45 protein-coding genes (2 of these 45 running past the window's edge) are annotated in these 57671 nt (G+C 63.5%); 16 read left to right on the top strand and 29 right to left on the bottom strand.

The annotated features are described in order from the left end of the window. Positions 1 to 1105: the 5' end (the start) of a bifunctional acetate--CoA ligase family protein/GNAT family N-acetyltransferase gene (locus BJ994_RS06055; protein ID WP_167992499.1), read on the bottom strand. It extends 1574 nt beyond the left edge of the window; the window shows 1105 of its 2679 coding nt (coding positions 1-1105); the start codon lies at positions 1103 to 1105; its stop codon lies beyond the left edge, outside the window. 128 nt (positions 1106 to 1233) lie between these two features. Here BJ994_RS06055 and BJ994_RS06050 point away from each other — a divergent pair, with 128 nt between their 5' ends. Next, complete coding sequence (locus BJ994_RS06050; RefSeq protein ID WP_167992497.1) at positions 1234 to 3711, top strand: DNA gyrase/topoisomerase IV subunit A; 2478 nt, start codon at positions 1234 to 1236, stop codon at positions 3709 to 3711. A 12-nt stretch (positions 3712 to 3723) separates the two neighbouring features. Here BJ994_RS06050 and BJ994_RS06045 read toward each other — a convergent pair whose 3' ends face one another. Genes BJ994_RS06045 through BJ994_RS06030 form a run of 4 tightly spaced genes read right to left on the bottom strand, consistent with a single transcriptional unit; the run spans position 3724 to position 10695 of the window. Continuing rightward, positions 3724 to 4704, bottom strand: coding sequence for a GNAT family N-acetyltransferase (locus BJ994_RS06045; RefSeq protein WP_245192260.1), 981 nt, complete (start codon positions 4702 to 4704; stop codon positions 3724 to 3726). Further along, positions 4676 to 8047, bottom strand: a complete 3372-nt coding sequence (cydD, locus tag BJ994_RS06040; RefSeq protein WP_167992494.1) for a thiol reductant ABC exporter subunit CydD — start codon at positions 8045 to 8047, stop codon at positions 4676 to 4678. Before cydD ends, BJ994_RS06045 begins: the two co-directional genes overlap by 29 nt. After that, entirely contained in the window at positions 8044 to 9066 is a 1023-nt protein-coding gene (gene cydB, locus BJ994_RS06035; RefSeq protein WP_167992492.1) for a cytochrome d ubiquinol oxidase subunit II, read from the bottom strand. The genes cydD and cydB overlap by 4 nt, the downstream gene beginning before the upstream one ends. Before the next feature lie 39 nt (positions 9067 to 9105). Then, positions 9106 to 10695, bottom strand: a complete 1590-nt coding sequence (locus BJ994_RS06030) for a cytochrome ubiquinol oxidase subunit I (RefSeq protein ID WP_167992490.1) — start codon at positions 10693 to 10695, stop codon at positions 9106 to 9108. Between the two features lie 214 nt (positions 10696 to 10909). Here BJ994_RS06030 and BJ994_RS06025 point away from each other — a divergent pair, with 214 nt between their 5' ends. Together BJ994_RS06025 and BJ994_RS06020 are read left to right on the top strand one after the other, a co-directional pair. Then, entirely contained in the window at positions 10910 to 11281 is a 372-nt protein-coding gene (locus BJ994_RS06025) for a BlaI/MecI/CopY family transcriptional regulator (protein WP_167992488.1), read from the top strand. A gap of 5 nt (positions 11282 to 11286) precedes the next feature. Continuing rightward, positions 11287 to 12318, top strand: coding sequence for a M56 family metallopeptidase (locus tag BJ994_RS06020; protein ID WP_167992486.1), 1032 nt, complete (start codon positions 11287 to 11289; stop codon positions 12316 to 12318). 91 nt (positions 12319 to 12409) lie between these two features. Here the strand turns inward: BJ994_RS06020 and BJ994_RS06015 are convergent, their stop codons facing one another. Next, complete coding sequence (locus tag BJ994_RS06015; RefSeq protein ID WP_167992484.1) at positions 12410 to 14506, bottom strand: DNA gyrase subunit B; 2097 nt, start codon at positions 14504 to 14506, stop codon at positions 12410 to 12412. 253 nt (positions 14507 to 14759) lie between these two features. On the opposite strand from BJ994_RS06015, the gene BJ994_RS06010 reads away from it, so the two are divergent. Then, positions 14760 to 14984: a DUF7455 domain-containing protein gene (locus tag BJ994_RS06010; RefSeq protein WP_167992482.1), complete on the top strand. Its 225-nt coding sequence runs from the start codon at positions 14760 to 14762 to the stop codon at positions 14982 to 14984. A 116-nt stretch (positions 14985 to 15100) separates the two neighbouring features. Here the strand turns inward: BJ994_RS06010 and BJ994_RS06005 are convergent, their stop codons facing one another. The 4 genes from BJ994_RS06005 to BJ994_RS05990 form a co-directional block, all read right to left on the bottom strand. After that, on the bottom strand, positions 15101 to 16339 hold the full coding sequence (locus BJ994_RS06005) for an RNA polymerase sigma factor (RefSeq protein WP_167992481.1): 1239 nt from the start codon (positions 16337 to 16339) through the stop codon (positions 15101 to 15103). Positions 16340 to 16646: 307 nt separating this feature from the next. After that, complete coding sequence (locus BJ994_RS06000) at positions 16647 to 17867, bottom strand: DUF4192 domain-containing protein (RefSeq protein WP_167992480.1); 1221 nt, start codon at positions 17865 to 17867, stop codon at positions 16647 to 16649. A 48-nt stretch (positions 17868 to 17915) separates the two neighbouring features. After that, positions 17916 to 19325, bottom strand: a complete 1410-nt coding sequence (locus BJ994_RS05995; protein WP_167992479.1) for an MFS transporter — start codon at positions 19323 to 19325, stop codon at positions 17916 to 17918. Continuing rightward, entirely contained in the window at positions 19297 to 20373 is a 1077-nt protein-coding gene (locus BJ994_RS05990) for a proteasome assembly chaperone family protein (protein WP_167995883.1), read from the bottom strand. Before BJ994_RS05990 ends, BJ994_RS05995 begins: the two co-directional genes overlap by 29 nt. A gap of 230 nt (positions 20374 to 20603) precedes the next feature. On the opposite strand from BJ994_RS05990, the gene BJ994_RS05985 reads away from it, so the two are divergent. The 4 genes from BJ994_RS05985 (at position 20604) to BJ994_RS05970 (ending at position 26276) form a co-directional block, all read left to right on the top strand. Then, positions 20604 to 22154, top strand: a complete 1551-nt coding sequence (locus BJ994_RS05985) for a leucyl aminopeptidase (protein ID WP_167992478.1) — start codon at positions 20604 to 20606, stop codon at positions 22152 to 22154. 176 nt (positions 22155 to 22330) lie between these two features. Further along, entirely contained in the window at positions 22331 to 23713 is a 1383-nt protein-coding gene (gene lpdA, locus BJ994_RS05980; protein WP_167992477.1) for a dihydrolipoyl dehydrogenase, read from the top strand. A 141-nt stretch (positions 23714 to 23854) separates the two neighbouring features. After that, the gene (sucB, locus tag BJ994_RS05975) at positions 23855 to 25663 is read left to right on the top strand and encodes a 2-oxoglutarate dehydrogenase, E2 component, dihydrolipoamide succinyltransferase (RefSeq protein ID WP_167992475.1); all 1809 of its coding nucleotides are present in this window, start codon (positions 23855 to 23857) and stop codon (positions 25661 to 25663) included. A 181-nt stretch (positions 25664 to 25844) separates the two neighbouring features. Next, positions 25845 to 26276, top strand: a complete 432-nt coding sequence (locus BJ994_RS05970; RefSeq protein WP_167992474.1) for an OsmC family protein — start codon at positions 25845 to 25847, stop codon at positions 26274 to 26276. A gap of 88 nt (positions 26277 to 26364) precedes the next feature. Here BJ994_RS05970 and BJ994_RS05965 read toward each other — a convergent pair whose 3' ends face one another. Together BJ994_RS05965 and BJ994_RS05960 are read right to left on the bottom strand one after the other, a co-directional pair. Then, positions 26365 to 29769, bottom strand: coding sequence for a S41 family peptidase (locus BJ994_RS05965; RefSeq protein ID WP_167992473.1), 3405 nt, complete (start codon positions 29767 to 29769; stop codon positions 26365 to 26367). A 32-nt stretch (positions 29770 to 29801) separates the two neighbouring features. Next, positions 29802 to 31409 (bottom strand): serine/threonine protein kinase, encoded by a 1608-nt coding sequence (locus BJ994_RS05960; protein ID WP_280801303.1) that lies wholly within the window; start codon positions 31407 to 31409, stop codon positions 29802 to 29804. Positions 31410 to 31533: 124 nt separating this feature from the next. Here BJ994_RS05960 and lipB point away from each other — a divergent pair, with 124 nt between their 5' ends. From lipB to BJ994_RS05945, 3 genes are all read left to right on the top strand, one after another. Next, on the top strand, positions 31534 to 32256 hold the full coding sequence (gene lipB, locus BJ994_RS05955) for a lipoyl(octanoyl) transferase LipB (protein WP_167992471.1): 723 nt from the start codon (positions 31534 to 31536) through the stop codon (positions 32254 to 32256). Beyond that, positions 32253 to 33254, top strand: a complete 1002-nt coding sequence (lipA, locus tag BJ994_RS05950; RefSeq protein WP_167992470.1) for a lipoyl synthase — start codon at positions 32253 to 32255, stop codon at positions 33252 to 33254. The genes lipB and lipA overlap by 4 nt, the downstream gene beginning before the upstream one ends. 88 nt (positions 33255 to 33342) lie before the next feature. Then, on the top strand, positions 33343 to 34092 hold the full coding sequence (locus tag BJ994_RS05945; RefSeq protein WP_167992469.1) for a DUF4191 domain-containing protein: 750 nt from the start codon (positions 33343 to 33345) through the stop codon (positions 34090 to 34092). 54 nt (positions 34093 to 34146) lie between these two features. Here the strand turns inward: BJ994_RS05945 and BJ994_RS05940 are convergent, their stop codons facing one another. Then, positions 34147 to 34587 carry an RDD family protein gene (locus BJ994_RS05940; protein WP_167992467.1) on the bottom strand — a complete coding sequence of 147 codons (441 nt, stop codon included), beginning with the start codon at positions 34585 to 34587 and terminating at the stop codon, positions 34147 to 34149. Between the two features lie 285 nt (positions 34588 to 34872). Between BJ994_RS05940 and glnA the strand changes: the two genes are divergently transcribed. After that, positions 34873 to 36297 carry a type I glutamate--ammonia ligase gene (gene glnA / locus BJ994_RS05935; protein WP_167992465.1) on the top strand — a complete coding sequence of 475 codons (1425 nt, stop codon included), beginning with the start codon at positions 34873 to 34875 and terminating at the stop codon, positions 36295 to 36297. A 67-nt stretch (positions 36298 to 36364) separates the two neighbouring features. On the opposite strand, the gene BJ994_RS05930 is transcribed toward glnA, so the two are convergent. Together BJ994_RS05930 and BJ994_RS05925 are read right to left on the bottom strand one after the other, a co-directional pair. After that, complete coding sequence (locus tag BJ994_RS05930; protein ID WP_167992463.1) at positions 36365 to 39382, bottom strand: bifunctional [glutamine synthetase] adenylyltransferase/[glutamine synthetase]-adenylyl-L-tyrosine phosphorylase; 3018 nt, start codon at positions 39380 to 39382, stop codon at positions 36365 to 36367. 14 nt (positions 39383 to 39396) lie between these two features. Beyond that, the gene (locus BJ994_RS05925; protein ID WP_167992460.1) at positions 39397 to 40737 is read right to left on the bottom strand and encodes a glutamine synthetase family protein; all 1341 of its coding nucleotides are present in this window, start codon (positions 40735 to 40737) and stop codon (positions 39397 to 39399) included. Positions 40738 to 40991: 254 nt separating this feature from the next. On the opposite strand from BJ994_RS05925, the gene panB reads away from it, so the two are divergent. Next, on the top strand, positions 40992 to 41858 hold the full coding sequence (gene panB / locus BJ994_RS05920; protein ID WP_167992458.1) for a 3-methyl-2-oxobutanoate hydroxymethyltransferase: 867 nt from the start codon (positions 40992 to 40994) through the stop codon (positions 41856 to 41858). A gap of 8 nt (positions 41859 to 41866) precedes the next feature. On the opposite strand, the gene BJ994_RS05915 is transcribed toward panB, so the two are convergent. Then, positions 41867 to 42031: an SPOR domain-containing protein gene (locus BJ994_RS05915; RefSeq protein ID WP_167992457.1), complete on the bottom strand. Its 165-nt coding sequence runs from the start codon at positions 42029 to 42031 to the stop codon at positions 41867 to 41869. A gap of 66 nt (positions 42032 to 42097) precedes the next feature. Between BJ994_RS05915 and map the strand changes: the two genes are divergently transcribed. From map to BJ994_RS05900, 3 genes are all read left to right on the top strand, one after another. Further along, positions 42098 to 42976, top strand: coding sequence for a type I methionyl aminopeptidase (gene map, locus BJ994_RS05910; RefSeq protein ID WP_167992456.1), 879 nt, complete (start codon positions 42098 to 42100; stop codon positions 42974 to 42976). A gap of 80 nt (positions 42977 to 43056) precedes the next feature. Beyond that, the gene (ppgK, locus tag BJ994_RS05905; RefSeq protein WP_167992455.1) at positions 43057 to 43884 is read left to right on the top strand and encodes a polyphosphate--glucose phosphotransferase; all 828 of its coding nucleotides are present in this window, start codon (positions 43057 to 43059) and stop codon (positions 43882 to 43884) included. Further along, the gene (locus BJ994_RS05900; RefSeq protein WP_167992454.1) at positions 43881 to 44627 is read left to right on the top strand and encodes an SDR family oxidoreductase; all 747 of its coding nucleotides are present in this window, start codon (positions 43881 to 43883) and stop codon (positions 44625 to 44627) included. The genes ppgK and BJ994_RS05900 overlap by 4 nt, the downstream gene beginning before the upstream one ends. Positions 44628 to 44740: 113 nt before the next feature. Here the strand turns inward: BJ994_RS05900 and nrdR are convergent, their stop codons facing one another. The 13 genes from nrdR to BJ994_RS05835 all read right to left on the bottom strand — a co-directional run. Continuing rightward, complete coding sequence (gene nrdR / locus BJ994_RS05895; protein WP_167995882.1) at positions 44741 to 45241, bottom strand: transcriptional regulator NrdR; 501 nt, start codon at positions 45239 to 45241, stop codon at positions 44741 to 44743. A 110-nt stretch (positions 45242 to 45351) separates the two neighbouring features. Then, the gene (gene hisD / locus BJ994_RS05890) at positions 45352 to 46710 is read right to left on the bottom strand and encodes a histidinol dehydrogenase (RefSeq protein WP_342450299.1); all 1359 of its coding nucleotides are present in this window, start codon (positions 46708 to 46710) and stop codon (positions 45352 to 45354) included. 61 nt (positions 46711 to 46771) lie between these two features. Beyond that, positions 46772 to 47287 carry a hypothetical protein gene (locus BJ994_RS05885; RefSeq protein WP_167992450.1) on the bottom strand — a complete coding sequence of 172 codons (516 nt, stop codon included), beginning with the start codon at positions 47285 to 47287 and terminating at the stop codon, positions 46772 to 46774. A 41-nt stretch (positions 47288 to 47328) separates the two neighbouring features. Next, positions 47329 to 50880 carry a DNA polymerase III subunit alpha gene (gene dnaE, locus BJ994_RS05880; protein ID WP_425339367.1) on the bottom strand — a complete coding sequence of 1184 codons (3552 nt, stop codon included), beginning with the start codon at positions 50878 to 50880 and terminating at the stop codon, positions 47329 to 47331. Positions 50881 to 50937: 57 nt separating this feature from the next. Then, positions 50938 to 51873: an RluA family pseudouridine synthase gene (locus BJ994_RS05875; RefSeq protein ID WP_167992448.1), complete on the bottom strand. Its 936-nt coding sequence runs from the start codon at positions 51871 to 51873 to the stop codon at positions 50938 to 50940. Beyond that, the gene (gene lspA, locus BJ994_RS05870) at positions 51857 to 52486 is read right to left on the bottom strand and encodes a signal peptidase II (protein ID WP_167992446.1); all 630 of its coding nucleotides are present in this window, start codon (positions 52484 to 52486) and stop codon (positions 51857 to 51859) included. The genes BJ994_RS05875 and lspA overlap by 17 nt, the downstream gene beginning before the upstream one ends. Before the next feature lie 119 nt (positions 52487 to 52605). Then, on the bottom strand, positions 52606 to 53244 hold the full coding sequence (locus BJ994_RS05865) for a DivIVA domain-containing protein (RefSeq protein WP_167992444.1): 639 nt from the start codon (positions 53242 to 53244) through the stop codon (positions 52606 to 52608). Between the two features lie 152 nt (positions 53245 to 53396). Continuing rightward, complete coding sequence (locus BJ994_RS05860) at positions 53397 to 53690, bottom strand: YggT family protein (RefSeq protein WP_167992441.1); 294 nt, start codon at positions 53688 to 53690, stop codon at positions 53397 to 53399. 59 nt (positions 53691 to 53749) lie between these two features. After that, positions 53750 to 54265 (bottom strand): cell division protein SepF, encoded by a 516-nt coding sequence (locus tag BJ994_RS05855; RefSeq protein ID WP_167992439.1) that lies wholly within the window; start codon positions 54263 to 54265, stop codon positions 53750 to 53752. Between the two features lie 66 nt (positions 54266 to 54331). After that, positions 54332 to 55069, bottom strand: a complete 738-nt coding sequence (locus BJ994_RS05850) for a YggS family pyridoxal phosphate-dependent enzyme (RefSeq protein ID WP_167995880.1) — start codon at positions 55067 to 55069, stop codon at positions 54332 to 54334. Continuing rightward, positions 55066 to 55779 (bottom strand): laccase domain-containing protein, encoded by a 714-nt coding sequence (locus BJ994_RS05845; protein ID WP_167992436.1) that lies wholly within the window; start codon positions 55777 to 55779, stop codon positions 55066 to 55068. The genes BJ994_RS05850 and BJ994_RS05845 overlap by 4 nt, the downstream gene beginning before the upstream one ends. A 3-nt stretch (positions 55780 to 55782) precedes the next feature. Then, complete coding sequence (gene ftsZ / locus BJ994_RS05840) at positions 55783 to 56979, bottom strand: cell division protein FtsZ (protein ID WP_167992433.1); 1197 nt, start codon at positions 56977 to 56979, stop codon at positions 55783 to 55785. A gap of 183 nt (positions 56980 to 57162) precedes the next feature. After that, on the bottom strand, positions 57163 to 57671 hold the 3' portion of the coding sequence (locus BJ994_RS05835) for a cell division protein FtsQ/DivIB (RefSeq protein ID WP_167992432.1). It continues 400 nt past the right edge of the window; only the last 509 of its 909 coding nucleotides appear in the window; its start codon lies off the right edge, out of view; it ends in the stop codon at positions 57163 to 57165.

Raw genomic sequence — 57671 nt, 5'->3', positions numbered from 1 at the left:
TCCTGCGCGTCGCGGCCGCGTGGAGCATCACCCCGATCGCGGCGGACTGGCTGAAGAGCCCGAGTCCGCCCGCCCGGGGCAGCAGCGGCGCCATGGAGGCGTTCAACCGGATGGCAGGATCCGTGTTGACTATTCCCAGGGATGCCGGTCCGATCACGCGCATACCGTACGACCGCGCGCTGTGCACAAGGGCGCGTTGACGCGCGAGTCCGTCGCCATCGTCGGCGAAGCCCGCGGTGGCGACCAGCAGCCCCTTCACGCCTGCCTTGCCGCACTCATCCACCACAGCCGCCACGCGATCGTATGGAACGGCAACGATTGCAAGGTCCACCGGCCCGGGGACCTCCCCGATCGATCCGTAGGCAACCATTCCGTTCAGCTCGAAAGCTTCGGGGTTCACTGCCGCCACCGTGCCGGTGAAGCCGCCGTCGATGATGTGTTCAAGGAGGGAATATCCAACGGTCCCCCAGCTGCGGCTCGCGCCAATCACGGCAACCGACGACGGCGTGAGAAGAGTCTCCATGCTTCGCGCCTCCGCGCGGTGTTCGCGGGCCTCCATGACGGCCCGTGAGCGCTCCGTGGGGTCGATGTTGAAGGTCAGTTCCACGACGCCGTCATCGAAATGCCGTTCCACCTCGTAACCGGCCTCCGCGAAAACGGTGATCATCTTCCGGTTCTCCGGCAGCACCTCCGCCGTAAAACGGCTAATCCCATTCTCGCGTGCGGCGGCGGCAAGGTGTTCCAGCAGTATGGAGCCAAGGCCCCTGCCCTGGTGTGCGTCCGAGACATTGAACGCGACTTCCGCCAGTGCCGGATCGTCGAGGCGGTCGTAGCGGCCGATACCGATGATGTCAGCGCCGCGCGTGACCACAAAGGCCACGCGGCTCACATGGTCCACCTCGGTGAAGCGCTTGAGTTCCTTCGCGCTCAATGAGGACTTGTAGGTGAAGAACCGCAGGTAGATGGAGTTCTGCGACTGCCGCTGGTGGAACGCCTGGACGGCGTCCGCATCGAGTGGCGAAATAGGGCGCAGGTGACCCGTTGAGCCGTCCCGCAACACGACGTCCGCCTCCCAATATTGCGGGTAAAGACGCTCAGCCACCATAGACTCACAGTAGTGGCCGGGCACGCCCGGGCAACAGCACCTGCTTTCGACGCCGGTGTAGCTGCCCACTGCAAGTGCCCCTGCAACGCACAATCCGAACACTTAGCTGCTGAAGGACTTCAGGAACCATGGCGAGGCGCCAAGCAACACCACCGGATGAGAACTACACCGAGAACATCATCGATATCGATGTGACCTCCGAAATGGAGGGCTCCTTCCTCGAGTACGCCTATTCGGTGATCTACTCGCGTGCGTTGCCTGACGCGCGCGACGGCCTCAAGCCCGTGCAGCGGCGCATCCTCTACATGATGACGGACATGGGGCTGCGACCGGACCGCGGGCACGTGAAATCCGCCCGCGTGGTGGGCGAAGTGATGGGCAAGCTGCACCCACACGGTGACGCCGCAATTTACGACGCCATGGTCCGCATGGCGCAGGATTTCTCCTTGCGCCTTCCTCTGATCGACGGGCACGGCAACTTCGGCTCCCTGGATGATGGCCCGGCCGCAGCGCGATACACCGAGGCGCGCCTGGCCGCGGCAGCGCTCACCATGACTGACCACCTCGCCGAAGACGTTGTCGACTTCATTCCCAACTACGACAACCAGCTCACCCAACCGGAAGTGCTGCCCGCCGCCTTCCCGAACCTGCTGGTCAACGGTGCCACCGGCATCGCCGTGGGCATGGCCACGAACATGGCTCCGCACAATCTTGGCGAGGTGATCGCTGCCGCCCGGCATCTCATCGAGCATCCGGATGCAACCCTTGAGGACCTGATGCGCTTCGTCCCCGGGCCGGACCTGCCCAGCGGCGGAAAGATCGTGGGACTCGACGGCATCCGCGACGCCTACGCCACCGGCCGGGGATCCTTCAAGACCCGAGCCAAGGTTGAGGTCGAGCAGCTCTCGGCCCGGCGAACCGGCCTGGTGGTAACCGAGCTCCCCTACACGGTCGGCCCGGAGAAGGTCATCGAGAAGATCAAGGACGCCGTCACCGCGAAGAAGCTGCAGGGTATCTCCGACATCGTGGACCTGACGGACCGCACGCACGGCCTGCGACTGGTGATCGAACTGAAGAACGGGTTTAACCCCAACGCGGTGCTGGCCCAGTTGTACCGGTATTCCCCGATGGAGGATTCCTTCGGCATCAACAACGTAACCCTGGTTGACGGGCAGCCCCGCACGCTTGGACTGCTCGAGCTGCTCCAGGTGTACGTCTCCCACCGCATTTCAGTGGTCCGGCGGCGCACCGCGTACCGCCTCGGTAAGAAGAAGGACCGCCTCCATCTTGTCGAGGGCCTGCTGATCGCCATCGTGGACATCGACGAGGTCATCCAGATCATCCGTTCCTCGGACGAAGCCGCGGCAGCCCGGGAACGGCTCATGGCCATCTATGACCTGACCGAAATCCAGGCCAACTACATCCTTGAGCTCCGGCTGCGGCAGCTGACAAAGTACTCGCGCATCGAGTTGGAGAAGGAGCAGGATGAGCTTCGGCGGGAGATCGCCGCTCTGGAGGAAATCCTGGGTTCGGAGCAGAAGCTGCGGGAGCTGGTGTCGAATGAGCTGGCCGCCATCTCGGAACAGTTTGCGACGCCCCGGCGGACCGTCCTGCTTGAATCCGAAGCGAGTGCCCCCCTCAAGGGCACTGTTCTGCCGACGCAGGCGGGTACGGGCGCCAAGGCGCCGCTTGCGCTTGAGATTGCGGACGATCCGTGCTGGGTTCTTCTCTCCACCTCCGGCCAGCTGGCGCGCACCACCGGGCAGGAACCGATTGTCGACGGCGGACAACGGGTCAAGCACGATGCCTTTAGTTCAGTTTTAGCGACCACCGCAAGGGCTGAGATCGGCGCCGTGACATCAGCGGGCCGGATGCTGCGGCTCCAGGTGGTCGACATGCCGGCCTTGCCGCCGACCAACGGGATCCCGAACCTCGCCGGCGGCGTGTCCGTCAAGGAATTCATCACCCTTGAGCGCGGCGAGTCCCTCGTGGGTCTTGTACCGCTGGACAAGGTCTTCGCACTCGGCACTGCACAGGGCGTAGTCAAACGGGTGAGTCCGGACTATCCGTTGAACCGTGATGACTTCGAAGCCATAACACTCAAGCCGGAAGACCAGGTGGTCGGGCTCGCGCAGGCAGAGGACGCCGATGACCTGGTCTTCATCACCCGTGAGGCCCAACTGTTGCGCTTCCCGGCGTCCTCGGTCCGCCCGCAGGGGCGCATGGCCGGCGGCATGGTTGGCATCAAGCTGGCAGCCGACGACGCCGTCGTCCACTTCGGCGCGGTCCGCGCAGAGGATCCCGCCGCCGTCGTCGTGACCATTGCCGGGGGCAGCGAGGCGCTTCCGGGCACCACGGCCGGCTCAGTGAAGGTGACGGAGTTCTCGGAGTATCCGGTGAAGGGCCGGGCAACGGGCGGAGTGCGTGCGCACCGCTTCCTGAAGGGCGAGGACCACCTTGAGCTTGCGTGGGCCGGCCATGGCCCGGCCAAGGCGGTATCCGCAACCGGGGTTGCCCGCGCGTTGCCCACCGAGCACGGCCGCCGTGACGGTTCAGGGATTGCGCTCTCTCAGCCCGTGGAGGCGATCGGTCCGAGCCCTGCCTGATCCGATCCGTCGCTAGAGCAGCCGCTCGAAGGCCATCGACCGGCGGGTGGGTGTGTAGCCCATCCGCTCATACAGGCCAAGAGCCCCCGATGGGTTCTCCGTGTCAACTCCGAGGCCGGCGTTTTCCATGCCGTCAGCCTTGAACCGCCGCATCGCTTCAGCGAGGAGCGCCGGAGCGAGCCGTCGTCCGCGCCAGTCGCGCCGGACACCAAGCAGCTCGGTATAGCCCTCATCGTGTCCCACGAGTTGCTTCGATTCCGGGTCATAGCTTGCGATCTCGTACGCCGCTACTTCCCCGGAGGCGTTGTCGATCACCGCGAGGCTCCACTCTGCACGGAACTCGGGGTGGCTGACGGTGAAGTGCCAGCTCTCCTCGTCGCGCGGTTCGCTCCCCCAGTGGTCCTGAAAGGCCTCGTTGTGCGCGAGGCGAACCGCCTCGGAAATATCGTCGCTGAAGGTCACAATCCCAAATTCCGGATCCAGGTCCACCTCGGGGATCTCCTCGGAAAGATCCCGGGTCATCTCGGTGAACCAGCGGGTGATCCTGTTGCCAGCGGCTTCCATGAGCGCCCGGTGTCCGGGGTTGTTCTCCTCGACGTAGCTACGGATGAAGCCGTCCGGGATGCCGGCATCGGTGAGTCGACGGTGCGCCCGTTCAACCTGCCACTCGTGGATTGCGCGGCCGATACCGCGACGCCGCCATACCGGATCAACGCCGCCGAAAGCATGCACGAGGTTGGAACCGGCATTGGCGCTGATGCGCCCGAAAGCACGCGGTGTGCCCTCCTCATCGAATCCCATGACGGTGTCCAGCGACGGATCGTTCTTCGAGGCGGAAAAGACTTCCTCGAGATCTGCCTTCTGCTCGATCCAGTCGGGCTTGTCCACTTCGGCCATGCGTCGTAGCAGCGCTTCCCAACCGTCAATGTCGGCGTTCGTGATCGGGTGCCAGCTCAACTGGTGGTCAGCCGGTGTCAGAACAGGTGTAGGCATGCTCCCAGCGTAGGTGATCGCCGGCCGGTCCGGGGGCCAGTTCAACGCCGGTGTCGCACGTCAACGCAAGCCCGCGGTCGTGGGTTACCAGCAGTACCGGACGGTCTCCCAGGCCCGCGCGCAGATCCCGCATCAGTGAGGCAGCGCCGTCAGGATCCAGGTGCGCGGTCGGTTCATCGAGGATGAGCGTGGAGGCGTCGCTGAGCAGCGCCCGTGCCACAGCGAGCCGCTGCCGTTCGCCGCCAGAGAAACGGTTGCCCGCCGGCCCGATCCCGGCGTCGAGTCCGCCCTCGCGGTCCCGGACAGTGGGTGCGAGCCCGACGGCGGAAAGCACTTCCCAGAGTTGTTGCTCTGTCGCCGGGTTGGCCGGGACACGTGCGAGCTGAAGGTTCGCGCGAACCGTCGAGTTGAACAGATAACCCTCCTGCGGGCACCAGGCGACCTTCGGGACGTCCCCGGTTGCGGCTTCCGCCCCGGCGATCACGTACCGCCCCCGCATCAGCGGCAGGAAACCCAGCAGCGCACCGATCAGGGTTGATTTGCCGCTCCCTGACGGCCCGGTCAGCGCGGTCCACTCCCCCCGGCGGATCCGGAGCGTAACGCCCTCAACCACCGGCCGGCCGGGCTCGTACGCGACAGCGGCGTCCTCGAGCGCAATCTCCTCACCGGAACCAGCCTGGTGAACTGCACGCGCGCGGGACTCTGCTCCGGCGGCGCGCAGGTCAGGACTGATCCGGCCGGCGACGGCGGCGAGCGGACCCCACTGCTGGACCGCCGCCACGCCGAGGATCAGCGGTTCGGCGAGCGCAAGCTGCATAAGGACGACGACGGCGACCGCCTCGGCCGGCAGACCCTCGGAGCCGCTCAGGATCCCCAGCGCAGCGATTCCGCAGCCCAGGATCACGAGGGCCTGGCCGGCACCTGCAGCCCAGGAGTTGCGGCGGACGAGGCGGGCGGACCGGGCATCCAGGTGTGCGAGGCGGTTCAGCGCCTGTCCTGCCAGTCCGTTCACTGCGATGTCGGGACAGGCGCGCAACAGGCTGGTGGTCTGGGCCAGCGAGGCCGCCCGGACACGGATTCCTGCAGCACCTGCCGCCCGGTCCGCCAAAAGTGCTGCGGCGGGCGCCACTCCAACTCCGATGACCACGGCGAGCACCTGCCAGCCCACAGCCGTTGGCAGGATGAGCGCCGTCGTCGTTATGGATCCGATGCCCGTAACCGCAGCTGTCAGCGGCGGAAAGACGGCGCGTGCTGCGCTGTCACGCAACTCGTCGATGTCGCCCACCAGCCGTTCAATGCCGCCCGAGCCACAGGATAGCGAACGCCAGGATTCGGCCCTGGTGAGCAATGCTCCCCACAACCTGAGCCGGATTGCGTCAGCGGTCTGAAGGATGGCGTGGTGCAGCCAGAGCCGTTCGCAGTAACGCAGCAGCGACCGGCCGATGCCGAAGAACCGTACGCCCACGATGGCGGCCAGGAGGTAAAGGATGGGCGGCTGCTCGGCGGAGCGGACAATCAGCCAGCCGGAGAGGGCCGTGAGGGCGACGGCAAAGCCTGATGAGCCGGTACCGAAGGCCAGTGCGGCGAGGAACCGCGCTGACCAGGGGCGGACGAGGATGAGCGCCTGCCAGGCAGATCGCGTGAAACCCCGGATGGACGACGTGCCGGAATCGGTTGGGCCGGCGGCGGCAGAATCAGGTACGACGGAATTGTGGGGTGCCGTTTCCTTGTCCGTTTTGGGGCTAGCCGCCGGCGACGAAGATGCCGCAACTCCAAGCTCGATGGTGGTGTCCGCTAGATCGGCGGTGGCCGCGTCGTGCGCGATGAGCAGAACGGTCACTGATCCACGCAGCCCTGCTACCGCCTGCCGGATCGTCTCGGAGGTCTCCTCATCCACATGGGCGGTAGGTTCATCAAGCAGGAGGGTCCCGCCTGCGGCCTGCACCCGGAGCAGGGCCCGCGCGACCGCGAGCCGACGCAGTTCGCCCGGACTCAGTTCGCCGGTTGACTTCTCGAGGAGTCGGATACCCCCGACGGCGGCAAGGGCGGCGGCGAGCCCGTCGTCGTCCGTTCCCGGTGCGGCGTACAACTCAAGTTCCTGGCGCACCGTTTCGAGGAACGGTTCCGGATGCTGCGGTACCCACGCAACGGGACCGGCGAAGGGCACCACGCTTCCCTCCGTTTCGAGGGACGGTTGAGGCATCCCGGCGATCAGCCCCATGAGGGTCGATTTGCCGCATCCGCTCGGGCCGCGCAGCGCGGTGATCGTCCGGGGCACGATCTCGAAAGTGACATCACGCAGTACGGGTTCGCGGCTGCCCGCGAAGCGCACGGTGAGGTGCTCAGCCCGGGCGGCCGGGCCGTCGTCGTCGCGCTTGGGCTGTGCCGCGGCCTGCGGCCGGTCGATCAGGCTGCGGACCCGGCGCCCGACGTCGAGTCCTTCCTCGCTGGCGTGGTGGGCGGCGCCGAGGTCGCGCAGCGGGAGGTAGCACTCGGGGGCGAGGATGAGGGCGAGCAGACCGGTTTCGAGGCCCACATCGCCGTGGATGAGGCGCACACCGATGAAGACGGCGACGACGGCCACTGAGATGGTGCTGATCAGTTCCAGTGCCAGCGAGGACAGGAAGGCCACGCGAAGGGTTTCCATCGTGCGCGTGGAGTATCCGGCGCTGATGTCGTGCAGGGCCCGTGTCTGCGCCGACGCGCGGCCCAGGCCCACCAGCGCGGGCAGCCCCCTGGCGAGTTCGAGCAGGTGATTGGACAGCCGGTCGAGCGATGCCCGCGCTTCGCTGGTGCGGTCCTGGGTGTGCCAGCCGATGAGGACCATGAACACCGGGATCAGCGGGATGGTCACGACGATGACGACGGCGCTCACCCAGTCCGCCGCCAGGATCCTTGCTCCGATCATCAGCGGGACTACGGCGCAGGTGATCAGCGCCGGGAGGTATTGCGTGTGGTACTTGTCCAGGCCGTCGAGGCCGCGCGTCAGCAACACGCTCAGCGCTCCGGTGCCCGACCCTGAGCTCGCGGGACCGCCGTCGGCCAGAACCCGTTCGAGCGCCTGCCTCCGGAGCCGTTCCTTCACTCCGTGCGCCAGCCGGTGCGCGGTGCCCTGCTGCAGCCACACGGCAGCGGCGCGCAGCCCAACCCCGGCGAGCCCGAGCCACAACTCATCTATTCCGGGCAGCGCTCCCTGCGCCAGACCTGCTATCCCTGAGGCGATGGCCTCTGCAACCAGCACCAGCCCCACGGCCTTGAGCGCGGCGAGGACACCGAGCAGGTAGACCGGCCCGGCGGGTACCAGCGAGCCGGCCGGGCCCCGGGCAAGCAATCGCTCAATCACAGCGGGGTCACGGTGTGTGCTTCGGGAATGCTCTGCTCGCTCACGCGCTTGCGGAACACCCAGTAGGTCCACCCCTGGTAAGCCAGCACGAGGGGCACGCCGAACGCGGCAATGATACTCATCAGCCCCAGCGTGTAGGGCGAGCTCGAGGCGTTCTGGACCGTGAGGCTGAATGCCTCGTCAAGGGTGGATGGCAGCACAACCGGGTATGCCGAGCCGAAGATGCAGGCCAGACTGGCCGCCAGGAACACACCGAGCCACACGAAGCCCCAGCCGTCCCGGGACTTGCGCTGGGAGAGCCAGGCGCACGTGACCGCAACCACCGCAAGCGTGAGCAGCACTCCGGTCCAGAACGTTCCACCCGCCACGTGAACGCGCCCGCCCCACAGGAGCAGGGGTACAACGGCGACGGGGAGCAGACGGATCAATACCCTCCGCGCGCGCTCGCGGATGGAACCGGCCGTCTTCAGGACAAGGAACGCCAGGGCATGGACCAGGCAGAACAGGACGACGGCGGCAGCCCCCAGGAGGGCATCGAAGCTCAGCCACGCGAAGGGTCCGCCCACCCGGTCGCCATTCGCGTTCAGCGGCAGACCCGTGGTGGTCACCGCGAGGGTAGCGCCGATGCCCGCCGCCGACGTCAGCGAACCGGCGAAGATCGCGCGGTCCCAGCGGCGGCGCCAGCGGTCACTGTTCATCTTTCCCCGATACTCGAACCCGACGGCCCTGAAGATCAATGCCAATAGCACCAGCACCAGGGGCAGGTACAGGGAGGACAACAGGGAGGCGTACCAGAACGGGAATGCGGCGAACGTCGCGCCGACGGCGGTCAACAGCCACACCTCGTTGCCGTCCCACACCGGGCCGATCGTATTCAGCAGCACCCTGCGCTCGCGGTCGGTGCGGGCGAAGACCTTCATCAGCATGCCGACCCCGAGGTCGAAGCCCTCGAGGAAAAGGTAGCCGGTCCACAGCACGGCGATGAGGATGAACCAGATCGTTGGCAGCAACTCGTTCATGCGTGGGGTTCCTCTCCCTGGAGTGCTCGGTAAGTTCGGTCAGTAGGCAAAGGCGAGCACATCGTCTTTGTCCTTCCCGCCGGGGCGCTCATTCTCGTCGGTGTCGCCGTCGTCGTGCTGGTGTTTCAGTTCCGGCATCGCGGAGGCGACGCCGCCGCGGACGTAGGTGACGAGCAGCTTCACCTCGACCACCAGCAGCACCGCATACACCAGGGTCAGGGCGACGAGGGAGAAAATGAGCTCCGACAGTTCGACTCCCGGCGACACGGCCGCCGCGGTGAACATGAAGACCCCGTCAATACCATTGGGATCCGGGTTGGGGGCGACGACGAAGGGCTGGCGGCCCATCTCGGTGAAGATCCAGCCGGCCGAGTTGGCGCCGAACGGCGCGAGGATCCCGAAGACCGCAAGGCGCATCAGCCAGCGGGACTGCGGGACGGTGCCCTTCCGCAGAACCCACAGCGCCACCAGCGCCGCGAAGGCCGCAACCGCGCCGAAGCCGATCATGATGCGGAAGCCCCAGTACGTCACCTCCATGACCGGGAGATAGTCGATCGGCATCCCGGCACGCTCGCCGTAGATTGGATCGTCCGGCAAGGTCTCGCCGTACTGCTCCTTGTACTCGGGGAGCAGAGTGTTCACGCCCTTGACCTCCGTGGTGAAGTCGCCGTTGGCCAGGAAGGAGAGCATCTCGGGCACCTCGATCACGGCGACGATGTCATCGCAGTCCTGCGCGCCGAGGTTGCCGACGGAAAGGATCGAGAATCCGGTCCCGTCGTGGCACGCGGCTTCAGCGGCAGCCATCTTCATGGGCTGCTGCTCGAACATCAGCTTCGCCTGCAGGTCACCGGAGACGGCGGTGCCGGCGAAGGACAAAAGAGCGACGACGGCGCCGATCCGCGCCGAGCGGAGCCACACCTGATGGTCGGTGCGGCCGCGGCCCCCAGCTTCGTCTCCGCCCGGAAGAACACGGCCGTCGGCGCCGACACTATCCAGGCCGTCGTGGCGCCGCTTCCACAGGTGGTACCAGGCGATGCCGAGCAGGAAACCGCCGGCCACGGCAAGGGCACCGAAGATCGTGTGCGTGAAGGCAACCAGCGCGGTGTTGTTCGTGAACACCGCCCACGCGTCGACCATGCGCGCCCTACCGTCGACGAGTTCGACGCCCACCGGGTGCTGCATCCAGGAATTGGCCACGATGATGAAGTAGGCCGAGAAGACCGAAGCGGAGACTGCGGCCCACAACGAGCCGAGATGGATCAGACGGGGCAAGCGCTGCCAACCGAAGATCCAGAGCCCGAGGAAAGTCGATTCGACGAAGAACGCCAGGAGGGCCTCCATGGCGAGCGGCGCCCCGAACACGTCGCCCACGAAACGGCTGTACTCGCTCCAGGCGAGCCCGAACTGGAACTCCTGCACAATGCCGGTCGCCACACCCATGATGAAGTTAATGAGGAAGAGCTTGCCCCAGAACTTGGTCATCCGCAGGTAGTGTTCCTTGCCCGTCCGGTACCAGAGGGTCTGCATGATGGCCACGACCAGGCCCAGTCCGATGGTGAGCGGCACCATTAGGAAGTGGTAGACGGTGGTGATGCCGAACTGCCAGCGGGCGATTTCGAGAGCTTCCATGGATCCTCGATTCCTCAAGCACGGTCGATGCCTGACACAACTTCTACATCTTGTAGAAGTTCTTCTTCTACACATCGTAGAACAACTTCAACGTTACTTCTACGTGATGTAGAACCCTGCACAAAAACGTTGTAGGTTAAGAGGTGGTTGGTACAGGCGAAAGCGAAGGCTACCGCCGTCGTCCAGCTCAGGAATGCTCAACAAAGGAATAGAAATGGCCACGCTCGGTGAACTCGAACGCACAGTGATGGACCTGCTGTGGGCCACCCCCGGGGCCATGACCGCGAACGCGCTTCGCGACGCATTGGCGCTTGCTCCGGCAGGCACGGCAGAGGGTAAGGAACTGGCGGTGACCACGGTTCTCACCGTGCTCTCCCGCCTGGAGAAGAAGGGCCTGGTGGAACGCGAGCGGGACACGCGCCCTCATCGCTACCGCGCGGTGACCAGCCGCGAGGATCACACCGCCGAACTCATGCATGAGGTTCTCGTGACCGCACCGGACCGGGAAGCAGTGCTTGCGCGGTTCATCGGCAGCGTGTCCGAGAGCGAGGCCCGCACGCTCCGGCGGCTTCTGGGCAGCAGCTAGCACCCATGTTCTGGGCCTCGCACTTGCTGGCCACGCTTGCCGTGGTTTTGGCGTGGCCTGCCCCGATCGCCCTGTCCCGCGCGAAATGGCCCGCCCGGTCTCCCTTTACCGCAATGATCCTTTGGCAGGCAATCGCGCTCGCTGGTGGGCTCTCGATGATCGGCGCCATGCTCGTATGGGGCCTCGAACCGCTCGGAGATAACCTTTTGGAGGCACTCGGTGCTCTGTGGGACGTTGTGGTGAACAATCGCCCGGCTGAAACCCTTGGCCTGGTCCATGTGTTCGCACTCAGCGCGGCAAGCCTGTTAACAGCCCACCTGGTGTTCACGCTGCTGTTGACCTACGCACGCATCCGGGGACAACGACGCCGGCACCGCAACCTGCTGAATCTGCTCAGTTCGCCCTCGCACGGTAATCCGTCAACCCTCGTCATCAAGCACCCTGCTCCGGTGGCCTACTGCCTCCCCGGAGGTGCACGGTCCGTCACCGTTCTCTCCGACGGCCTCATGGGCCTCCTATCGGAGGATGAGCTGCAGGCCGTCCTCATTCATGAACGGGCGCATCTGAAGCAGCGTCACCACCTGCTGCTATGGGCCTTTGCCGCCTGGCGCTCAGCGTTACCCTGGCTGCCGACATCGCAGCTTGCCCAGCGAGCGGTCAATGAGCTCATCGAGATGCTTGCCGACGACGAAGCCGTCAAGCAGGTGGACGAAAAAGTACTGGTCGGCGCGATAGCCATCGTCGCGAGCGGATCCCACGGGCCGGCAATGGACGGATCTCGTAGAGATGCACCCGTTGCGGACGGCTCCGACGCCGGATCCGCAGTTGGAAGACCACGCGTGGACGCCGCGCCGAGCGCCCCTGATGAGGAACCTGGCGCTGAAGGCAGCTCAGTGGCGACTGTCCATCGCCTCCGGAGACTGCTCGAGCCCCAGCCCCCGCTTTCCAACGTGCAGACGATCGGTGCGCTGACCGCCGCCGCCCTTCTGCTGACGGCGCCCACGGTTCTGCTGATCGCGCCGGGCTTTTTCGGCTAGACACCGAGGGACTATTCCCGTCCGGCGTGACCATGGGCTTGAGGGTCAGGCGTCCGTGGGCTTGAGGGTCAAGCGTCCGTGGGCTTGAGGGTCAAGCGTCGATCCGCTCCCGGTCAAGTGACGCGGCCCCCGCAATAATGAAGTCCTTTCGCGGTGCGACATCGCTGCCCATCAATAGGTCGAACACGCGCTCAGCGGCTTCTGCTTCCTGGATCCGGACGCGGCGGAGCGTCCGGTGGCGTGGATCCATGGTGGTTTCCGCGAGCTGGCCGGCGTCCATCTCCCCGAGCCCCTTGTAACGCTGGATCGGCTCCTTATAGCGCTTACCCTCACGCTCCAGCGTGGCGAGCAGACGGTGCAGTTCCTGCTCTGAGTAGGTATAGAGGGTTTCGTTCGGTTTGCTCCCCGCACCGACCACTTCCACCCGATGCAGCGGAGGTACCGCAGCGAACACCCGGCCGGCGTCAACGAGCGGACGCATATAGCGAAAGAACAGAGTCAGTAGGAGGGTTCGAATGTGCGCCCCATCGACGTCCGCGTCCGTCATCAGGATCACCTTGCCGTATCGTGCGGCGTCCAGTGAGAAGCTCCGTCCCGAGCCCGCCCCGACCACCTGGATCAGCGCCGCGCATTCGGAGTTGGACAGCATGTCCCCTACCGATGCTTTCTGCACGTTCAGGATCTTGCCGCGGATGGGCAGCAGCGCCTGGTAGTCGGAGGAGCGCGCGAGTTTGGCCGTTCCCAGGGCGCTGTCACCCTCGACGATGAACAGTTCCGAACGCTCGGCGTCGTCAATGCGGCAGTCAGCGAGCTTGGTGGGCATGGACGAGGTCTCGAGGGCGTTCTTCCTGCGTTGGGTCTCCTTGTGGACCCGCGCGGAAACCCGGGACTTCATCTCGGCGACGACTTTCTCGAGCAGGAGCGCGGACTGCGCCTTGTCTGCTCGCGCCGACGAATTCAGCCGGGCCAGGATCTGCGTTTCGACCACCTTCGCGACGATCGCCCGTACGGCTGAGGTTCCCAGAATTTCCTTGGTCTGGCCCTCGAACTGCGGCTCGGCCAGACGGACCGTCAGTACGGCAGTCAGTCCCGCAAAGACGTCATCCTTCTCCAGTTTGTCGTTGCCTGCCTTGAGCTTGCGGGCGTTGGATTCGACCACCTTGCGAAACGTCTTGAGCAGGGCCTGCTCGAAGCCTGCCTGGTGGGTTCCGCCTTTGGGCGTTGCGATGATGTTGACGAAGCTCTTGACTGTGGTGTCGTAGCCGATCCCCCACCGCAGCGCGATGTCCACCTCGCAGTCACGTTCCACTTCAGCGATCCGGCTGTGTCCCTGTTCGTCAAGGACCGGCACGGACTCCTTGAACCGTCCGGCGCCGTGCAAGCGCCACACGTCCGTCACCGCATGGTCGATCGCAAGGAACTCGGCGAACTCCGAGATACCGCCGTCATGATGGAAAACCTCTTCGACGACGCCATCCGTTCCCGGCAGGCCCCGCTCATCGCGGAGGGTGATGCGCAGGCCCGGAACAAGGAAGGAAGTCTGCCTGGCACGTGCCTGCAGTTCTTCGTAGGAGAACTTCGCGTCGGGAGTGAAGATCTGGCGATCCGCCCAGTACCGAATCCTGGTCCCCGTGACGCCGCGCTTTGTACTCCCCACGACTTCAAGCCGGGAACTGTCCACGAAGGGAGCGAACTTCGCCGTTGGAGCGAGCTTGCGTTCGTCTTCGAACCGACCGGGTTCTCCCCGGCGGAAGGACATCTGGTAGGTCTTTCCGCCACGGTCCACCTGCACGTCGAGCCGGGCGGAGAGCGCATTGACAACGCTGGCCCCGACACCGTGCAGGCCGCCGGACGCAGTGTACGAACCGCCGCCAAATTTGCCTCCGGCATGCAGCTTTGTGAAGACCACCTCCACACCGCTGAGTCCGGTCTTAGGCTCGGCGTCAACCGGTATGCCGCGACCGTCGTCGTGCACCTCTACCGAACCGTCTGCATGGAGGATCACCCGGATGTTCTGTCCGTGGCCGGCAAGGGCCTCATCAACCGAATTGTCGATGATTTCCCACAGGCAGTGCATGAGTCCCCGGGAGTCGGTGGAGCCGATGTACATGCCTGGGCGTTTACGGACAGCCTCCAGTCCTTCAAGCACGGACAGATGGCGGGCGGTGTATTCAGAGCTGGGGGCCACGTTCCTTGGAAACTCCTTGGGAGTAATACCCGGACTTGTTACCGGTCGTCGATGCTGCGAGCCGAAATCGGCGCACCGTAACCAGCATATTCGCTCCAACATCGGCTGCCGTGCAGGCATGCCGTAGTCTGCGGTGACGCCGCTTCGCTCGCGGTCGTAGCCGGTACGCGCTCAGCGAAAGCCAACCCAGCTTGCGAAGAAACGGCTACGAATAGTGGTTATATGAACTACAGGAACCACTAAGGAGGCACCCATGACAACAGCTACAGCAACCCGCGAGCTGACCGCACTGCATCGCTGCGACCGGTGCGGAGCCCAGGCATACGTCCGCGCAGTCCTTTCCTCCTCCGGTGGCGAGCTTCTCTTCTGCGGGCACCACGCCCGCGCTGTAGAGAGCACTCTGCGCCCGCAGACTTCGGAGTGGCAGGATGAAACGGGCCGGCTCAACGAGAAAGCTCAGGCCACAGTAGAGCCATAGCAGGGAGCGGACGCCGTCCGTCCGTCGGCGGCCAGCCACAAAAAGAACCCCTTTCCACACTGGCGGAAAGGGGTTCTTTTTCGTCTGCTCCTCGCCTGCTGGGGGCAGGCGAGAGATTAGTCGAGGTAGTCGCGCAGTACCTGCGAACGGGATGGGTGGCGGAGCTTTGACATTGTCTTTGACTCTATCTGGCGGATGCGTTCACGCGTCACGCCGTACACCTTCCCGATTTCGTCCAATGTTTTCGGCTGCCCATCGGTCAGGCCGAAGCGCATGGCTACCACGCCTGCCTCACGCTCGGACAGTGTGTCCAGAACCGAGTGCAGTTGCTCCTGAAGGAGGGTGAAGCTGACGGCATCCGCGGGCACAACAGCCTCGGAGTCCTCGATGAGGTCGCCGAATTCCGAGTCGCCGTCCTCGCCGAGCGGCGTGTGCAATGAAATCGGCTCACGTCCGTACTTCTGCACCTCAACCACTTTTTCAGGGGTCATATCCAGCTCAAGCGCGAGCTCTTCCGGCGTGGGCTCCCGCCCGAGGTCCTGCAGCATCTGCCGCTGGACCCGCGCGAGCTTGTTGATGACCTCAACCATGTGCACAGGGATGCGGATGGTACGAGCCTGGTCTGCCATTGCGCGGGTGATGGCCTGCCGAATCCACCACGTGGCGTAGGTGGAGAACTTGAAGCCCTTGGTGTAGTCGAATTTCTCGACCGCGCGAATCAGGCCGAGGTTGCCTTCCTGGATCAAATCGAGGAAGAGCATCCCGCGACCGGTGTAGCGCTTGGCAAGGGATACAACGAGCCGAAGGTTTGCTTCGAGCAGGTGGTTCTTGGCCCGCTTTCCGTCGTGAATAACCCATTCGAGCTCACGGCGCAGCTTGGGGTCGATGTTCGCGTTAGCCGCGAGTTTCTCCTCGGCGAAGAGACCTGCCTCGATGCGCAAAGCGAGGTCGACTTCCTGCTCGGCGTTAAGCAGGGCCACCTTTCCGATCTGCTTCAGGTAGTCCTTGACCGGGTCTGCGGTAGCTCCCGCTGAGACGACCTGCTGCGCAGGAGCATCGTCATCGTCCGCGTCAGAGTAGACGAAACCGCTTCCGGTGCTTGCCTCAGCAACCTCGGCGGTGTCCGACTCGGCGGTGTCCACGTCTGCTGCTGTGGGGTCGACCTCTTGATCCGTGGCTTCCTCGTCAGGGACTGCCGCGGCACCGTTCGTGTCGACGCTGCCTTCATTTGCCGTGCGCTTGGTGCCGCGTGCGGACCCGGCCTTTGAGGCCGTCTTCGTTGCAGCAGACTTGCGCTTGGTTGCAGTTGTACCGGGTTCTGTTAACACCGGTGCTGTTGTCTTCTTGGCCGACACAGAGAACCTTTCATACGGCGGTGTGTGGCGCCACCAAGGGGGCAACACCACTATGACCCTGTCAAGTCCGTGCCTGAACTCAGGCGGATCAGCGGAAACTGTACGTCAAGACAACAGCTCCGCTGAGTGCGCTATTCCCTGGTGGATGCGTTGTAGTCAACTACTTCAGCTTCCACCGGTTGCGGCACTCCAACCTGAAACACGAACCCAACCGGGTCTGGGTTCCATTGTCGCACGCTTTGGGAACGGTGCGTAATTCTCCAATACCTCCCCACGCTAAGCTACGGGCCCCGCACTTCCTCCTGCCTCAGGCAACTCTTCGCGGCTCTGAGGTCCAGGAAGTGTCGCGGGACCGGGCCCAGGGAGCGAGGCTTCCGGATCCAACGAGTTGTAGGAGGAGCTCCGCCAGGGTGTAGGCGGGCGTCTCATCCAACGCCTCCTGCAGGAAGCGGTGTGCCCGCGAGCCCCTGCCTCTGGCCCACTCGAGCCATCCAAGGATACTCAGGAGCGCCGCACGCGATTCCCCCTCCGCGATGGCCGAAAACCCCAGGAAGATGGAATAGGCGGCGTCCAGTCGCTGCCAGTCCGGAAACTCGGACGTTGCCAGGAAGACCTCGCTGAAGAGTGATCCGCCCGGCTCGGATGCCAATGGTTCTGCTGGACTCCGCGTTGCCAGGTGCTCTGCGATGAGCCGCGCGCATTCTGCAGGAAGCGCAATCCGGGGCATCCCGGCCGGCAGGATCCCGGCCTGGTCCGCGGCGTCTGATGCTGCATCCAGACCCGCACCGGCGAGTACTATCACGCCGTCCCTTACGGACCCGCGGGTAAGGCCGGCAAGCAGGAAGGCGATCACCTCTGGTTCAGCCTCGAGCGCACCTCCATCCAGCACCCGGGCAATGAGGCTGTCCCACAGCACCAGGGAATCGTGCCCCACGCTTGTCCGCTCCCAGTTCCCTACCCACTGTGCAAGGTATTGGCAGGTCAGGCGGTGTACATCCTCCTGACGTTCAGATCCCAGCAAACCCACCGCTGCTTCCAACGAGTCCGCGTAACTGCTGCCCTGGAAGACCAGTTCCGTGTTGAGGACGCTTTCGGTGATGGCAGCAAGGGGGTGGCCTGGCCACGGACAGCAAGCTGCGTCATCGCAGAAATAATCCCGCCAGGAACTGCTACTGATCAGCCAGCCATCGAGGAGCGTAAGCCCCGCCGCGTCCAGGACCAGATCGAGGCAGTGTACAAGTGCCGCGAACGGCGGCGCTTCCGGCTCTGCCCACTCCTGCTCCGTATAGAGGACCATAAGCACACCGTCCGCGGCGGAATCGGCCTCAAGGTACTCCCGTACTCCCTGTGCGTAATCCAACGGGTCAGTCGAGTCCTTCGGGAGGTCCAACCGCAGGGTCGCCCCCACCCGTTTACCCGCCATGGTGATGAACACAAGGCTTTCGCGGGGTTGGAAACCGAGAACGTGCGGAACGTAGCTCAGGATATCTGCGGGAGTGCTGACGGAAATGGGTGCGTTCGAAGTCATGGATAAGACTTTGGCGCCAATTCCACTTCGCCGGCTGCGCCGGCCGCGCTATGTGTGTAAGTCGCCCGAATCTTTCGATTGTGGAGGGGCAGTGCCTATCCGGCGGACTTGGCGCCGTCGTCGTAATTCGCGGGCAAGCGCCTCACGCAAGGGCGGCACGACGATTGATTGCCGGGCCAATTGCGCCCTCACGCGCCGGCGGAGTACAAGAATCGCAACGGTGCCTCCGATCAGTATCAGGAACTGCACGGAGAAAGCGATCCGGAATGAGTCGAGCGCGTACAAATCTCCGTTGGAGAAGCCGCTGGCAAGCAGCAGATCCAGGATCAGCCCAACTGCGAACATGGTGATCAGCGCTGCGGTGAAGCCGCCGATATTGACGATTCCCGTTGCGGTCCCAAGGCGGGAGGCAGGATTGAAGGTACGGGCAAAATCAAATCCGATCATTGAGCCGGGCCCGCCCACCGCAAGCGTCACCACGAGCAGGACCAACAGCCAGAGAGGGGCCCGTCCAGGGTAGGTCAGGACCACCAACCACGCGAGCGCAGTTGCGGCAGTGATGGCTAGGACCATCGTGGAGCGGCGCAGCGGGTGACGTGCCACGTAAACGCCCAGCAATGGACCGCAGACCATGCCTACCACAACGAAAAGCGTCATCAGCACCGAAGCGGTGGCGGCCGGGAGCGCCTGCGCGCTCACCAGATACGGATAACCCCAGATCAGCACGAATACCGTGCCCGAGAACTGCGTGGTGAAGTGGCACCATAGGCCCAGCCGTGTGCCGGGCTGCTTCCAGGCGTCCGCCAGGGATACACCTGTCTGCCGGAGGGATACACGGCCGCGCTGAGCCGCACCAGACGGTTCGTCCCGGATCATCGAGAGGCCCAGCACGGCCGCAAACACACCCAGCCCCGCGGCAGATAGGAACGCCGTGCTCCAGCCCGCGTACTGCAGGACCGCAAGGAACGGAACAACGCTGAGGATCTGCCCGAACTGTCCAAGGATCCCTGTCAGCTGTGTCAACAGCGGGATACGTCGCGAATCGAACCATGCCGGAAGCAGCCTCAGCACCGCGACGAACGTCATGGCATCGCCCCCTCCGACCAGCAGGCGGCCGACGATTCCCGCAGGTACTGACTCCGCGAAAGCCAGCTGCGTCTGGCCCAGCGCCATCAGCGCTGCCCCGCTGACGATCATCATCCGCGATCCGAACCGGTCCACGAGAACCCCCACCGGGATTTGCATGCCCGCATACACGACCAGCTGGGCAACTGTGAAGATCGCGAGTGCCGAGGCCGTTGCATTGAATCGCTCGGTAGCCTCGATGCCGGCTACACCGAATGACGTGCGCTGGGTTACAGCAATCAGGTACGCCAGCACCCCGGCCGCCCATACCACCCAGGCGCGTCGGTCCGTGGTGCGGGATTCTTCAGTTGCCAGGCTTGGAACTCCCGCCATCTCCCCGGTCTACGGAACCGTCATCTGCATTATCAGCTTCCTCACCGGAGACCGTGGAGTCGTCCTCCGGCTCATCGAGCGAGGCTTCCAGCGTCTCGGCGAGCTCATCCGCCGCACGGGGACCGGCCAAATAGGCTTCGACGGCGGATCCTATCTCCTCAGCGCTCGCCAATTCCATGTTCTGCTTTACGAGCAACGAACGCCCGGAACCCTCAGACCGCTCGTCGTAGCGCTTCTCCAGGGACGAAACAACGCCCTGGACCTCAAGCGAATTATCCACCTGGCGGGCGATCTGACGCTCGACATCCCGCCCTGCTTCCCGCAGCCTGTCCGTCGGAAGTACGCGACCGATCGAGGCGCCCAGGTACTCCAGTGCAGTGACGGCAGCAGGCGGATACTCAGCTTCGGAGAGATAGTGCGGTACGTGAACCACGTACCCGACGACGTCTGTGCCGGTCTGCGCGAGCCGCAATTCGAGCAGGTGGCCAATGGACGCCTGCAGTTCCGCCGTCGGCTTCCATGCCGATCCCATGCCTTCGATGAGATCCCTGCGGTTGCCGTGCACGGTTACACCCAGCGGACGGGTGTGCGGGACGGGCATGGGCAGTGAGTGGATCCACGCGACCAGCGGTACCTCGAGCCGCTCAACGAGCTGCATAACGGCAGCGCTGAAGCGCTCCCACTGCAGATCCGGTTCCAGTCCGCTCAGGAGCAGGAACCGTTCCCCTAACCCGTCCTCGAGGACCTGCAGTTCGAGGCTCGGCGGCCGGTAGTCAGTCAGGTGGTCCTGCTCGAAGGTAATGCGAGGACGACGGCTGCGGTAGTCAATCAGTTGGTCGGTGTCGAAGACCGCCAGGAGGTCATGGTTCAACGAGTCCAGCAATTCGGAGCGAACCTGCGCCACCACGTGTCCGGCGTCGACGAAACCCGTGAATCCCGCAACGAGCGGCAGTCCACGAACGGAGGAATCGTCAATGTACGAATCGTTCACGTTGTAAAGGCTTCGTGGCTCCAACAATGCTTCCTCCTCAGCTGGGCTCCCGGCCATTCGGCCGACCGGATGGTGCATTCGCAGATCCGCAGGGCTCGCACTTACACCGTAAGTCATGCGGATCATTTTCTTCTGCCTGCATAACGTCGGGCGAAGGCCCGGGCATTCCCGTCAGAACCCCCGGTAGGACGCATGTCACATGGGACGGCTACGATCGGTAGCAGTTGATTACCGCGCAACCTGCGGTATCGAGCACACACCCAGAACTGGAAGCGAGGAAAACCTTCGTGAGCAACACCAGCGAAATCCAACTGACCGCAGTCTCCAAAGACATCAAGAAGGCCGGATGCGAGGTCCTTGTGATCGGCACCGGTCAGACCCCCGACGGTCCGGTTCTGCTTGATAATCCGTTGTCTGCCAAGTCAGCGCGCGCCCTGAGCGACAGCCTTCCCTCCCTTGGCGTCACCGGTGCGGCAGATGAAGCGAAACGCTTTCCAGGCATGCCGGAAATCGGCGCGGACGTTTTGGTGCTCACGGGCACTGGCCGGGTCACGCCCGGCAGTCCCCTCTCCGAGGAAACGCTGCGGCGTGCCGCCGGTTCGGCTGTGCGCCAGCTCAGCGGAGTGGAAAGCATCGCAGTCGCGCTCCCCGCAGCTACGGTGGCTGAAGTAGCCGCCGTTGCGGAAGGTGTGCTGCTGGGCAGTTACAGCTACACCGAGCACTTCTCAGCCGTCGGCGGCAAAGCCCCGCGGCCGTCGGCGAAGACGCTGTCCCGCGTCACTATCCTCAGCCCGGCCGCAAACGACGGCGGGCTCAAGGGTGCACTCGAGCGCGCCAAGGCAATTGGACAGGGCGTCAACGCAACCCGCACCCTTGTGAACCAGCCACCGAGCCACCTTTATCCCGAGTCCTTTGCGCAGTTCGCGCGGGACTACGTCAAGGGACTTCCGGTCAAGGTGACCGTGCTGGATGAAAAGAAACTCGAAAAGGACGGCTACGGCGGGATCCTGGGCGTCGGCAAGGGTTCTTCGCGTCCGCCCCGCCTCGTGAAGCTTGAATACTCCCCCGCCAAGTCCAAGATCAACCTCGCCCTGGTCGGAAAGGGAATCACTTTCGATTCCGGCGGCCTCTCGCTGAAGCCCGGCGCAGGGATGCAGACCATGAAGCTGGATATGGCGGGTGCCGCCGTCGTACTCGCCGCAGTGAACGCCGTCGCCCAGCTCGGCCTGCCGGTCAGCGTGACCGGCTGGCTCTGCCTCGCCGAGAACATGCCCTCCGGAACCGCGCAACGCCCATCGGATGTGCTCACCATCTTTGGCGGCCGCACGGTCGAAGTGCTCAACACCGATGCTGAGGGGCGCCTGGTCATGGCCGATGCACTCGCCGCCGCCAGCCGCGAGTTCCCCGACGCTATCCTCGACATCGCGACCCTGACCGGTGCGCAGATGGTCGCGCTCGGGAAGCGGGTCTCCGGTGTGATGGGCGACGACGGCGTCCGCGATGCCGTGAAGGCGGCTGCGGACCGCGCCGGTGAACAGTTCTGGGCCATGCCGCTTCCCGAAGAATTGCGTCCAAGTCTCGATTCAACGGTCGCCGACATAGCAAACATCGGAGAGAAGTTCGGCGGCATGATGACCGCAGCCGTTTTCCTCCGGGAGTTCGTGGGTGAAGCGAACGGCGAGAAGATCCCGTGGGCACACCTGGACATCGCCGGACCGGCATTCAACGAAGGCGGCTCCTACGGTTACACCCCGAAGGGTGCCACTGGCGTCGGGCTGCGCACCATCCTCGCCTATGTTGAGGACGTCGTTGAGCGGGCAACGAAGAACCCTTCCTGAATCACTTCGAGCCTATTGGTGAGACTGGACACATAGGGGTGTGGTTAAGCCTTCATCAAGTGGCTGATGGTGTGATCTGGAGATAGGGTGAACCCAGATCACACGAAAGCATTCCGCCAAACATCAATTGACGCGCGAACCTAAGTGCGTCACAGATTACGCGAGGGAGCGTCCAAGTGGCCGAAACGGCAACTGCGCAAGAATTCGACATCCTGGTACTGGGCGGAGGCAGCGGAGGCTATGCAGCCGCTCTCCGTGCCGTCCAGCTGGGCTTCACTGTCGGACTCATCGAAAAGGGCAAACTGGGAGGCACCTGCCTGCACAACGGCTGCATTCCCACCAAGGCCCTCCTGCACTCGGCAGAGGTAGCCGACAGCGCCCGGTCCGCCGAGAAATACGGCATCAAGGCCACCTTTGAATCCATTGACATGCCGGCAGTGAACGCCTACAAGGACGGCATTGTCGCCGGCAAGTTCAAGGGCCTTCAGGGACTCATCAAGTCCAAGGGAATCACCGTCATCGAGGGCGCGGGCAAGCTGACCGGCAAGAACACCGTTGAAGTGGACGGCACCACGTACACCGGCAAGAACATCGTGCTGGCGACCGGTTCCTACTCCCGCTCGCTCCCCGGCCTGGAGATCGGCGGTAAGGTCATCACCTCCGATCAGGCCCTCACCATGGACACCATTCCATCGAGCGCAATCGTGCTCGGGGGCGGCGTGATCGGCTGCGAGTTCGCTTCGGTCTGGAAATCGTTCGGCGTCGACGTCACGATCATTGAAGGCCTGCCTTCGCTCGTCCCCAACGAGGATGCCTCGATCGTCAAGAACCTGGAGCGCGCTTTCAAGAAGCGCGGCATCAAGTTCAACACCGGCACCTTCTTCGACAAGGTTGAACAGAACGACGACGGCGTCAAGGTCACCCTCGTCGACGGCAAGACCTTCGAAGCAGACCTCCTGCTCGTCGCGGTAGGCCGTGGCCCCGTTACTGACGGCCTGGGCTATGAGGATGCCGGAGTCACCCTTGACCGTGGATTCGTCATCACGAACGAGCGCCTGCACACGGGTGTCGGAAACATCTACGCAGTCGGCGACATCGTGCCGGGCCTTCAGCTCGCACACCGCGGCTACCAGCAGGGCATCTTCGTCGCTGAAGAGATCGCAGGGCTCAAGCCGGTCATCGTCGAAGACGTCAATATTCCGAAGGTCACTTACTGCGAGCCTGAAATCGCATCGGTCGGCCTCACCGAGAAGGCCGCAAAGGAAAAGCTGGGGGATGACAGGGTCGAAACCCAGGAGTACAACCTGGCTGGCAACGGCAAGAGCTCCATTCTCGGCACCGGTGGCATCGTGAAGCTGGTCCGTGAGAAGGACGGGCCGGTGGTCGGCGTTCACATGATCGGCACCCGAATGGGCGAACAAATTGGCGAAGCACAACTGATCGTGAACTGGGAGGCCTACCCGGAGGACGTGGCTCAACTGGTCCACGCGCACCCCACCCAGAACGAGTCGCTCGGCGAGGCCCACCTCGCCCTGGCAGGCAAGCCCCTGCACGGCTAATAGAGCACTCCCGGAACCGCGGCTCTGCACCATCCGGTCGCACAAGGCTCCAACCAAAGCATCACTGGCAACCTCACACCGACGCCGCTGGTCCTCAATACCGGCGGCCGGAGGTAGAACGAACAAGGAGAAACGGACAACATGTCTGAATCCGTGAACTTACCGGCCCTGGGCGAGAGCGTCACTGAGGGTACCGTCACCCGTTGGCTCAAGCAGGTCGGCGACCGCGTCGAAGTGGATGAGCCGCTGCTCGAAGTCTCGACCGACAAGGTAGACACCGAGATCCCGTCCCCGGTTGCCGGCGTGATCGAGGAGATCCTTGTTGCCGAGGACGAGACCGCAGAGGTAGGTGCTCCCCTGGTACGGATCGGTGATGGTGCCGGCGGCTCGGACGATTCGGGCTCCGAGGGTGACGAGTCGGCAGATTCCGGGTCGGAGGATCCTGCACAGGATTCAGACAACGGTGAGGCGGAGACAGCGGCTCCAGAGAGCAGCGAGGAGCCCGAAGCAACCCCGGCACCGGAGTCTGACAGCGGTAGCGGTCAGGGCGGTGGAGACGGCACCGAGGTCACACTCCCTGCACTCGGTGAGAGCGTGACTGAGGGTACGGTGACACGCTGGCTCAAGGCTGTCGGCGACGAAGTCGAGGTCGACGAGCCGCTGCTCGAGGTATCGACCGACAAGGTAGACACCGAGATTCCCTCGCCCGTTGCCGGTACTCTGCAGGAGATCCGGGTCAATGAGGACGAGACGGCTGAGGTCGGCTCGGTGCTCGCGGTGATCGGCTCCGGCAGCGCCGCCCCTGCGCAGGCTGAGCCTAAGGAAGCCGAGCCCGTTGCCGCCGCTCCATCGGGCGACCGTGAAGAGCCAGCTGCCGAACCCGCCCAGGGCGGCGAAGCCGAACCCCAGCCTGCCGAGCCGGCAGCTGAAGAAAAAGCTCCGCCTGCGCCCGCCAAGGACCAGCCTGCTCCCGCTCCCTCCCCCGATGAAGAAAGTGAAGCAGCCTCGGGCTCCGATTCGGTCTATGTCACCCCACTGGTGCGCAAGCTCGCGAACCAGCACGGCGTTGATCTGGCTGGGCTCAAGGGTACCGGCGTCGGCGGACGCATCCGCAAGCAGGACGTCCTCGAGGCAGCCGAAGCAGCCAAATCAACCGCATCGGAAGCGGCTGCTCCCCAGTCCGCCGGAACGGCACCTACAGCCCCGGCAGCACCCGCGCCGTCGAAGCTGCGCGGCACTGTCGAGAAGGCACCTCGCATCCGACAGACCATCGCCCGGCGTATGCGCGAGTCACTGGAAGCATCAGCCCAGCTCACGCAGGTGATCGAGGTCGACATGACCAGGGTTGCCCGCCTGCGTTCGAAGGCCAAGGAAACCTTCCAGTCGCAAAACGGCGCCAAGCTCACGTTCCTCCCATTCATTGCGAAGACCGTCACGGAGGCGCTGAAGCAGCACCCCAAGCTGAACGCTTCGTTCGATGAGGAAGCCAAGGAAGTCACATACCACGACGCCGAGCACCTGGCGATTGCGGTGGACACCGAGAAGGGACTTCTCGTCCCGGTCATCAGCGACGCCGGAAATCTCAACCTTGCGGGTCTCGCCAAGAAGATCGCGGACGTGGGTGCCCGCACCCGCAGCGGTCAGATTGGGCCGGATGAACTTTCCGGCGGAACGTTCACCATCACCAACATCGGGTCGGTCGGCGCCCTGTTCGACACCCCGATCATCAACCAGCCGCAGGTGGGCATCCTCGGCACCGGCGCGATCGTCAAGCGCCCCGTCGTGGTTACGGACGCAGATGGGGAAGACACCATCGCCATCCGGTCAATGATGTACCTCTGCCTGACCTACGATCACCGCCTGGTCGATGGCGCGGATGCCGGCCGGTTCCTGCAGACTCTCAAGGCCCGGTTGGAAGACGGGGCGTTTGAAGCGGACCTCGGTCTTTAGACTCGAGTCTTCAGTCTGTAGGTTGTAGTTGCCGACAGTTGCAGGAAAGGCAGTATCCAGGGCGCCCTGGATACTGCCTTTCGCCATACGCCACCAACCACACAGTCTTCCTCCTCTCCGGACGAGGAAAAAGCCCGGCAAACGCCTGGCTGCAGGATTCAACCAGTGAACAGGAGAACTCATGGCTACCGTACGCTCAGCACACACAGTCTGGACAGGCGATCTGCCCTCAGGTTCGGGTCAGGTATCACTCGACACCTCGGGACTCGGAACCTACGACGTTACGTGGAAGGCACGCGCCGAAGAAGCCGGAGGAAAGACCAGCCCGGAGGAGCTGATCGCCGCCGCCCATTCAGCCTGCTTTTCAATGGCGTTCAGCCATGCGCTGGGCGGCGAAGGCAAGACGCCTGACCGGGTCGAGACAAACGCCGAAGTGGATTTCGAAGCCGGTGTCGGCATCACTGCGATTCGTTTGACCCTGAAGGCGTCCGTTCCCGGCCTGAGCGAGGAGGATTTCCAGCGCATCGCTGAGGATGCGAAGACGGGTTGCCCCGTCTCCCAGGCACTCGCTGGAGTAAAGGACATTTCGCTGGACGCGACCCTCGAGTCCTGATCGCTCGCCACTTTAAGCGAATCGCCCCGGACACCGCTTTTGGTGTCCGGGGCGATTTACTTGCTTCAGCGCTGAATAATCAGAGCAATCAGTTGCGCGGCGGCAGCGGCTCGGGCGCGAGGCGCGGGTAATTCTGCCGAACCGGGGGAACGTCCGTAGGCAACTCGGCAATCATCTCCCGAAGAATTCCAACTCCATGCTCAAGCTGCGGGTCGTCCTGAGCTGCGTAGGCATGCGGTGGGAACGGCACTTCAATGTCCGGCTCAACGCCGTAGTTCTCGACACCCCATTCCACGTCGCCTGTCATCCAGAACGCGTAGCGGGGCTGCGTCACTCCCGTCCCGTCGGCAAGGTTGAAGCGTCCGTCGATACCGACGACGCCGCCCCACGTCCGGGTGCCGATCACCGGTCCGATACCGCGCAGTTTCGATACCTGCGTGATGATGTCCCCGTCTGATCCCGCGAATTCGTCAGTCAGGATCACAACAGGGCCACGCGGCGCGTGCGCCGGATAGGTGCCCGGCTGCTCCCCCCGAGGCAGTGACCAGGCCGTCACCTTCCTGCCGATGAGTTCGGCGACCAACTGGGAAGTGTGTCCTCCACGGTTCCGTCGCACGTCGATGATGAGGCCATCACGCTCGGTTTCACGGTCCAGGTCCCTGTGCAACTGCGCCCACCCCTTGGCAACCATGTCGGGAATGTGGAGATATCCGAACCGGTTCTCTGACGCCTCATGGACGATTGCGCGGTTGGCACTGACCCAGTTCTGGTACCGCAGGCGCTCCTCGCTGCGCAGTGGGATCACCGCCACGCGCCGTACGGCCGGCTCGCCGCCGTCGCCGTCGAGCCGGGCGATCGTCAGCTCGACGGTGCGGCCGCCCGCTCCAGTCAGAAGTACGGACGGGCCCAGCTCAGGAGGTACCGGGATCCCGTCCACGGCCTGAATGAGATCGCCGGGCCGCACACCCACTCCCGGTGCGCTCAAGGGAGACGTAGCCTGTGGGTCTGACGACTCGCCGGCGAAGATCCGGTCCACCCGCCATCCGCGGTCCGCGCGGCTCAGCTCCGCACCGAGGAACCCCTGCGCACCGGCGCCGGGCTCGGAGGCGGGTGCGGGCGTGACGTAGGCATGGGAGGTACCCAACTCGCCGTGCAGCTCCCAGAGGACATCCACGAGGTCATCATGCGAACCAATCCGGTCCAGGACGGGCCGATAGCGATCGCGCACGGCTGTCCAGTCGAGTCCGCCCATATCCTCTGCCCAGAAGAAGTCCCGCTGCAGGCGCCAGGCATCCTCGAACGCCTGCCGCCAAACACTTGGCGGGTCGAGCAAAACCCGGATCCGGTTCAGTTCCACGGCTATCCGTTCCGGCGAATCGGCCTCGACCGAGCCTGACGTCGGGATAGCAGTCAACGCTCCATCCCGGATGACGACGGCGCGCTTACCATCGCCGCTGATCTCGAACGAGTCCGTTTCCTGCAGAAGAGTTGTGACCTCGCGCTTCGCCATATCGAAACGCTCAAGCCGCTTCGCAGGCTCCTTTGCGTCCGTCGTAGCGCGGCCGTCACCTGTGATGCCGGCAGTTTCGGCAGCAAGCCACAGGAGCGCATTCTCGACTGCACGCAGCCCTTCATAGGAGCCCTGCGGCACCGGAACCGAAATGATCCGTTCGGCCAGGCGCTCCGGGTCCACTTGCACGGACGGTTTCGCGTCGTCGTCGTCAGTGACCTCCACAGGCAGGTCGTGCACAGCGGGCCCGAATGGCGACGCCGTGTGATCCGACAGCGCGACGAGGAAGGGCTTGGTCGAAGCAGGGAAACTGAGGTCGAACCGGTGTGTGTCGTAAACCGGGTCGAAGCTGCGGTCCGAGAGGAACGCGATGAAGCGGCAGTCCGGTGTGAAGGATGGCGCGTGATCCCGGAAACGCCCGTCCGTCAGGTCCAGGATGTCGGCATCCCGGGCGATGCGCGCCAGCCTTATGCGTGTGCGTGCACCTTCCCCGGTGACCGGCTCAGCCCAGACCAGCCAGGCAGAATCCGGCGAAAACGCGAGGTCATCCACTGCGCCATGGGGCGTGGTTGAGAGCGTGAAAGTGCCTTGTTGGCCCACCTCATGAATGAGGATCTCCCCCATCTCGCCTGCCAGCGCCACATACCGGCCGTCCGGACTCACCGCGAGGTTGCTGGCACGAAACCTCCCTTCGAACGGGACTCGGGTCGCCGAAGGGCTAACGGCACTGTCCTGGGCATCGAGGACGGCCTCGTCCGGCCCGGCGTCGTCGTTCTGGCTCGGGTCCTCACCTTCCGCAGCGTCAGCGGGCAATGCCGCCGGAACCGGAGCCGGGAGGCCGGAACCGGCGCTGGGCGCTTCCCGCCGGGCCGCAGACGGCTGTACGGGCAAGTCAGTGTCGAAGATGTTGCGGATATAGAGGGACTCCTCACCCTCGTGATCGGCGATATACGCGACACGGTTATGTCCGAGCGGTCTGCCGAGCCGGGAGCGCACGCCCGAGGTGGCATCCACCACTCGCGATGGTCCGTCACGGTGCGTCAGCAGATGCAGCGTGCCGTGCGCTTCGATGATGCTTGCGCGTCCGTCCTCGACCGGGACCGCCGCTGCCAGATGCCGGGAGACATCGAGTGCTTGCGGCCTGCGGCCGACCGACGCTGAACCGAGGGTGATGTCCAGTTCCTTCGGGTCTGCATCGAGGCTATCGAGCAACCACAGGGCGCCTGCCGATTCGAAGACAACCCGGTTGCCGTCGGTCGCGGCATGACGGACGTAGAACTCTTCATGGTCTGTGTGGCGCCGCAGGTCCTCGCCGTTCAGCGTGACGGAGTAAAGATTGCCGTACCCTTCATGGTCAGAGAGGAAAGCGAGCCGGCTCCCCACCCACATCGGGTCCGTGAGGTTGCCGTCCAGATCCGGGAGGAACCGTGTGAAGTCGCCCGATCCATCCGGGTCTATCCAGAGCTTGCCCGCTGTACCGCCCCGGTAGCGTTTCCACCAGGCCTGTTCACGGGTCATGACGCTCGCGATCACCACAGGGCGCTCATCTCCGACTTCCTCGCCGTAGACGATCGCTTCAGCTGGACCGTAGGGGATAACCTCCTGGGCTGAACCGTCCAGCGGCACCCGATAGGCCCACGCATGGCGGGGATCCTCATGGCGGAAGGCACTGGTTGCAAGGACCTGCCCGTCGGCGGTGAACCCTTTCACCCTGGTGCTTTGATGGCCCCAGTAAGTGAGCCGCCGGAAATTACCACCGCCGGAGTCGGCTGCAACGACCTCGGGTGCCGAGCCCTGCACAACAGTCCAGGCGATCACCGAGCCGTCGGGTGAGAATCGCGGGTTCCGAACGGGCTGCTGAAGTGCCGAGATCCGCCATGCCCTCCCTCCCGTGAGCGGGGCGACCCAGACGTCATTTTCAGCCGCGAAGGTGATGAGGTCGCCGGACAGGTGTGGATAGCGCAGGTAGTGAGAAGAACCCATTGTCCGATCATAGCCACACCGAATACTGCTTCTCAGGCAGCGTCAGGTTCGTGGACGGCCGCTATCCTCCAGAGGCCCTCCTCCCGCTTCAGCATGAATATCAGATTCTGGGAAGTTGCTTCCGGGACCGTTCGCACTGTTGTGCCGTCTGCGTTAACAATCGTGTAGGCCGAAGTCACCGCCGTCGCGGCAACCGCCGCGCTGTCCTTGTCTACGTTCTCAAGCTGAGCATTGCGAACCTCCTTGAGCCGCACGCTCAGTCCCTGGAAAACCTGGTCCGCAGCCTGCAGCCCAGCAACGACTTCCTTGTCGGCTGCCATTGTTTCGGAGTCGGCTACGTTCACATGCGCGAGCAGTTCCGGATCCGCGGTGGCGAGGGCCCGGGCGCGTACGGCTGCCAGGGCAGCCAGCACCTCGACGGGGTCATCAGCGGCGAGCCTGGCACGCAGTTCCGGCGAAAGCAGGCTCTCGGAAGTATCAGATCCTTGTGCCGCTCCGACAGGCGTCCGTTCGGAACCACCATTTCGATGCGCTGCTTCTACGAGGTCCGGGCCCGCCACCAAAGCCCCGCAGATTACAAGCGCCGCCGCGACCACGCCAATTACGACGGCGATCGCTCTCCTTCCGCGTTCAGTGCGCGGTTCCGGACGGTCCGTAGGTACCTGACGCCTCCGTGCGCCGGCTTTCCGCGGCGCAACCTTGTCCTTCGCCTTTACGCGGACCGGGAATTTTCGTTTCGGTGTTTTCGGCTCGTTCCGGGCTGCGCGGCGCGTCAGCAACTGTGGCAGCACTGAAGGGTGAACGGATCCGACAAGGTCCAGCGGCTGTGGAGCAGCCGAACGAAGCACTGCGAGGGAGAACTCCCTCGCAGTGGGTCTGCGTTCCGGGTCCTCATGGAGACCGGCTTCCAGGACTTCGAGCAGCTCGGCAGGAACGTCCGGCACGATCAGCGTCAGCGGCGGCCGCTGCAGCGCTGGACCGGCCGGTTGTCCCGTCAGGCAGTACCACCCGAGCGATGCCAATGAATACACATCTGCCGCTGTATTCAGCCGTGCATCTACCCGCACCGCGGGATCGCAAAACCCTGGCGTGCCGTTCATTCCACCGCTTCCTTCGCCGAGCAGCCTCCCGACACCGAGATCGGCGAGCAGTGGTTTTCCTTCCGCGCTGAAGAGCACATTGCCGGGCGAAACATCACCGTGCAGGACAGCTTCAGCGTGAAGGTACGTCAGCGCCTGGGCGATCGGGGCAAGGACCGTCACTGCCTCGCCCACGCCGAGCCGCCCACGCGCGGCAAGAAGACTGAGCAACGAACCGCCGCCTGCGTAGGACATCAGCAGTGCCGGACCCTGGTCCGTCGGAATCACTTCCCGAATGGAAAGCAGGTGCGGGTGGGACAGCCTGCCGAGTATGGCCGCCTCCCTTCGAAGCTCCCCCAACTCCGACTGGCTCGCCTCGCCAGCGGAAAATACCTTCAGCGCCCACGATTGAGCTGAGCGTTCGTCCATCACCAGCCACGCGGCCGCGGTGCCTCCCATACCGAGCAGTCTTTCGGTACGGTAACCACTGACCCGCGGGGGAAGAGGCGCGGAGGATTCTTCCACCGTCCCGGCGGCAGTCTGTCGGAGGAAATTATCCATGCATACCAGTCTGGAATAGTTCCGTTCGTCATGCAGAAGTTATCCACAGGCGCTCATGCCTCCCGAGATGTGAGATACGTCGCGTGAATGTGAGATCCCCGGCGCCCAGGCTTAGGCTTGAAAGATGACGCTGGAGTTCTCACGAATCGGATTCGACCCTCATTTCGTCGATTACCTCGAAGGTTGGGACCGGCAACGCGCACTGCACGAAGCGGTCGTGGCCGGGACGTCCCCCAGTACGGTCCTCCTGCTCGAACATTCGCCCGTATACACCGCGGGGAAACGTACAGAGGAGCACGAAAAGCCTTTCGACGGTACGCCGGTGGTGCCGGTGGACCGCGGTGGAAAGCTGACCTGGCACGGCCCAGGTCAACTGGTTGGCTACCCGATCCTCGCACTTCCAGAACCGACACGCGTTGCCGACTATGTTGCGATCCTTGAAGAAGTGATCATCGCGGTCCTGTCGGATTACGGCATTCAAGGTGTCCGGATCGAAGGCAGGTCCGGCGTTTGGCTTGAGGCAGACGGGCGCGGACCGGCCCGCAAGATCGGCGCGATCGGAATCCGGATCAACCGGCGTGTCACTATGCACGGCTTCGCCATCAACTGCAGCAATGACCTGGCGCCCTATGCGCAGATAGTTCCCTGCGGCATTACGGACGCCGGCGTCACAAGCATCTCGACCGAAGTAGGCCGCAGGGTTTCACCGGCAGACATCGTTTCGCGGATCGAGGAAGAACTGCGCAAGAATGAAGAGTCACTGGTCCTCGGCCGGACGGGCGAACCCCGCGGAACCGAAGCAGCACAAGCCGCCGGTAACGACCGGCCGGAAGGAGCTTTACTGTGAGCCTTGCCCCTGAGGGACGGCGCCTCCTACGCGTCGAAGCGCGCAACGCGGCCATTCCCGTCGAACGCAAGCCGGACTGGATCAAGGCCAAAGTAAATATTGGACCTGAGTTCGTCGGTATGAAGAATTTAGTCAAGAAGGAAGGGCTCCACACGGTCTGCGAAGAAGCAGGCTGCCCCAATATCTTCGAATGCTGGGAGGACAGGGAGGCAACCTTCCTGATCGGTGGCTCGGAATGCACCCGTCGTTGCGACTTCTGCCAGATCGACACCGGACGTCCCGCACCCCTCGACCGCAGCGAACCCTTCAAGGTTGCGCAGTCGGTGCAGTCCATGAACCTTCGCTACGCAACGGTCACCGGTGTCGCCCGCGACGACCTGGAGGATGAGGGGGTCTGGCTGTACGCCGAAACCATCAGGCAGATTCACGCGCTGAATCCGGGAACCGGCGTTGAGATTCTCATCCCGGACTTCTCGGGCAATCCGGAACACATCGCCGGTATTTGCGACGCCGGTCCGGAGGTGTTCGCCCACAACGTCGAGACCGTCCCACGCATCTTCAAGCGGATTCGTCCCGCCTTCCGGTACGAACGCTCACTGGATGTCATCACGCAGGGCCGGAATCGCGGCATGGTGACCAAATCCAACCTGATCCTGGGCATGGGCGAGACCCGCGAGGAAATTTCCGAAGCTTTGCGCGACCTGCATGCGGCAGGCTGCGACCTCATTACCATCACTCAGTACTTGCGTCCCAGCGAGCGGCACCTTCCGGTGGATCGCTGGGTCAAGCCACAGGAGTTCGTCGAGTTGCAGGAGGAGGCCGATGAGATCGGGTTCCTCGGCGTAATGAGCGGGCCCTTGGTTCGTTCGTCGTACCGTGCCGGGCGCCTGTGGGCGCGCGCCATGCGAAAAAAGGGACTTGAGTTGCCTCCGGAGCTTGCGCACATCGAGGATTCCGGCAGCACCCTTCAGGAAGCATCAAGCCTGATCGCAGGCTGAGCCCGCAGAACTTCAGACAGCTCTACCTGCAACGGACGTTCCCTCCGGCGGACGTCGCAGGCACTGAATCACGTAGACTTGGATCACTATGGCCAACAGCACTGACACAGACGGATCCAGCCCAAAGCGTCGCCTTTTCTCGCGCAAACCAAAGGCGGAGAAGCCCCCGAAGAAGCCGGGAACAATGAAGCGCGTCGCCGAGGTCTTCAACATGACCCGGCGGAATGATCCCAACGTCATCTGGATCATGGTGCTGGCTTTCCTTGCCATCATTGCGGTTGGCCTCCTCATCGGCTTTCTGATCCGCAATGTGGTGACGATGATCATCATCGCAGTGCCGCTCGCGTTCCTCGCAGCACTGTTCATCCTGTCGAGACGCGCTGAGCGAGCGGCCTTTGCCCAGATCGAGGGCAAGCCGGGCGCTGCCGGCGCCGCAATGAGCGTGCTCCGCCGAGGCTGGATTCTGAAGGATGAGCCGGTGGCCGTCAACCCACGCTCCCAGGACGCGGTATTCCGCGCAATTGGGCGTCCCGGCGTCGTGCTCGTTGCCGAGGGACCCGTCACCAGGGTAAAACAACTCGTTGACGCGGAGCGGCGAAAAATGAGCCGGATTGTTCCCGGTGTTCCCGTGCACGTCATCCACGCCGGGCGCGGTGAAGGGCAGGTTCCTTTGCAGCGGGTAGCCAAAAAGATGCAGAAGATGAAGAAGAACCTGACACGTCAGGAAGTCGCTGCAGTGGACAAGCGGCTTAACGCGCTCGGTACCCGGATGCCCATCCCGAAGGGCGTCGATCCCTTCAAGGCGCGCCCCGACCGCAAAGCAATGCGCGGACGCTAGGCGGCGCAGGCCTGTGCGTCCGCGCACCTTCGCTGCTGTCCGCTACCTTCCGGCTTACCGGATGCGGACCAATACAGTGCGGGCTGCGCGGTCGTGCAGTCCACGCTGGTCCTCATCGAAAACGACGGCGGGAATCACCAGGCAGATCAGCACGGTACGGACAATCGCCGCACCAAGGCCTGCTGCCCGGCCGTTGAGGCCCTGCACCTGCATCCCGAACAATCGGTGACCCACGCTGTAGCCGAGCGTCCCGACAAGGATCATCTGTTCCAGGGCGAAGATGCCGAGGGTTGCCAGCCCGTCGTAGTTGAAGAAAGCCGCGGAGATGAGGCTACAGAGAGCCCAGTCCACGGCCAGGGCACCCAACCGCGGCCCAGGGCGAGCAATGGAGCCTCCACCCTCCCGGGGTCGCCCAAGACGCTTGCCGGGCCAATGCCCTTCTCCGCGGGAGGGCGGGCCTTCAAGCCAGGAACTTATGTCTCTGCGATCAACCACGCGATCACTCTATCGCGCGGTCGGAACGCGTTTCAGGGCGGCGAATGCCCACTTAGCGGACAGGACGGTGCCGGGTCGAGCAGTGTTCGATAGGCTGATGGGCAAGGTGCCCGAACCTGAGCGCCGGTTAAGTTACATGCCGGAAACAATCGCGACACCAGTGGGTAACTGCGAATTCCTAGTGTTGACACTGTTGCGGCCACATCAGGTGATGCCATGCGGCGGTTCCAGTTGTGCTACCGGCCCCGGTCGCCCTCCCCGAATATGCGTAAGGAGCATAATCCGATGTTCAAGAATGCGGACGAAGTCCTCAAGTACATCGCTGACGAAGATGTGAAATTCGTTGACGTCCGGTTCACCGACCTCCCTGGGGTGCAGCAGCACTTCAACGTTCCCGCGAAGTCCGTCGACGCCGACTTCTTCGTGGACGGCCAGCTGTTCGACGGTTCGTCGATCCGCGGATTCCAGGGCATCGCAGAATCGGACATGCAGCTGATCCCGGATGTCACCACCGCATTCATCGATCCGTTCCGCATCGAAAAGACACTGGCCCTCAACTTCTCTATCGTGAACCCCCGCACCGGCGACCCTTACCACCGCGATCCGCGAGGCGTTGCTGAGCGTGCTGAAGCGTACCTTTCCTCCACGGGCATCGCAGACACCGCGTTCTTCGCTCCTGAGGCCGAGTTCTACATCTTCGAGGACGTCCGGTACGAATCCAAGCCTGAATCCAGCTTCTACAAGCTCGATTCAATCGAGGCCCCGTGGAACACCGGCCGCGAGGAAGTCGGCGGAAACCTTGGCAACAAGACCCCTTTCAAGGGCGGTTACTTCCCGGTCTCCCCCGTGGACAAGCAGGCTGACCTGCGCGACGCGATCTGCATTGAACTCGACAACGTGGGTCTCGAGGTAGAGCGTTCCCACCATGAGGTAGGCGGCGCCGGGCAGGCTGAGATCAACTACAAGTTCACCACTATGGTGCACGCTGCCGATGACCTGCAGAAGTTCAAGTACATCGTCAAGAACGTTGCAAACGCCTGGGGCAAGTCGGCAACGTTCATGCCCAAGCCGATCTTCGGCGATAACGGTTCCGGCATGCACTGCCACCAGTCGCTGTGGAGCAACGGTGAACCATTGTTCTACGACGAGCGCGGTTACGCAGGGCTGTCGGATCTTGCCCGCTGGTACATCGGCGGCGTCCTGAAGCACGCGTCAGCGGTACTCGCGTTCACCAACCCGACCGTGAACTCCTACCGTCGGCTCGTCAAGGGCTTCGAGGCCCCGGTGAACATGGTCTACTCGCAGGGTAACCGCTCAGCGGGTATCCGCATTCCGATCACGGGTTCCAACCCGAAGGCCAAGCGCATCGAGTTCCGCGCACCGGACCCCTCGTCAAACCCGTATCTCGCCTTTGCCGCGCAGCTCATGGCCGGCCTCGACGGAATCAAGAACCGTATCGAGCCTGCAGATCCGATCGACAAGGACCTCTACGAGTTGCCTGCCGAGGAAGCCAAGGACATCCAGAAGGCTCCCGGCTCGCTGGAGGAAGCGCTGCTTGCCCTCGAAGCCGACAACGAGTTTCTCCAGGCCGGCGGTGTGTTCACCCAGGACCTGATCGACACCTGGATCGCCTACAAGCGCGAAGTGGAAATCACGCCGCTTGCCGCACGCCCCAACCCCTATGAATTCGAGCTGTACTACGGCGTCTAGTCGTCGTAATCGCCGGAAGGGCCGCACCAAACGGTGCGGCCCTTTTGCGTCCACGGTGGAAGGCGCGTCAGTCGCCGTAACCGTAGAAGTAGCGCTCAAAAATCGCGCGACTGCGGCGGGTCAGGCGCAAGTAGTCTTCCTCCAGCTCCGCTCCCTTGCCCGGACCGTAAGCGCACCAGCGCGCCACCGCCTCAAGATCGCGGCGCGAGGAGGGCAGAAGATCGGAACTCTTCCCGCTCCAGACCATGTTCGCCGCGCGAATCCGCGAAGTAAGGCGCCAGCTGGTACGCAAGGTCACGACGTCGTCTGCTGGCAGGAGGCCATGCTCCTGTACAGCATCCATCGCCTCGAGGGTGGAGGAGGTGCGTAACTCCGTCACGGAGTCCGCGTGCTGCAGCTGGATGAGTTGGATAAGCCACTCAACGTCCGATAACCCTCCACGTCCCAGCTTCAGATGGCGCGAGGGGTCAGCGCCGCGCGGAAGCCGTTCGGACTCCATGCGCGCCTTGAGCCGGCGAATCTCACGGATGTCCGTGTCAGTAACCCCTCCTGCATACCGGATCGGGTCGATGAGCCCGACGAAAGCTCCCGCAAGGTCATCGTTGCCTGCGATCGGGAGCGCGCGCAGCAGCGCTTGGGTTTCCCAGACCAACGACCAGCGCCGGTAGTACTCCCGGAAAGACTCAAGCGACCGCACCAGCGGCCCCTTCTTGCCTTCCGGACGAAGATCGGCGTCAACCTCCAACACCCGCTCGGCGAGGATGGCAGGGGCGCAGGGCTGCTGGAGCAGTTGCCGGAGCTGGTTGACGATGCGCTCGGCTTGGGCTTGGGCTTCCCCGGGATCAGCTCCGTTCTTCGCCCGGTGTACGTACATGACGTCAGCATCCGAGCCATAGGTGATCTCACGGCCACCTTGCCGGCCCATCGCCACGACGACGACGTCGGTCAGCGGCGCCTCAGCAGCGTGCACCACGCCCTCGGCCACGTTCAGTGCACCCAGCACGGCGGCACGGTCCGTATCAGCCAACGCCCAGCCAACCTCTTCCTGATTCAGAAGGCCCGAGCTGTCGGCTATGGCTATGCGGAGCGTCTCGCGCCGCCGGATCAGCCGGATCAGTCGCATGGCTTCGCGCGGTTCCGGGTGGCGGGACATCTTCGACTGGATTTCCTGCCACTGCGTGTTGAAACTCGCCGGAACCAGCTCCTTGTCGGAGCCCAGCCATTTCGTGGACTCGGAGGACACCTCCAGCAGATCCGTGATGAACCGGCTGGAGGACAGAATGTGGCACAGTCGTTCCGCAGCAGCCTTGGAGTCGCGAAGCATGCCCAGATACCAGTGGGTCTCCCCCAGCGACTCGCTCAATCGCCGGAAGCCCAGCAGGCCGGCGTCGGGATCCACCCCGTCCGCCAACCAGTCGAGCAGTACCGGCAATAGCTGGCGTTGGAGGGCAGATCGGCGGCTGATTCCGGTGGTCAGCGCCTCGATGTGGCGCAGCGCGCCGCGCGGATCGAGGTAACCGAGCGCGGCGAGACGGGCCTGCGCGGCTTCCGCCGTAAGTTTGACCTCATCGACGCTCAGGTTGGCTGCAGCATTCAGCAGCGGCCGGTAGAAGATCGACTCATGCAACCGACGCACCAGCCGCTTGGTCTGCTGCCACTGGTCCGTCAGGCCCGCGGCCGCCGGACGGGTCTCCAGCAGGGAGCTGGCGGATGACTTGGCGAGTGCCTTCAGGCTCGCCTCGTCCTCGGGCATCAGGTGCGTCCTACGCATGTGCACCAGCTGTATGCGGTGCTCCAGCACGCGCAGATAGCGGTATGCCTGGTCGAATGCCTGCGCGTCCCGTCGGCCGATGTAGCCGCCGGAGCTCAGGGAAGCGATTGCCGACGTAGTTGCCTGGGTGCGCAGCGACTCATCCGCCTTCCCGTGCACAAGCTGCAGCAGTTGAACCGTGAATTCGACGTCGCGCAGTCCCCCGGAGCCCAGCTTGAGCTGGCGGTTGACTTCGTGGGCAGGAATGTTCTCCGTTACGCGCCGCCTCATCGACTGCACCGATTCGACGAAGCCTTCGCGCTCCGAGGACGTCCACACCAGTTCCGCTACAGCCTCAGCGTAGCGCGCGCCGAGAATCGCGTCTCCCGCGATGGGCCGTGCCTTCAGCAGTGCCTGGAACTCCCAACTTTTCGCCCATCGGCCGTAATAGGTGAGGTGCGAGTCCAGTGTGCGCACCAAAGGACCGTCCTTGCCCTCGGGCCGCAGGTTCGCGTCAACTTCCCACAGGGCGGGTTCACGACCGGCCGAAGTGATGGCGCGGGAAATGCCCGATGCCATGGCAGTCCCAATTCGAACGGCCAGGTCTTCGTCAAGTCCGTCCGCGTCGATGACGTAGATGACGTCTACGTCGGAGATGTAATTGAGTTCACCCGCGCCACACTTGCCCATCCCGATAATGGACAGGCGAACCGCGGCTACGTCCGCGGCGGAGAACGAGGACGCAAGTTCCGCCCGGGATACGGCCAGGGCTGCTTCGAGCGCCGCCGCCGCGAGGTCAGCCAGCTCAAGCCCCACCAATGGCATGAAGTCTGTGGGGGACGCCGCACCAAGGTCACGGATGGCAAGCTCGGTGAGATGCCTTCGATAGCGGGTACGCAGCGCGCGGTACGCCTCCTCTCCGGTCAGCTTCGCCACCGGCTGACGGTCCCCGGGCTCTGCTCCGACAGAGTGCAGAAGGGCGGTCCGTAACGCGCCGGCATCGGCCCGTCCCGGTTCGGCGCTGGGTCGCGTGCGCACAACGTCGGTGTGTTCCGGATGGCGCATCAGGAACTCTGCAAGCGCTTCCGAGGCGCCGAGGAGTCTGAACAGGGCTTCGGAATCGGGGCCTCCAGCGCTGACCAGCGACGAAAGTTCCGGCTGGACCGCGAGCAGACGAACCAGCGACTGCAGGGCAAGATCAGGATTTGCTGCATAGGACAACCCGCCGAACAAGCTGTCCTCGGGAATGTCATGGAGCTCCCCGGCAGCCAGGAACCTGCTGCTCTTCTCCAGATCGGTAAAGCCTCTGGTAATCAGATCCCTATTCAGGCTCATCGCACGCCTCTCGATCACAGGATGCCGAGGTTGCGCCTCAGCTCGTAGGGCGTCACCTGGATACGGTAGTCATGCCATTCGGCGCGCTTGTTACGCAGGAAGTTCTCGTAAACCTGTTCACCGAGGATTTCAGCAACCAGTTCGGAGTCCTCCATTGCCCTTACGGCATCATGCAGGCTTGCCGGCAGCGGGTCATGTCCCATCGCGCGCCGTTCGGCTGCCGTCAGGCTCCACACATCGTCCTCAGCGCCAGGCGGCAGATCATAGCCCTCTTCAATACCTTTCAGCCCGGCTCCCAACAGGACAGAGTAGGCGAGGTACGGATTGGTCGCGGAGTCGATTCCCCGGTACTCGATGCGGGCGGACTGCCCCTTGTTCGGCTTGTACAGTGGGACCCGCACAAGGGCCGAGCGGTTGTTGTGCCCCCAGGACAAGTAACTCGGAGCCTCCCCACCGCCCCATAGCCGCTTGTAGGAATTGACGAACTGATTGGTTACGGCAGTGAATTCCGGTGCATGGTGCAGGATGCCCGCAATGAACTGGCGCGCGGTCCTGGACAGTTGGAACTCCGCGCCGGCCTCGAAGAAGGCGTTGGTGTCGCCCTCGAACAGCGAAAAGTGCGTGTGCATGCCGGATCCGGGATAGTCCGAAAAAGGCTTCGGCATGAAGGTGGCATAGCTGTTCTGGGTGAGCGCCACCTCCTTGATGACCGTTCTGAAGGTCATGATGTTGTCGGCGGTCTGGAGGGCGTCGGCATACCGTAGGTCGATCTCGTTCTGGCCCGGGCCGGCCTCGTGGTGGCTGAACTCAACGGAAATCCCTACCGATTCCAGCATTGCCACGGCCGTCCGCCGGAAATCCTGCGCCACGCCTCCCGGTACATGATCGAAATACCCCGCCTGATCCACAGGGACTGGTTGCCCGTCCGGTCCCAGTTCGTCCGATTTCAAAAGGTAGAACTCGATCTCCGGGTGGGTATAGCAGGTGAAACCCATGTCCGCGGCCTTGGCGAGGGTCCGTTTGAGCACACCTCGGGGATCTGCCGCAGAGGGCTGACCGTCCGGAGTGAGAATGTCGCAGAACATGCGGGACGTCTGCTCCTTCTCGCCGCGCCACGGCAGGATCTGGAAGGTCGATGGGTCCGGCTGCGCCAGCATGTCCGATTCGAAAACCCGGGCGAGCCCCTCAATGGAAGAGCCATCGAACCCAAGGCCCTCCTCGAATGCGCCCTCCACTTCGGCGGGCGCCAGAGCCACCGACTTCAGCGAGCCGACGACGTCGGTGAACCACAGGCGGACGAAGCGGACATCGCGTTCCTCAATGGTTCGTAGGACGAACTCCTGCTGCCGATCCATTCCTGCCCTCTTTCCCTTCGCGGATGACTCGATCCATCCGCAGGCCGCAAGCGGCCCGCGCGTTCCGGCCCTGCGGCCCGTTGCTCACTCTACTGATATCGGCCAGCCACCGTGCCAACTCGAGCGCGAAGGATGGATTCGTGCCCAGTATGTCTGCATTGTGTTACGGCTGGGTTACCTGGTGTCGTAGCGCCCACCGGCCCCCCGCACCTCGCTGACGCTCGGCACGGGTCCCTGCCAGTAGGCTTAGGTGCATGAATTCCGCGGAGATTCCTGCCCCCTACGGAAGCGGTTCGCCTGAGGCCAGTCCGGCGTCGTCCTCGCTTCCTGCCCGGATCCGGACGCACCACTTGCAGGCGGCGAAAGAGGAGGGCCGCCGCTTCGCCATGTTGACGGCCTATGACCAGTACGCGGCCGAAATATTCGACGGCACCGGAATCGAGGTGCTTCTGGTCGGGGACTCGGCAGCGAACAACGTGCTGGGCCACGCCACCACCCTCCCGATCACCCTTGACGACATGATTCTGTTTTCCCGTGCAGTAACCCGGGGCGCATCGCGGGCTTTGGTAGTAGCGGACCTCCCGTTCGGCAGCTACGAGGTGTCTGCCGCCCAGGCGGTGGAGTCATCCATCCGGCTCATGAAGGAGGGGTTGGTGCACGCCGTGAAGATGGAGGGCGGAAAGGACCATGCTGAAACAGTGCGCGCGATTGTCCGCGCCGGAATTCCTGTCATGGCACATATCGGTTTCACTCCCCAGAGCGAGCATTCCCTCGGCGGCTACCGGGTACAGGGCCGTGGTGAGGCGGGCCGGCAGGTGGTCGACGACGCCGTTGCGCTGGCCGAGGCGGGCGCCTTCTGCGTGCTGATGGAGATGGTTCCCGCGGACATCGCTGCCGAAGTGGACCGTTCCATTCCAGTGCCCACGATCGGAATTGGTGCAGGGTCCGCAACCACCGGTCAGGTGCTCGTATGGCAGGACATGGCCGGGCTACGTCACGGAAAACAGGCGAAGTTCGTGAAGCAGTTTGCTGATGTCCGTTCGGTCCTGGCAGACGCCGCCCGGACCTATGGGGAAGAGGTACGCGAAGGCACGTTCCCGGGGCCGGAGCACAGCTTCTAGCGGACTGCTCAGTCCTCGTCCTGAGCTTCCCAGGCCCTGTTGCGCTCCTGCACTTTCTCGGGCGCGCGCTCCGCTTCGCTCCTTGTCTTGTAAGGACCGATGAGCTGGCTCCAGTCCGACTGGGCGTCTTCTTCGACCTCGTGGGTCCGGACGTTGTACCAGTACTGCATCATGGACGGCCTCCTTAGTCTTCGCTCACGCTTTCGGCGCCGAAGTTCTTCACCGATAGGATCAAGGGTATGCCCCATCATTCCTCTATCGCACCCGTCGGCACCCTCGAGCCCGGGACACTGAGCCCTCCCCGTTCGGTGCCGTCATCCATCATGCGACCGGAGTATGTGGGCAAGTCGGGTCCGGCGAAGTTCGAAGGATCAGAGGTCAAGTCAGCGGAACAAATCGAAAAGATCCGCCGTGCCGGAAAGCTGGCCGCACAGGCAATCCAGGAGGTGGGACGCCACATCGAGCCGGGCGTCACCACCGATTACCTGGACGCCGTGGGTCATCAGTTCCTGATCGACCACGGCGCCTATCCGTCGACGCTGGATTACCGCGGATTCCCGAAGTCGCTGTGCTCCTCGCTGAACGAGGTGATCTGCCATGGAATCCCCGACTCCACGGTGCTGCAGGACGGCGACATCATCAACATCGATATCACCGCGTACCTCAATGGAATGCACGGAGACACAAACTACACCTTCCTGGTAGGCGACGTGGACGAGGAGTCCCGCCTGTTGGTCGAGCGGACCCGGGAAGCCCTCAACCGCGCCATCAAAGCGGTTGCCTCCGGGCGGGAAATTAACATCATCGGACGTGCGATCGAAGCCTATGCCAGGAGGTTCGGTTACGGCGTCGTCCGCGATTTCACCGGCCACGGCGTCGGGGAAGCTTTCCACACCGGCCTGATCATTCCCCACTACGATGCCGCACCGGCATACAACCAGCTCATCAAGCCGGGCATGGTGTTCACAATCGAGCCCATGCTTACCCTGGGAACCATCGAATGGGACATGTGGCCTGATGACTGGACCGTAGTGACGAAGGACCGCAGGAGAACGGCGCAGTTCGAGCACACGCTTGTCGTCACCGACACCGGTGCCGAAGTTCTGACCCTGCCTTAGCACCACCTGCAAGCACCAGCACTATCGACGCAGCCCTCGCTGCGCAGAACCGACCATCAAACACGATCTCCTGGAGAACCATGGGCAAGAGCAGCAACAGCAAGAAGCATGACAGGAACCTGCCCGCCACGATCATCGGCATCGACATCGGCGGAACCGGTATCAAGGGCGGCATCGTGGACCTTGCCGAGGGTGCGATCATCGGCGAAAGGTTCCGGGTGGAAACACCCCAACCCGCCACGCCCGAGGCTGTGGCCGTAGTTGTGGCGGACATCGTTGCTGAGCTTTCCACCCGCGAAGGCGCTCCGGCACAGACCCTGCCGATCGGCGTTACGTTTCCCGCCATCATCCAGCATGGCGTTGCACGCTCGGCAGCGAACGTCGACGAGAGCTGGATCGACACCGATGTGGATGCGCTCTTCACAAAGGTTCTCAGCCGCGACGTCCATGTCATCAACGACGCCGACGCCGCCGGCCTCGCCGAGGTTCAGTACGGCGCAGGCAAGGGCGTCAACGGAACGGTGCTCGTCATCACGCTGGGGACGGGCATCGGTTCCGCGTTCATCTTCGACGGCAAGCTTGTGCCCAACGCAGAGCTTGGCCACCTGGAGATCGACGGGCACGACGCCGAGACCCAGGCTTCCGCTGTAGCCCGCGAACGGTTGGGGCTGAACTGGGAAGAGTACTCCGTCAAGTTGCAGCGCTACTTCTCCCACGTGGAGTTCCTGTTCTCCCCCGAACTTTTCATTGTCGGCGGCGGGATCTCCAAGCGCAGCAAGGACTTCCTGCCCAACCTCTCACTGCGCACGCCCATCATCCCGGCAGAGCTCCGCAACCATGCGGGCATCGTTGGAGCTGCTCTCCAGGCAGCGCTGCATTTCAAGAGCGAGCCCGTCGAAGCCCAGTGAATTACACGGCAGTCGTCACCGGTGCCAGCCGAGGGATAGGGGCCGCGATAGCGCTGCGCTGCGCACGTGACGGTTACGCGGTTGTGGTGAATTATTCGCAGGATGCAGAAGGAGCTTCCCGTGTTGTGGCGGACATCCGCAGCCAGGGCGGGACTGCGGTCGCCGCACCAGGCGACGTCAGCGATCCGGGCGCGGTCGAAGACGTCTTCGCTGCAGCCAGGAACCTTGGCCCGGTGAAGGCGGTCATTAATAATGCCGGCATCACTGGCAACCTCATTGGTCCCCTCGTTGAGGTGCCGGTCCATGTCCTTTCCCGCGTTACCGACGTGAATGTCAAGGGGCCGCTGCTGGTGTGCCAAGCCGCGATACCTTGCATGGCGCTGGACGCTGGTGGTGAAGGGGGCCAAATCATCAATATCTCGTCGACAGCCACCAGACAGGGCTCGCCGAACACCTGGGTGCATTATGCAGCCACCAAGGGTGCAGTCGACGTGCTTACCGTCGGCCTCGCGTCCGAGGTGGCCGCCCGCGGCATTCGGGTCAACGGGGTTGCGCCCGGGAGCACCAACACCGGCCTGCATGCAGCTGCGGGAATGCCCGACCGCGTGCAACGCCTCAATCACACAATTCCCATGGGACGAGGCGCGGAGCCCCACGAAGTGGCTAATGCGGTGTCCTGGCTACTGTCGGATGAGGCGGCGTACATCACCGGGGTGATTCTTCCCGTCAGCGGCGGACGCTGAGAGTACCAGGACGACGGCGCGGCCCTGCGTGATGTTGCACCCACCTGCGAGTGGGTCCGGTTTGTTGGTGCCGGTGGTGGCTGCGGCTTCCCCTCCGCTGCCACCACCGGAGCTTAGGTGGCCGTCAGCGGCCGTTGGGCTCCCGACGGAGCCTTCTGCGATGAACTATCTGCCTCGCGACGCAGTTTCTCGATGGCCTTCTCGAAGTCTTCCAGCGAGTCGAACCCCTGGTAGACGCTCGCGAACCGGAGGTACGCGACCTGGTCGAGATTCTGCAACGGTCCAAGGATGGCCAGACCCACCTCGTGTGCATCGATTTCAGCGACGCCGCTGGCACGAATGGACTCCTCAACCTCCTGCGCGAGCAATGCGAGGTCGTCCTCAGTGACGGGGCGGCCCTGACATGCCTTGCGCACACCGCTGACCACCTTGCCGCGGCTGAACGGCTCGCCAACACCGGAGCGTTTGATCACCGAAAGACTGGTGGTCTCTACCGTGGTGAAGCGCTTGCCGCACTCCGGACACTGACGCCGCCTGCGAATCGCCGAACCGTCATCAGCCAACCGGCTGTCCACCACCCGTGAATCGGAGCTACGGCAGAACGGACAGTACATTCCACCCCTCGATTCGACGTCGGCTCGGTTACGGTACTGGTTGCCCCGTGAGTCCATTCTAGGACTAGATGTAGTGAAACTACAACAGTGTGATTACTACATGTGGTGGTTTAGTGCTGGTCGAACCGCACTTTCACCGCGTCGCCGTGGCCAGGCAGGTCCTCAGCCCGAGCCAGGTTAACCACGTGCCCGGCAACCTCGCGGAGCGCCTCCGCGCTGTAGTCGATCACCTGCATTGACCGCAGGAAGGTGTGCACCCCCAGCCCCGAAGCGAACGCTGGTGTCCCGGCGGTGGGCAGGACGTGGTTCGAGCCGGCGCAGTAATCACCCAGGCTGACGGGACTGTATTCACCGACAAATACCGCACCGGCGTTGCGGACGCGGGCACCCACTGTGGCTGCCTCCGCGGTGTGGATTTCGAGGTGCTCGGCGGCGTATGCATCACACACGGCGATTCCCTGTTCAATATCGTTGACCAGGATGACGCCCGACTGCGGACCGGACAGCGCAGTCTCCACCCGTTCCCGGTGCCGCGTCACAGCAACCTGGACGGACAACTCTGCCCGCACGGCAGCCGCCAGTTCTTCCGACGGCGTCACGAGAACAGACGCGGCATTCGGATCGTGTTCGGCCTGGCTAATGAGATCGGCGGCTATCAGCCGCGGCTGGGCGGTGTCATCCGCAAGCACCGCTATTTCGGTTGTACCCGCCTCCGCGTCAATTCCCACCACGCCCCGGACCAGGCGCTTGGCTGTTGCGACGTAGATGTTACCCGGTCCGGTAACCACGTTGACCGGCTCGATCGGAGCCTTGTCCGCATCCCCGTGCACGCCGTAGGCAAACGCGGCGATGGCCTGCGCACCGCCGATGGCATAGACCTCGTCGATGCCGAGCAGCGCCGCAGCGGCGAGGATCACCGGATGAGGCTGTCCGCCAAACTCCTTCTGCGGCGGTGAGGCAATGGCAATTGATTCAACACCGGCCGCCTGGGCAGGCACCACATTCATGACTACGGATGATGCCAATACGGCCAGCCCTCCAGGCACGTACAGACCCGCCCGCCCAACGGGCACCCACCGGTGAGTGAGAACGGCACCCGGACGGATGTCCACCGTGACATCTTCGGGCTTCTGCGCCTGTGCGAACGTGCGCGCACGCTCGATTGACTCCTCCAGTGCTGCCCGGACCTCCGGTGCAAGCTCTGTCAGGGCCTGCTTCAGTGCGGATACCGGCACACGCGGGTGAGACTGCTCAACGCCGTCGAACCGCTCGGCGAGCTCGCTGAGTGCGGCGAACCCGCGAGTACGGACACTATCCAATATCTCCTCGACGCGACCTGCGACGGACTCAAAAGAAGCCGCTGAGCTTCGCGGCATTGCTGCCCGCAACTCAGCCGCAGACAACTTCGCACCGCGCAGGTCAATAGTACGGAAAGCGTCAAAAGTTACTGGTGCGGTCTGGGAAGTCACGAGCCCAATTCTACGGGGATGGAGAAGAGCCAGAACCTTCATGACGGCTGGCAGTTCGGAACTAGCGACGAGGACGCATGAACAGCAGCCCAAGCAGCGAAGCAATGAACACAACCAACGCCGTGGCAGCAGGCCAGATCAGCGCCACACCCAGCGAACGCAGTACAAAGGGAAACTCCTCCCCGGCCGGTCCGTCAAAGAGCGAGCCAAGCCACTGACCCACGACGACGGCGAGCACGGAGCCCAGGAGTCCTCCCGCGACAGCAGCAAAAACCCGCTGCCAGGCGCCGGGAAGGTCAACACGGTTGGTCAGCAGCCACCCAACGACGACGCCGGCCGTCAGCTCAAGCCCACCCAGCACCAGGTCGCGGGCGAGCCAGGTCTCCGCGAAGGCGCGGTCCCCGTACAGGGCACCGCCCGGCGACGCCACCCACCAGAGGACGCCGAGCAACGGGCCGAGTATGGTTGTTGCTGCCGCCCACCACACGAGCGACGACGGCGGCACAGTAGTCTCCTCGGCCGGACCGGCATAGACCGGCGGCGGGTAAGCCCCGGGCCTGGCGGCTGATTCCTGCATCTGTCTACCCTAACCCTCGCATCCCACGCATCTCACGCATCTCACGCATCAAGGCACGCTGGACCGAGCAGCACCTTGAGATCGCCAAACAGCGCAGGCGTGGGATTGACCCTCAGGTCCACGGGCAGCGAAAGCACTGAGAGCTGGCGTTCCTGCCTCACATGCAGCCGCACTTCGGAAGTGCCCCGGTGCTGGCGCAGTACGGACCCGAGTTCGTTGATCACGGGTTCGGTGGCCCGATGGTGCAGCAGGGAGATGACCACCGGCCCGGAGTGCCCCTCGGTGAGGTCAGGAATTGACAGCTCCTGCGCATTCAGGGTGACCGTGCCGTCGTCGCGCCTCTGAAGGCGCCCGCGGACCACAACGATCAGATCCTCCGCCAGCACGGATGCGATCGGCCCGTACACCTGGCCGAAGAACATGACCTCCATCGAGCCCCCGAGGTCCTCAATCTCAGCACGGGCGTACGCATTGCCGCTGTTCTTCGCTATCCTGCGCTGCAGCGAGGTGATCATACCTGCGATAGTGACAATGGCGCCGTCGGTCGGGCCATCTTCGCCGATTACGGAGGTGATCGCTGAATCGGCGTGCTGGCTCAGGAGGCCCTCGAGACCCTGCAACGGGTGATCCGACACATACAGCCCGAGCATGTCCCGCTCGAACGCAAGCTTGTCCTTCTTTGCCCACTCGGGCAGATCGGGCACATCGACGGTGAGCCCGGTTCCGGCGCTGGGATCATCGAACGCACTGAATAGGTCGAACTGGTTCGCCGCTTCATTGCGTTTGAGGACGACGACGGAGTCCACGGCTTCCTCATGAATCATCGCCAGGGCACGGCGGGGGTGTCCGAGCGAATCGAACGCTCCCGCCTTGATCAGAGATTCGATGGTGCGCTTGTTGCAGACAACGGCCGGGACTTTCTGCAGGAAATCCGAGAAGGATTCAAACGCGCCCTTTTCCTCCCGGGCAGCAACCATGGCACCCACGACGTTCGCTCCGACGTTGCGGATTGCGCCCATGCCGAACCGGATGTCGGTGCCGACCGGAGTGAAGTTGACGCTCGACTCATTGACGTCGGGCGGCAGCACGGTGATGCCCATTCGGCGGCATTCGTTCAGGTACAGCGCGAGCTTGTCCTTGTCATCCCCCACGCTGGTCAGCAGCGCCGCCATGTATTCGGACGGATAGTGGGCTTTCAGGTAGGCGGTCCAATAAGCAACGACGCCGTAGGCGGCCGAGTGCGCTTTGTTGAACGCATAGTCCGAGAAGGGAAGGAGGATATCCCAGAGGGTTTTGATCGCGGCGGCCGAAAAGCCGTTGTCCTGCATGCCCTGTGAGAAGCCGGCGAACTGCTTGTCCAGTTCCTCCTTCTTTTTCTTACCCATTGCACGGCGCAAAATATCGGCCTGCCCAAGCGAGTAGCCGGCAACCCTCTGGGCGATCGCCATCACCTGCTCCTGATACACGATCAGGCCATAGGTTGTGTTGAGGATCTCCGCGAGCGGTTCTTCGAGCTCGGGATGGATCGGTGTGATCTCCTGCACGCCTGTCTTGCGCAGCGCATAGTTCGTGTGTGAGTTGGCGCCCATCGGCCCGGGCCGATAGAGCGCGATGACAGCTGAGATGTCCTCGAAGTTGTCCGGACGCATGAGCTTCAGCAACGAACGCATGGGGCCGCCGTCGAGCTGGAAGACCCCCAGCGTGTCGCCCCGGGCAAGGAGCTCGTAGGACTCCTTGTCTTCAAGCGGCAGCGTCTCGAGGTCCAGTTCGAAGTTGCGGTTGAACTGGATATTCTCGAGAGCGTCCGTCATGATCGTCAGGTTTCGCAAACCCAGGAAGTCCATCTTGATCAGGCCGAGGCCCTCACAGGTGGGGTAATCGAACTGGGTGATAATCTGGCCGTCCTGGTCGCGGCGCATGATCGGGATGATGTCGATGAGAGGCTCAGACGACATGATGACGCCGGCGGCGTGCACACCCCACTGGCGCTTCAGGCCCTCAAGGCCGAGCGCGGTTTCGAAGACCTTCTGTGCATCTGCGTCGGCCTTCAAAAGTTCACGGAGCTCTTCGGCTTCCGAATAGCGTTTTGCCTCCTTGTTGTGGACGTCGGCCAGGGAGATTCCCTTGCCCATGACGTCCGGCGGCATCGCCTTGGTTAGCCGCTCCCCCATGGAGAACGGATAACCCATGACACGCGATGAGTCCTTCAGCGCCTGCTTCGCCTTGATGGTTCCGTAGGTCACGATCATGGCCACACGCTCGTCGCCGTACTTCTCAGTGACGTAACGGATCACCTCGGAGCGGCGGCGATCGTCGAAGTCGACGTCGAAGTCGGGCATTGACACACGGTCCGGGTTGAGGAAGCGCTCGAAGATCAGTCCGTGACGCAGCGGATCAAGGTCCGTGATCCGCATTGCGTACGCGGCCATGGAACCCGCACCCGATCCGCGGCCGGGTCCAACGCGGATCCCGTTGTTCTTTGCCCAGTTGATGAAGTCGGCGACAACAAGGAAGTATCCCGGGAAGCCCATCTGCGAGATGACGCCTACCTCGTAGTCCGCCTGCTTGCGGACATCATCCGGGATTCCTTCCGGGTACCGGTAATGAAGCCCCTTCTCGACTTCCTTCACGAACCACGACTGCTCGTTTTCCCCTTCCGGCACGGGGAAGCGCGGCATGTAGTTTGCGTTCGTGTTGAATTCGACGTTGCACCGCTCCGCGATGAGCAGGGTGTTGTCGCAAGCATCCTGGTAGTCGCGGAAGATAGACCGCATTTCTGCCGGCGACTTCAGGTAGAACTCATCGGCGTCGAACTTGAAGCGCTTGGGATCAGCCATGGTGGACCCGGACTGGACGCACAGCAGTGCAGCGTGCGCTTTCGAGTCTTCGGCATGGGTGTAGTGAAGGTCGTTCGTGGCAACCAGCGGAAGGCCCAGCTCCCGTGCAAGCTTGATCAGGTCCGCCTGCACGTTTCGTTCGATGTCCAGCCCATGGTCCATCAGTTCACAGAAGAAGTTCTCCGGGCCGAAGATGTCCCGGAAGTCTGAAGCCGCCTGCATTGCTTCCCGGTACAGGCCGAGCCGCAGTTTGGTCTGCACCTCTCCGGAGGGGCACCCCGTTGTTGCGATCAGTCCCTTGCCGTAGGTCTGCAGCAGATCGCGGTCCATGCGCGGCTTGTAGAGGTATCCCTCCAGCGAGGCGAGGGAGGACATCCGGAAAAGGTTGTGCATACCCTCGGTTGTTTCCGACCAGAGGGTCATGTGGGTATAGGCACCGGCGCCGGATACGTCGTCGCGTCCTCCTCCGCCCCACTTCACGCGCGTCTTATCGGCGCGTGCCGTTCCGGGGGTGAGATACGCCTCCACGCCGACGATCGGTTTCACACCGGCGTTGCGCGCCTTGTTCCAGAAGTCGAAGGCTCCGAAGACAAATCCGTGGTCAGTGGTGGCCAGTGCACTCATGCCGAGTTCGGCAGTATGGCTGAACAGATCGCTCAGTCGCGCCGCACCGTCCAGCATGGAGTACTCGGTGTGATTGTGAAGGTGGACGAAGGAGTCGTTGGCGACTCGGGAGGACAGAGCTGAGGAAACCACCAACTCATTCTAGCGAGCACCGGCAGCCTTCCAGTGTGTGCCGGGCGGGTGTCGGACTCAGATAGTCCCGCTGGCCAATGCGTCCAGGGCATACTGCAGGTCCATTGGGAACTTGCTGTCGATCACTACCCGCTCGCCGCCGCGGGGATGGTCGAATGACAATTGGCTGGCATGCAGCCACTGGCGTGTGAGACCGAGCTCTGCTGCGAGTCGGGGGTCCGCACCGTAGGTAAGGTCACCTGCACACGGGTGACGTATCGCCGAGAAGTGGACGCGGATCTGGTGGGTACGACCGGTTTCCAGGCGTACCTTGAGCAGACTGGCCCTGCCGAACGCCTCCACCATCGCATAGTGGGTGATCGAAGGACGTCCGTCCTCCATGACGGCGAACTTCCAGTCATGGGCGGGATGACGTCCAATGGGTGCGTCAATGGTGCCTTCAAGCGGATCAGGCAAACCCTGGACGAGCGCGTGGTACTGCTTGCCTACCGTCCGCTCCTTGAAGGCACGCTTCAACAGGGTGTACGCGTGCTCGGACTTCGCAACCGCCATGGCCCCTGAGGTGCCGACATCGAGCCGATGAACTATACCTGCCCGCTCGGGAGCGCCCGAGGTGGAGATTCGATAACCTGCCGCGGCCAGTGCGCCGACCACAGTGGGGCCTACCCAACCGGGAGAAGGGTGCGCGGCCACGCCCACCGGCTTGTCTATGACCAGGAAGTCATCATCATCAAGGAGGATCTCCATCCCCTCAACGGCTTCCGGCACCACTTCGAGTGGGTTCCGCTCGATGGGCACAACGACGGTGAGGGTAGTCCCAGCGACCGCCTTGGCGGATTTCTGCACCGCAACGCCCTCGATTCTGACAGCGCCGGCAGCGCACCATGCTGCGGCTGTCGAACGGGACTCTCCCGTCAGTGCGGCCAGCACAGCGTCGATACGCTGGCCCGCAGCCGAGTCAGGAACGCCGTAACTCCTAGGGCCGATCGTCATCGTTCACCCCGGCGTCCGGAGCTTCTTTTTGCTCCTGGTTGTCTGCTTCTTTGTTTTCCGTTTCGTTGCTTCGGCGCCCGTCGAGGCCGATGCCGCGAAGCGTAAGCAGACAGATCAGCACTACGCCGCTCACCACCGCGCTGTCAGCGATGTTGAAGATGGCGAAGTTCGGCAGCGCGATGAAATCGACAACGTGTCCCTGGCCGAATGCCGGTTCCCGGAAGAGACGGTCAGTGAGGTTGCCCACCGCACCACCAAGGACGAGTCCTAGGGCAACAGCCCATCCCCAGGAAGCAACCTTGCGGATCTGGGTGATGATTGCCACCGATACCAGGGCCTGGATGATCGTGAATACCCAGGTGATCTCCGTGCCGATGGAGAAGGCGGCGCCGGAGTTTCGGATGAAATGCCAACTCAGGACCGGGGGGAGAACTTCGGTGATCTGGCCTTCAACCATGGTCGAGACCACCCAGATCTTCGTCAGTTGGTCGAAGATATAAGCAATCAGTGTGCACGCGACGAGCAGCAGCGCATAGCGGGCTCCGATTCGCTTGCCATGCTTTGCATGGTTGCGGCCGGACTCTGGGTTCGGAACAGGAGGTTGCTCGGTCATGATGCTTTCGATAGTGCGCGCCTAGCAGCGGCGCTTGGACGCTTAGCTCGCCATCCAGCGTACGGCAAAGGCCGGCTGCCGGGTGAACCCGGCAGCCGGCCCTTTAATCCAACGGCCTTTTAGGCGTCTGCGGTTTCCGAAGCCACGGATCCGCGGGAATCGAGGTCGCGCAGCTGGCCCTCGATGTAGGCCTTCAGGCGTGAGCGGTAGTCCCGCTCGAAGCTGCGGAGCTGCTCCACCTTGCGCTCCAGGACAGCTTTCTGCTGCTCGAGGGCGCCAAGAGTCTTGCGGCTCTTCTCCTGGGCATCGTTGACGAGACCGCTTGCCTCGATCTGGGCCTCCGCGATGATCTTGTCGCGCTGCTCAACGCCGGCATTGACGTATTCATCGTGCAGCTTCTGAGCCATCGCAAGCACACCAGCGGCTGACTCTGCGCCGCCGGACTGCTGGACGGGGGCAGGAGCCGGCCGCTCCTCCACCTTGGGAGCCTCGACCTTCGGCTCTTCGGGCTTCTTTTCCTCGCGGACCTCTTCGGTCTGCGCGCTGGCAGCCACGGGTGCCGGCACTGCGGCATTCTGGGAAGTGCCGGTGGGGGCCTCCGACAGCTGACGACGGAGGTCGTCGTTCTCCTGGTTCAGGCGACGAAGCTCCACGACGATCTCATCGAGGAAGTCATCCACCTCGTCCTGGTCATACCCCTCACGGAACTTGGTGGGCTGAAACCGCTTGTTGACAACATCTTCTGGCGTCAGGGCCATCTGGTCACCTCATAGTGGATTTAGTCGAAGCCGCCTGTCGAGCAGACCTGACAACGGTACCGAATTGTGGACGTGCTTGGGGAGGTAAAACTCCTGATTCACACCAATATGTGATTCAGCGTATATCTTTTAGGTCTCGAAAACTAACCGGCTCAGGCCTCGGCCAGCACACGGGCAACGGTCTTGAGAATAGTCGCTCCGAGGAAGACAACAAGGAACGCAAGATCCAGGGAAACACCCCCAAGACGCAGCGGCGGAATGAGCCGCCGAAACAGCCGGATGGGCGGGTCAGTGACCGAATAGATCGCAGACGCGAGAACCAGGGCAAGCCTGCGCGGCCGCCAACCCCGCGCGAACATCTGCACTGCGTCATACACGATGCGGATGATCAGCGCGAGCTGGAAAAGCATCAGCACCAGGTAGATCAGAGCGAACACCAAGCTCACGTGTCAGTCACAGTCCTCTGGCATGAAACGGAATAGTTGTCTGTAAACAGTAAACCGTGTCAGCTCTGATTGAAGAAACTGGCCTGGCCATCGCTGGCCTTCTGATCCTCGCCCAATACTTCGATGTAGGACGGGGACAGCAGGAATACCTTGTTCGTGACACGCTCGATCGATCCATGCAACCCGAAGACAAGCCCGGCGGAGAAGTCAACGAGGCGCTTGGCGTCTGCCTCGCCCATATCAGTCACGTTCATGATGACTGGAATACCGTCCCGGAAGCTTTCGCCGATGAGCTTCGCATCATTGTAGGAACGAGGGTGCACCGTAGTGATCTGGCGTAGGGAAGAAGCGTCCTCACGGGCCGACTGCGCACGTTTGATCGGGGTAACCGGCGCACGGTACTCCTCCGGGGCGGCCTTGGTCACGGGCGCAGGATCAACATGGCGCTCGTCACGGTCGTAGTCCACGGAGTAGTCCTCATTCCTGCTGTTGGATGTCTTGGGCTCGGGCTCGTAGTGCTCGTCACCGTCGGCGAGCCCAAGGTAGATCATTGTCTTGCGCAGTGCGCCAGCCATGGTAGCTCCTGTCATTCCTTCGTCATGCACCGGTGGTGCGAAACGCCCGCGGTTACAGCGTTGACGCTACCCCAAGGGCGGTCGCGCGCCGAGGACATCTGAGCCGACGCGCAGGTGTGTCGCGCCCGCTACGATTGCATGCTCCAAATCACCGCTCATCCCGGCCGAGATCGCCCGGGCTTCGGGGTGGCGGGCGACGACGTCGGCCGAGATCGCTGCCAGCCGCGCGAACGCCTCACGGGGATCTGCTCCCAGCGGGGCGACGGCCATGACCCCTGCCAACCGCAGCTGGCCGGCATCGTCAATTCGGGTCGCGAGCTCGGGTACCTCCGATGGCACGGCCCCGCCCCGGCTGCCGGTCGGGTTGTCCGCGAGGTTCACCTGCACGTAGCACTCGAGCGGGGTGCGCGCCGGCTCACCGGTCTCCGCCCGACGCTCCTGCTCCTTCGCTACGGCCTTCTCAAGGGCGTTGACAAGCGAAACCCGGTCCACGGAGTGCACGGAGTGCGCATAGGCAACCACGGACCGCGCCTTGTTTGTCTGCAGCTGCCCAATGAAATGCCACCGTAAGCGCGGGTCTGAGGCCTCTGCCGCCTTCGCCGCAGCTTCCTGATCGCGGTTTTCGCCTACATCCTGCACGCCAAGCGAAGCCAGTAAGCCGACATCCGATGCGGGGAAGAACTTTGTGACCACGATGAGGGTGGGACGGCTGGCACTGCCCGTAGCGGCCAACGCTTCATCTATGCGCGCCCTGACCCGGCCGAGGTTGCCCGCTAGTTGGGCGCGCCTGTCGGGGTGGATCATGCCTGCCACACCAACCCCGCCATACGTCCTACCGGACGTCCCCTGCCCACGGCGCGATGCGAGAACAGTTCATCGTTCTCGAGGCTGCAGAGGTGACTGGGGGCCGGACCGAGTTCCTGAACCAGCGCCCCGGCCGCGCCCAGCTGAGTGCGAACGCCCGTGGGAAGGTCCAGCGCCGGCGTCCCCCAGCTCGTGGTGCTGAAGGTCGAGGGCACTGCACCTGCCACGCGCGCCCGCAATTCCGCGGGGACCTCGTAACACGCACCACAAACGGACGGCCCAATCCAGGCGTTGACCGTCTCCGCTCCGGATTCCCGAAGACTGCTGACGGCCCTGCCTGCGATGTTGCCTTCCACCCCTTTTCTGCCTGCATGCACCACCGCGGTGGAAGCGGCACCATGGGAATCAACGCCAACGAGGACCACCGGCACGCAGTCCGCAACCAGCACGGCCAACGCTTCCGATCCTGCCGGGCTGACCAGAGCATCAGCGTCAGGAACCCCACATACAACCTGCGCCACGATGGTCGAATGGGTCTGGTTCATGAACCGCAGCGATCCGGGCGCGATCCCCATTCCCGATTCCAGGACGGACCTGTTGCGTGCTGATCTTTCCGGATCATCACCGACATGCGTTGCAAGGTTACCGGCCGCCCGACTCGTGAAGGCGATCCGAACGCCGGCAGCAGCCAGCGATGTCCAGAAGAACACCGCTTACTTTAGGAAGTCGGGAACGTCCAGGTCATCCGAGCGGCCTGCCGAGTAGTCAGGTTCGACGACGGCGGGGAGGTCGACATCAAAGCCTGAATCTCCAGGCACGTCGTTGCGGCTGCCGTTGGAGGAGTTATGCGCCCAGCCGCCTCCCACGCCTGCGGCAACAGTCTGCGGCACGGGTGCGGCCTCCCTGCCGACAGCGGGCGCCGAAGCCGGCTTCGCCGCCGGTGTCGCCGGCTGGGACGTCGCATCCACCTGGTCGAAGCCGGCGGCGATAACCGTCACACGCGCTTCGTCGCCGAGGGCGTCGTCGATAACGGCACCGAAGATGATGTTCGCCTCAGGATGCGCAACTTCCTGGACCAGGCGCGCTGCCTCGTTGATCTCGAACAGACCGAGGTCCGAGCCACCCTGAATCGAAAGCAGGACCCCATGCGCCCCGTCAATCGACGCCTCAAGCAGCGGCGAAGCGATAGCCAGCTCTGCTGCCTTGACCGCGCGATCCTCTCCGCGAGCCGAGCCGATGCCCATGAGCGCTGATCCGGCACCCTGCATGACCGACTTGACGTCGGCGAAGTCGAGGTTGATAAGGCCCGGGGTGGTGATGAGATCGGTGATGCCCTGAACACCGGAGAGCAGCACCTGGTCCGCGGAGCGGAACGCATCGAGCATAGAGACGTTACGGTCGCTGATCGAAAGCAGCCTGTCATTCGGGATGACAATCAGCGTGTCGACCTCGTCCCGCAGGGTGTCAATGCCGGTCTCCGCCTGATTCGAACGGCGGCGTCCTTCGAAGGTGAACGGACGCGTCACAACACCGATGGTCAGCGCTCCAAGCGAACGTGCGATGCGCGCAACGACGGGAGCCCCGCCCGTGCCCGTGCCGCCGCCTTCTCCTGCAGTGACGAAGACCATGTCGGCGCCGCGAATTACCTCTTCGATCTCCTCGGCATGGTCTTCAGCCGCCTTGCGTCCAACCTCGGGATCCGCGCCTGCGCCCAGGCCCCTTGTGAGTTCACGTCCGACGTCAAGCTTCACGTCGGCGTCGCTCATCAGCAGCGCCTGCGCATCGGTATTGATGGCGATGAATTCCACGCCGCGCAGCCCGACCTCAATCATGCGGTTTACGGCGTTCACGCCACCGCCGCCGATGCCGACGACCTTGATGACGGCCAAGTAATTCTGCGGTGCTGCCACGTCCTGTGTCCCTTGTTCGATCTGTGCGCTGTATTGGGATATTGAAAGCTGAGTGCCCAACCTTCAACCTGGATAACGTTCACTCTCAACTTGAGGGTTAACGTTATGTCAAGTAACTTCTTACTGAGACGCTAGGGGCAGTGGCACTGCCATGCAATGACCACCGCAGCGTGTCGGAAAACTTCATCGGGTTACCGGGCGCGATGGCGTGCTTATGTCGTACACCGAGACCGGCGGATCCTGCTCTCCGAGGGTGAGCAGCGCCGCAAGAACCCGCGCTTTGGCAGCGTTCTCCTCAGCGCTTCCCCAAAAGATCGTCTTACCGTCCGTCAACTTCAATTCCACCGAGTCAATGGAGTTCGCGGAAGCGTGCACTAACCGTTCCAGAATGTCGGCCGGCAGCGAGGCCAGCACCGCTGTGATCGAAGAGAACACATCGCTGTTCACGGCGTTCTCGCCGCCGTCGATCAGTGGCAGCGCCACGGACTCGCGCTCAGCGACGGTGGCCAGCTCGCGGCCCTCGGAATCGATGAGGAGAAATTTCCCGCCGCTTTCCAAAATGGCGACAGGCACGCGCTCGACGATGGTGACGTTCAGGGTCGAGGGCGGAGAGGCAGCCACGGAAACATCCTGGACAGGCGGGAAGTCAGCCAGCAGCGCACGCACATCGTCGTCGCTGATCTGGGTGAGGG

The organism is Arthrobacter pigmenti (assembly GCF_011927905.1).
Lineage (GTDB): Bacteria > Actinomycetota > Actinomycetes > Actinomycetales > Micrococcaceae > Arthrobacter_D > Arthrobacter_D pigmenti.
This window is presented reverse-complemented; position numbering and strand designations above follow the sequence as displayed.

Excerpts from the sequence above, each read along its gene's own strand:
- BJ994_RS06050 (WP_167992497.1), top strand. The coding sequence starts at position 1,234 with ATGGCGAGGCGCCAAGCAACACCACCGGATGAGAACTACACCGAGAAC.
- BJ994_RS06030 (WP_167992490.1), bottom strand. The coding sequence starts at position 10,695 with ATGGAAGCTCTCGAAATCGCCCGCTGGCAGTTCGGCATCACCACCGTC.
- BJ994_RS05885 (WP_167992450.1), bottom strand. The coding sequence starts at position 47,287 with ATGCAGGAATCAGCCGCCAGGCCCGGGGCTTACCCGCCGCCGGTCTAT.
- BJ994_RS05965 (WP_167992473.1), bottom strand. The coding sequence starts at position 29,769 with ATGGGTTCTTCTCACTACCTGCGCTATCCACACCTGTCCGGCGACCTC.
- BJ994_RS05865 (WP_167992444.1), bottom strand. The coding sequence starts at position 53,244 with ATGGCCCTGACGCCAGAAGATGTTGTCAACAAGCGGTTTCAGCCCACC.
- BJ994_RS05970 (WP_167992474.1), top strand. The coding sequence starts at position 25,845 with ATGGCTACCGTACGCTCAGCACACACAGTCTGGACAGGCGATCTGCCC.
- BJ994_RS05960 (WP_280801303.1), bottom strand. The coding sequence starts at position 31,409 with ATGGATAATTTCCTCCGACAGACTGCCGCCGGGACGGTGGAAGAATCC.
- BJ994_RS06010 (WP_167992482.1), top strand. The coding sequence starts at position 14,760 with ATGACAACAGCTACAGCAACCCGCGAGCTGACCGCACTGCATCGCTGC.
- BJ994_RS05875 (WP_167992448.1), bottom strand. The coding sequence starts at position 51,873 with ATGACGATCGGCCCTAGGAGTTACGGCGTTCCTGACTCGGCTGCGGGC.
- BJ994_RS05945 (WP_167992469.1), top strand. The coding sequence starts at position 33,343 with ATGGCCAACAGCACTGACACAGACGGATCCAGCCCAAAGCGTCGCCTT.
- BJ994_RS05850 (WP_167995880.1), bottom strand. The coding sequence starts at position 55,069 with ATGATCCACCCCGACAGGCGCGCCCAACTAGCGGGCAACCTCGGCCGG.
- glnA (WP_167992465.1), top strand. The coding sequence starts at position 34,873 with ATGTTCAAGAATGCGGACGAAGTCCTCAAGTACATCGCTGACGAAGAT.
- BJ994_RS06000 (WP_167992480.1), bottom strand. The coding sequence starts at position 17,867 with ATGACTTCGAACGCACCCATTTCCGTCAGCACTCCCGCAGATATCCTG.
- BJ994_RS06020 (WP_167992486.1), top strand. The coding sequence starts at position 11,287 with ATGTTCTGGGCCTCGCACTTGCTGGCCACGCTTGCCGTGGTTTTGGCG.
- map (WP_167992456.1), top strand. The coding sequence starts at position 42,098 with ATGCCCCATCATTCCTCTATCGCACCCGTCGGCACCCTCGAGCCCGGG.
- BJ994_RS06045 (WP_245192260.1), bottom strand. The coding sequence starts at position 4,704 with ATGCCTACACCTGTTCTGACACCGGCTGACCACCAGTTGAGCTGGCAC.
- BJ994_RS05915 (WP_167992457.1), bottom strand. The coding sequence starts at position 42,031 with ATGATGCAGTACTGGTACAACGTCCGGACCCACGAGGTCGAAGAAGAC.
- nrdR (WP_167995882.1), bottom strand. The coding sequence starts at position 45,241 with ATGTACTGTCCGTTCTGCCGTAGCTCCGATTCACGGGTGGTGGACAGC.
- BJ994_RS06025 (WP_167992488.1), top strand. The coding sequence starts at position 10,910 with ATGGCCACGCTCGGTGAACTCGAACGCACAGTGATGGACCTGCTGTGG.
- ppgK (WP_167992455.1), top strand. The coding sequence starts at position 43,057 with ATGGGCAAGAGCAGCAACAGCAAGAAGCATGACAGGAACCTGCCCGCC.
- BJ994_RS05990 (WP_167995883.1), bottom strand. The coding sequence starts at position 20,373 with ATGGCCGGGAGCCCAGCTGAGGAGGAAGCATTGTTGGAGCCACGAAGC.
- cydB (WP_167992492.1), bottom strand. The coding sequence starts at position 9,066 with ATGAACGAGTTGCTGCCAACGATCTGGTTCATCCTCATCGCCGTGCTG.
- panB (WP_167992458.1), top strand. The coding sequence starts at position 40,992 with ATGAATTCCGCGGAGATTCCTGCCCCCTACGGAAGCGGTTCGCCTGAG.
- lspA (WP_167992446.1), bottom strand. The coding sequence starts at position 52,486 with ATGACCGAGCAACCTCCTGTTCCGAACCCAGAGTCCGGCCGCAACCAT.
- sucB (WP_167992475.1), top strand. The coding sequence starts at position 23,855 with ATGTCTGAATCCGTGAACTTACCGGCCCTGGGCGAGAGCGTCACTGAG.
- BJ994_RS05925 (WP_167992460.1), bottom strand. The coding sequence starts at position 40,737 with ATGGATCGGCAGCAGGAGTTCGTCCTACGAACCATTGAGGAACGCGAT.
- BJ994_RS05855 (WP_167992439.1), bottom strand. The coding sequence starts at position 54,265 with ATGGCTGGCGCACTGCGCAAGACAATGATCTACCTTGGGCTCGCCGAC.
- lipB (WP_167992471.1), top strand. The coding sequence starts at position 31,534 with ATGACGCTGGAGTTCTCACGAATCGGATTCGACCCTCATTTCGTCGAT.
- BJ994_RS05930 (WP_167992463.1), bottom strand. The coding sequence starts at position 39,382 with ATGAGCCTGAATAGGGATCTGATTACCAGAGGCTTTACCGATCTGGAG.
- BJ994_RS05995 (WP_167992479.1), bottom strand. The coding sequence starts at position 19,325 with ATGGCGGGAGTTCCAAGCCTGGCAACTGAAGAATCCCGCACCACGGAC.